Source organism: Sediminicola luteus (assembly GCF_002514735.1).
Taxonomy (GTDB): domain Bacteria; phylum Bacteroidota; class Bacteroidia; order Flavobacteriales; family Flavobacteriaceae; genus HQA918.
In genome coordinates, this window is record NZ_KZ300476.1 from 1 (window position 1) to 57,671 (window position 57,671).

Below are 57,671 nucleotides of genomic sequence, written 5' to 3' on the forward strand. Positions count from 1 at the left end.
CGGCATCTACCTCGGCTTCGTATACCTTGACCGTGATACTTGCAGTATCGGTACAGTCTGGATCATCGGAACGACTCACGGTAACCGTGTAGGTCGTGGTCTCGGTCGGACTGACCTTGATCGTTCCTGTTGTGGCACCATTACTCCAGCTAAAGGTGTTGCCACCAAAAGCATGGATCGTGGTCTCCTCACCCGGACAGATAGTGGTATTCGCACAGCTTATGGAAGCACGAACATTACATTTGTCATCCTCGCAAGCATCTCCGATACCGTCGTTGTCGGCATCTTCCTGACCTGGGTTGGCCGTCTGCGGACAATTGTCACAGGTATCACCGATACCATCATTATCTGCATCCGCTTGGTCAGGGTTTGCTGTGGTAGGACAATTATCGCATACATCTCCTATTCCATCATTATCTGAATCCTCTTGATTAGGATTGGCCGTAGTCGGACAGTTATCACAATCGTTAGGGATACCGTCGTTATCATCGTCAGGCTCACAATCATCTGGGATACCGTCATTGTCACAGTCAGGTTCCTGATCATCTGGGATGCCGTCGTTGTCACAATCGGCCTCACAAGCATCGCCTATACCATCATTGTCGGCATCTTCCTGACCTGGGTTGGCCGTCTGCGGACAGTTGTCACAGGCGTCACCTACACCATCGTTATCGGCATCTTCCTGATTCGGGTTTGCTGTGGTCGGACAATTATCGCAAACATCTCCTATACCATCATGATCGGAATCCTCTTGATTAGGATTGGCTGTTGTTGGACAGTTGTCACAATCGTTAGGGATACCGTCGTTATCATCATCCGGCTCACAATCATCAGGGATACCGTCGTTGTCACAGTCAGGCTCCTGATCATCAGGGATGCCGTCGTTGTCACAATCGGCCTCACAAGCATCGCCTATACCATCATTGTCGGCATCTTCCTGACCTGGGTTGGCCGTTTGTGGACAGTTGTCACAAGCGTCACCTACACCATCATTATCCGCATCTTCCTGATTCGGGTTCGATGTCGTTGGACAGTTGTCACATACATCACCGATACCGTCATAATCTGAATCCGCTTGGTTCGGATTGGCGTTATCCGGACAGTTATCACAAACATCACCTACACCATCGTTGTCCTTATCCTCTTGGTTCGGATTGGCGGTTTCTGGACAATTGTCACAGACATCACCGACGCCGTCGTTGTCCTTATCCTCTTGGTTCGGGTTCGCAGTCGTTGGACAGTTGTCACAATCGTCTGGGATACCATCGCCATCGGTATCGGGCTCTTGATCATCCGGAATACCGTCGTTATCACAGTCCTCCTCACAAGCATCGCCTATACCATCGTTGTCGGTATCTTCCTGACCTGGGTTGGCCGTCTGTGGACAATTGTCACAAGCGTCACCCACACCATCATTATCTGAATCCTCTTGATTCGGATTAGCGTTATCCGGACAGTTGTCACAAACATCACCTACACCGTCGTTGTCCTTATCCTCTTGATTCGGATTGGCGGTATCCGGACAGTTGTCACAAACATCACCTACACCGTCGTTGTCCTTATCCTCTTGATTCGGATTGGCGGTATCCGGACAGTTGTCACAAACATCACCTACACCGTCGTTATCCTTATCCTCTTGGTTCGGGTTCGCAGTCGTTGGACAGTTGTCACAATCATCTGGGATACCGTCGCCATCGGTATCGGGCTCTTGATCATCCGGGATACCGTCGTTATCACAGTCTTCCTCGCAAGCATCACCTATACCATCGTTGTCGGCATCTTCCTGACCTGGGTTGGCCGTCTGCGGACAGTTGTCACAAGCGTCACCTACACCATCATTATCGGCATCTTCCTGGTTCGGGTTCGATGTCGTTGGACAATTGTCACAGGTGTCACCGACACCATCATTATCAGCATCCGCTTGGTCAGGATTTGCTGTTGTAGGACAATTATCGCATACATCGCCTATCCCATCACTATCTGAATCCTCTTGGTTCGGATTAGCGTTGTCCGGACAGTTGTCACAAACATCACCTACACCGTCGTTGTCCTTATCCTCTTGGTTCGGGTTCGCAGTCGTTGGACAGTTGTCACAATCGTCTGGAATACCATCACCATCAGTGTCCGGTTCTTGATCGTCTGGGATACCGTCGTTATCACAGTCTTCCTCGCAAGCATCACCTATACCATCGTTGTCGGCATCTTCCTGACCTGGGTTGGCCGTCTGTGGACAGTTGTCACAATCGTCTGGAAAACCATCACCATCACTATCGGGTTCTTGATCATCTGGAATACCGTCGTTATCACAGTCGGGTTTCTTATAGATCCCCGCATCTACGGTAGTATCATTCTCACCCGGATCCAAATCGATACAATCGGTACGGCCATTGGCCCCCGCATCTGAGTCCGTGGCATCGTTACCACCCTGGTTGGCCGGGGAGCGTACATAGCCCGTAGGCAATACGAACTCCACGAAATAATCCTGATCGGGATCCAAACCGGTGAAGGCATAGTTACCATTACCGTCGGTGGTCGTGGTCGCTATCGGTGTGGTACCTCCACATACATAGAGTCTTACCGTTACACCCGATACGCCATCCTCACCCGGATCTTGTACCCCGTCCATATCTTCATCGTCCCATACGCGGTCGCCCAAAGAGGCGGTCGGTTTGTAGATACCGGCATCTATAGTGGTATCGTTCTCACCCGGATCCAAATCGATACAATCGGTACGGCCATTGGCCCCCGCATCTGAGTCCGTGGCATCGTTACCACCCTGGTTGGCCGGGGAGCGTACATAGCCCGTAGGCAATACGAACTCCACGAAATAATCCTGATCGGGATCCAAACCGGTGAAGGCATAGTTACCATTACCGTCGGTGGTCGTGGTCGCTATCGGTGTGGTACCTCCACATACATAGAGTCTTACCGTTACACCCGATACGCCATCCTCACCCGGATCTTGTACCCCGTCCATATCTTCATCGTCCCATACGCGGTCGCCCAAAGAGGCGGTCGGTTTGTAGATACCGGCATCTATAGTGGTATCGTTCTCACCCGGATCCAAATCGATACAATCGGTTCGGCCATTGGCCCCCGCATCGGAATCCGTGGCATCGTTACCACCCTGGTTGGCCGGGGAGCGTACATAGCCCGTAGGCAATACGAACTCCACAAAATAATCCTGGTCCGGATCTAAGCCGGTAAAGGCATAGTTACCGTTGGCATCGGTGGTCGTGCTTGCAATCGGTGTGGTACCCCCACAAACGTAGAGCCTTACCGTTACGCCGGATACGCCGTCCTCACCCGGATCCTGTACCCCGTCCATGTCCTCGTCGTCCCATACACGGTCACCCAAAGAGGCGGTCGGTTTGTAGATACCTGCATCAACAGTAGTATCGTTCTCACCCGGATCCAAATCGATACAATCGGTTCGGCCATTGGCCCCCGCATCGGAGTCCGTGGCATCGTTACCGCCCTGGTTGGCCGGGGAACGTACATAGCCCGTAGGCAATACGAACTCCACGAAATAATCTTGGTCCGGATCCAAGCCGGTGAAGGCATAGTTACCATTGGCATCGGTGGTCGTTGTCGCTATTGGCGTAGTGCCCCCACAAACGTAGAGCCTTACCGTTACATCGGATACACCATCCTCACCCGGATCTTGTACCCCGTCCATGTCCTCGTCGTCCCATACACGGTCGCCCAAGGAGGCCGTAGGTTTATAGATACCTGCATCAACAGTAGTATCGTTCTCACCCGGATCCAAATCGATACAATCGGTACGGCCATTGGCACCGGCATCGGAGTCGGTGGCATCGTTACCACCCTGGTTGGCCGGGGAGCGTACATAGCCCGTAGGCAATACGAACTCCACGAAATAATCCTGGTCGGGATCCAAACCGGTGAAGACATAGTTACCATTACCGTCGGTGGTCGTTGTAGCAATCGGTGTGGTGCCCCCACATACATAGAGTCTTACCGTTACGCCGGATACGCCATCCTCACCCAGATCTTGTACCCCGTCCATGTCCTCGTCGTCCCATACACGGTCGCCCAAGGAGGCCGTAGGTTTATAGATACCTGCATCAACAGTAGTATCGTTCTCACCCGGATCCAAATCGATACAATCGGTACGGCCATTGGCACCGGCATCGGAGTCGGTGGCATCGTTACCACCCTGGTTGGCCGGGGAGCGTACATAGCCCGTAGGCAATACGAACTCCACGAAATAATCCTGGTCGGGATCCAAACCGGTGAAGACATAGTTACCATTACCGTCGGTGGTCGTTGTAGCAATCGGTGTGGTGCCCCCACATACATAGAGTCTTACCGTTACGCCGGATACGCCATCCTCACCCAGATCTTGTACCCCGTCCATATCTTCATCGTCCCATACGCGGTCACCCAAAGAGGCGGTCGATTTGTAGATACCGGCATCTATAGTGGTATCGTTCTCGCCCGGATCCAAATCGATACAAGCGGTGCGGCCATTGGCACCGGCATCGGAGTCCGTGGCATCGTTGCCGCCCTGGTTGGCAGGGGAACGTACATAGCCCGTAGGCAATACGAACTCCACAAAATAATCCTGGTCCGGATCCAAGCCGGTGAAGGCATAGTTACCATTGGCATCGGTGGTCGTTGTAGCAATCGGTGTGGTGCCCCCACATACGTAGAGCCTTACCGTTACACCCGATACGCCATCCTCACCCGGATCTTGTACCCCGTCCATATCTTCATCGTCCCATACGCGGTCGCCCAAAGAGGCGGTCGGTTTGTAGATACCCGCATCTATAGTGGTGTCGTTCTCGCCCGGATCCAAATCGATACATGCCGTGCGGCCATTGGCCCCCGCATCGGAGTCCGTGGCATCGTTACCGCCCTGGTTGGCCGGGGAACGTACATAGCCCGTAGGCAATACGAACTCCACGAAATAATCTTGGTCGGGATCTAAACCGGTAAAGGCGTAGTTGCCATTGGCATCGGTGGTCGTTGTCGCTATTGGCGTAGTGCCCCCACAAACGTAGAGCCTTACCGTTACATCGGATACACCATCCTCACCCGGATCTTGTACCCCGTCCATGTCCTCGTCGTCCCATACACGGTCGCCCAAAGAGGCGGTCGGTTTGTAGATACCTGCATCAACAGTAGTATCGTTCTCACCCGGATCTAAATCGATACAAGCGGTGCGGCCATTGGCTTCGGTATCGGAATCCGTGGCATCGTTACCGCCCTGGTTGGCCGGGGAACGTACATAGCCCGTAGGCAATACAAACTCCACGAAATAATCCTGGTCAGGATCCAAACCGGTAAAGGCATAGTTGCCATTGGCATCGGTAGTGGTGGTCGCAATCGGTGTGGTACCTCCACAGATGTAGAGCCTTACCGTTACACCCGATACACCATCCTCACCCGGATCTTGTACCCCGTCCATATCTTCATCGTCCCATACGCGGTCGCCCAAAGAGGCGGTAGGTTTATAGATACCCGCATCTATAGTGGTGTCGTTCTCGCCCGGATCCAAATCGATACAAGCGGTGCGGCCATTGGCACCGGCATCGGAGTCCGTGGCATCGTTGCCGCCCTGGTTGGCAGGGGAACGTACATAGCCCGTAGGCAATACGAACTCCACAAAATAATCCTGGTCCGGATCCAAGCCGGTGAAGGCATAGTTACCATTACCGTCGGTGGTCGTGGTCGCAATCGGTGCGGTGCCCCCACATACATAGAGTCTTACCGTTACGCCGGATACGCCATCCTCGCCCGGATCCTGTATACCGTCCATATCCTCGTCGTCCCATACGCGGTCGCCCAAGGAAGCCCTGGGTGGTGGAACAATTCCGGCGTCAATCGTTAAATTATCAGTATTGTTTACAGTAAAGCAATCGGTTACCCCATTGGCGTTGGCATCTGAATCTAAGCTGTCGCCATTTTGGTCCTTTAATGTGAAATTAGAATTGGCGGGAATATTGCTAAACTGTATATAATATTGTCCTCCAGAACATACATTGAACATATAACTTCCGGGAGTACCGCCCATGGTAGTGGTAACCGTGGTATCAATTAAGGTACCCCCTTCATTATTCCCATTTTCACATCGGTATAAGGAAACAATCACCCCATTTATTCCGGGTTCATTTGCATCCTGAACACCATCCCCATCCAAATCTGACCAAACATAATCCCCGATTTTTACTGGGGTTCCTACGGAAACATTTACGGAATCGGATAAATCACAACCACCGCATCCGGTAACACGAACATTGTAGGTGCCATTTCTATCTACGGTTATACTGCGTTGGGTATTACTTCCTACGATATTACCGTTGGTCGTACCCCATTGAAAAGTGAGATCATTTAAGGTACAATTACCCAAATTGCTTACGTTGGCGGTTAAAGTAGTTTGACCACCATTACAATTTTCAACATCTGGACCTGCATCTAATTGTAAGGTACAACTAGGCTCGGTTACCGTAACCCTTATTGAATCGGTATCATTACAATTCGAATTACTTGGATCCGTAACTGTAACGGTATAGGTAGTGGTCTGGGTAGGATTAACGGTTATAGATGCCGTAGTCTCTCCCGTACTCCATAAATAATTGGGCCCTCCTGAGGCCGTTAATGTGGTTGACTGACCACGTTCTACGGTTACATCAGTACCCGCATTGGCACTTACGCTATTGATATTGTACTTGAGTACATTTACATAATCAAATACCCCTTCAGTACCTAAACCATATCTGGTATTTTGTTGCCAAGTGCGTATACAATACTGTAAACTAGAAGTACCTTGATTAATATGATTGGTTACATCCCTCGTTATAATATCGAGGTTGGGGGCCGTTCTTCCCCTAAACGGGTTGTTACCTTCAACAGCCTGACCATTAATTTTTAATTCTTCATTCTTATAACTATCACCTTCAAATGCAACAATGGTCATTTCGGCCTTATCGGTACAGGCCGTAGGCTCAATGCAACTAAGAGTCCTACAAAAAGTGCCTCCGTTTCCGTTGTTAAATGTGTTTCTTATTTTATTGTGGCAAACATGAACACGACATTCATCTTGTTGATTATCGTCTTCATACACCACAACCAAAGACCAAGCCCCAAATGCGGAGTTGGCGTTACAATAATTACTCGAGTTATCCCAGTTAAGCCCGGAAACAGTAATATTACCTCCTTGGTTAACGATATTCGTCACATCGGTGCGTGCCGTAAAGAAAGTTCCGTAGTGTCGCCAAAGCACCCATCCCAACCAGTTTCTCCCTTCGGAAATAACATGGCGTATACTGTGCGTATTCGACGCTGTTACTTGTTGCCCATTGATGGTTACCCTATTATCTATCCCACCTGAACCGGCCCACTGCAAATAGGCTTTGTGAACCTTTGCTCCATTGGGAATATTAAGATAGGCTGATGATTGGCCCTTTTTACCACAGTTATCTTTGGCTTCATGATAATTCATGGAATTACCAATCACCTCATAATCGACCTTTCCTTCAAATATTTTACAGTCGCCCCCACAACTCGATTCATCTACCTGAAAGGGCATTTCGGGTAAAGCAGCTGGATAGGCCATATTGGAGTTCACCCAATTATTCCATAAGGTGTCGTTATGTATTGGAACGGTAGAGCCATTGGCCCTTGCCATACATAGGACACCAAATAAAAGAATAGGGAAAACCCACCACTTTATGTGTTGGTTTTTCATTTCATTTTTGGTTTTCGTTATACCTTTTTTATGCGGGGATTTTGAAAAGCTCAAGTGTACCAACCTTGTTGGTAAAGCAGCATGTTACTTAGGGGTTGCCCCTAGCGGAATACGAAGAAGTTAAGTGTAGTTATTTCTCATCAATGGCGATTTTATAGTGTTTCTCAAGGGCCAAGAGAATAAATTTTGCTGTTTATTGAAGGAAATGATCGATGAAAGTGACAGAATTACCTTTCTTTTAACAAAATACAATAACGCTTTAACATGAACTTTTATATCAAAAAAAGCCTGGGGCTTTACCCCAGGCTATCAACAACTTATGTTATTATTTACATTACTTCCCTAAAAAAGTTACGGCCATAAGCGCCGCTTGCATGTTAGAAGCCGCTTCACTATCTGATGCCTTGGACAGGAAATATAAAGTATGTGGTTTGCCATCGGTAATCGGTTTAATCTTAAATGGAATGGCTCCACCATTTTGACCATCTCCAGCTTGTGCTTTTAGCTTTGCCTTACCTAATAGTTGGCCTCCAGGTGAATCTAGACGAATCTCAAAATCGATATCAGTAGGTATACCACCCATCCAACCGGCCGTTAGGTAACCCGATGTTATACCGGTTAATGCCATTTCAGTTAAGGCAAACCAACCTGTATCAGCAGGAATCAGTAAAAGATCTTGATTATTAAAGTTGACCTGTGAAAAACCTTGGGCCTGAATAGCACCACCAAAACCAAGGGTATTACTTCCCAAAACTTTTCGGGTACCCCCCGTGAGTGCACGAACCCCTTGGGCACCGGCGTCGGTATAGGTTGCTGAAAGTACCAAGGACTCCCCAGCATTCACACTTTCTGGTATAAAAGATCCTTGGGCCGGAAGCGATGGTTTTTTATTGGCATCTTGTCCTAGGCTTAAAATCCAGTTTACGATATCGTTTAGGTCTTTATCTGAAATATCGACATGGGCCGGCATCATTACCTCGCCCCATACACCAGTACCACCGTTTTTGATTTTCTGACTTAAATAAGATTTGGCATCCGATCGACCGACATATTTTTTGGAAACATCCATATAACTAGGCCCTATGGAAGCTCCGTCCTTTTTATGACAGGCCTTACAATCCATATTCTTGGTCAGGGTCTCGCCACTTAGCTCGGCAATGGTCTCTTGGTGGCCCATATCCATAGAGGCCTCATCCATACCCGATAAATAATCTACAGCTACGTAGAGGCGTTCAGGTGCTATGCTTTCCCCATCGGGATCGGATACCGTAACTTTATAGCCAATCGGTTGCCCTGGCACGAAGAAACTCCTATCCCCGCCTTCCAATTCTATTTGCACCGTTGGCCTTGAATTTCCGGCGTAGACCATTTTGGTTGCTGAGCTAATACTTTCCCCAGAAGGATCGGTTACGGTAACGGAAATAGGATATTCTCCAGCGTCTTTAAAGGTATAACTCAAAGTAGGCTCGGTAGTTTCGACTTTTCCAGCCTTCCCTAAATCCCAAGAGTAGCTAAGGGCATCGCCTTCCCTATCTTCAGCTTCTACGGCAATATTTACGGCCAAGGGTAATTTCCCACTATTATGATCTATGGTCATTTCCCCCACTAAGGGCGGACGGTTTCCGGCCTCATAATCCAATCTTGCAAGACCGGAATCGGCATTTTGCCTAAACCAACCACTACCGTATTCCAATAAATAGATATGTCCGTCTGGACCAATCTCCATATCTATTAGATTACTCACTTTTACGTTGGGCGCAAAGGGCTCCATCTTTTTAAAATCTCCATTCGGAAAAAAGCTGATGGCCATCATCCAACCCCGCATCCATTCATAAGCAATAAACTTTTCGTCGTAATAATCTGGCAATCCGGATCCATCAGGGAACATATCGGCATAATAGACGGGACCGGCCATTGGATTTTTACCACCAGAACCAATCTGGGGGAAATCGCCGGAAGGCCCATAGGAATACCATACCATGGCCGCTTGGGCAGGTGGTAATTCTTTTAATCCTGTATTATTCGCTGAATCGTTTATGGGGGCATCGGTCTTAAAAGGCTCACCAAACTGCCCTGTGGCATAATCGTAATCGCGATAGGCGGTATTGTCACCTGCAAAAAGAGGCCAACCGAAATTACCAGCCTCCGTAGCCCGATTTATTTCGTCATAGCCTCGGGGTCCTCGAGTGGCCATACTATCTTTTTGGGCATCGGGACCAACATCTCCCCAAAATACATGGCCGTTCTTTTGGTCTACCGAAATACGATAGGGGTTTCTGTGTCCCATGGTGTAAATTTCTGGGCGTGTTCCCCCCGTTCCTTCTGGGAAAAGATTTCCTTCGGGTATGGAGTAAGTAGCATCGTCGTTTATTTTAATCCGAAGTATTTTTCCCCTCAAATCGTTGGTATTGGCCGATGATCTTCTAGCATCGTATTGCTCTTTACCAGGCAAGTCATTTAATGGCGCAAAACCACTATTTACATAGGGTGCACCTGGTTCATTGAAAGGTGTTGTATTATCTCCTGTGGAAAGGTATAACAATCCATCGCCGCCAAAGGCAATTGACCCCCCAGTATGACAACAAATCTGGCGCTGCGACCATACATCTAAAATCACTTTCTCGGATTCCATTTGCAGTTTGTCATCCTTAAAATCGAAACGGGAAAGTCGGTTTACCGAAGTGTCTTTTGGACTGTAAAAAACATACACCCAATTATTGTCTTTAAAATTAGGATCGGCTTGAAGCCCCATAATTCCTTCTTCGGCATTTACCCCAGGTACTGAAGTTTTGTGGTACACGTCTAAATGTCCCGCATCTTGAATTTTATCCGCCCCATTTTTATACAGTTTCACACCACCTTTTCTTTCCACAACCAGAATATCTAGGTTGGGTAAAATGGTCATTTCGGTGGGTTCGTCGAATACGCCGGTAACCAAAGGGGTTTTATAGAAACGATCGCCATCGGGTGGTATTTGGGTCGTGGCTTTTTTGTAATCCAAAACCAAGTTCTCACCCATGGCATATTGAATTCCACCCAACAGATGCTTTAGGAAAGGTTCTTCCGAAAAACTCTCATCGGTATGGCCCAAACCGGTGTAAAAAGCACGACCACCATCGAATTCGTGATACCATGCTATAGGGTGAAAATCGCCATTCTCGCCCCCTTCATAACTGTTTTCGTCTAGGGTAACCAGTACATTTACATCGGGGTTTAATAATTTATAGTTATACAATTCGTCGCGACGGTGCCAAATCGAATCGGTAAAATGGGCCGTGGCCGGAAAATTGAAATCCTCAATGATAAAATCGGCTTCTTGGGTAGCCGGATGGCTTTTAAAATACCCCCCTACCAATTTACCATACCAACGCCAATCGTATTCGGTATCGGCGGCGGCATGAATACCGACAAAACTTCCACCCGCCTGAATATAGCGTTCAAATGCGGCTTCTTGTTTATTATCCAAAACGTTGCCCGTGGTACTAAGAAAGATAACCGAAGCATATTGTGCTAGGTTAGCTTCATTGAATTGATCGCCTTGGGAAGTGGTGTCGACAGCAAAGCCGTTCTCCGTGCCTAATTTTTTAATGGCAGCCACACCGTGCGGAATGGAACCATGCTTGAATCCGGCTGTTTTGGTAAACACCAATACTTTGGGGTTACCCTTGCGCTTTTGGGTACAAGCCGAAAAAAGTGTCAGGGCAAAAATGGCCAGACACCAAAACTTAAAGGTCTTCATGTAGTCGTAGTTGTTTGTTTGAGTTCGAAGCCGAATATACTAATTGTGTACGGTTTACCTATTGAAGATGAATCAAAAATGTCTCTAAAAATCTACGTTAACGTTGTAGTAGGGTTCTATTGCCGTTAGTTCTTATTTAAAGTTGCCAACCAATAATCAGCCACCGGGTTGTCTCCTTTTTTATCTAAGGGTATGGCCTCGATAAACTTGTTTTTTTTCCCGGAAGGCCATAAGACTACCTTGCTTACCAATAAACGGATCTGATTTTCATTTAACCGGTCATACTCCCGTAAAATTTCTAAGCCCTGGTCCATCATAGTCTCATCCAGCTTTTGTAACAGGTTGTTTTGGCTATGGGTGTCCCATTCATAAAAACCAGCATACAACCAGCTTTTAAAATGGGATGTCACCAAAGTTTTTTGGGGTAGTTTTTTAAGTAATTGTACCCGCCACTGGGGCGTTGCAGTGGTGAACAATTCGGCAAGGCGGGATTCGTACACACCCAAATCCGAAGCAGGAATTTGCCTAAGGGCATAGGCTTGGTACTGCTCAATATCGCTATCCAAAAGCTTTGCAAAACCATTTTTGGCGAAATACTCGGAGGAACTATTTTTTATGTGCTTTAGTACCACTGGATCATGGGCCAAATGCCATAAGCTATAACAGCTATAGGCCCCACCTGCCACTACTTCGGCCTTTAACTCTTCTTTAGTAGCCCCTGAGGTAGCATCGAGATCCAACGGATTATCGGTGGGCACCTTATCGATTAACTCATCCAAGGTTTTATGTCGGAATACCGAGTTTTTATTGGCCAGTAATTTATGTAGTTTGGCGTAATCAGCAGCCTCAAATTTGGCATGTTCGTATTTGGTAAGCGGCGCATCTTTTACAATTCCGTAGCCCCAATAATCACCTATAAGGCTCCAAAACATATTTATCTCGGCCAGTTTGCATTCGCCATTGGCACACACCACCACCGACATGGGGGAATAGTAGAACAAGGCTTCATCTTGGGCATCGCTGACCAAGAACATCTGTTGCTCGCCCGTGGTCTCAGTATCGCCAAAAGTAAACACCTCTTCTACTTGTTGGGCTTGCTTCCAAAGGGTGCCGCCTTCAAAAAACAAAGGGGGGTCCATAGGATCGTTTTGGAAGGAAAACCAGCCGCACGAACCCAAAACGATCACTATTCCCCAGAGTTTCATTGTTGCTTGTCAATAAGGGCTAAATACTCTTCTAAATGATTTTCATATAAGCCCCTGGGTTTCACCTGATGTTTTTTACATAAAGAGGCCGCAAAACCAACGGCAGCTCCCATCTGACCCGTGGTAAGCATTACCCGTGGACCGCCCAAGCCGACATGTGAGCAGCTAAAATTTCGTCCGGCCATAAAGAGGTTATCTATATTCTTGGAATAGAGACTGCGGTAGGGAATAAAATAGGATTCCGTTTCGTAGAAAATGGCCTTCGAAAGAAAATCGGGCTTTTCGGGGTTTTGCAAGTTCTGCTGAAAATGTACATCGATTTCCCGGGTCTCTTCCACTACGGCATCCTTAAATTTCGTATGCTCCAATACATCTTTGAAGGTAAATACATAATCGCCGATCAAACGTCTCGATTCACGCTTACCCAGAAGATAGGATACCCAATCTAATTTTATGTTATCATGTTTCCCGGACTCTTTGGCGGTAGCGAACGAACCGTATATAGCCCGAAGCATATGATCGCGAATCTGCTCGCCATCGTGAATTTGATGCAGGTCGTTTCGAGAGAACTCCCAATACCATTCTCCGGCAATGGCGGCATGTTTGCCCGATACCCCTTTAGCCCAAGGTACTTTCGGAAAGTTTTCCTTGCGATCACTTTTATGGGTCTGCCATAATACTGATGATCCCATCACAAAATCATCGGCCACTTCCGGACTCCAGAGTTCGCCCCATTCGTCCCAGGCCTCGCCATAGGTATCGGCACTTTCGCGCCCATAGGAAAACTCAGCCCCGGCCCAATAGCCGATCCAGCCATCTCCGGTAGAATCCACGAATAAGGGCGCTTTAAACCGGATACGCTCACCAGAAGTCGTCTCGCGGGCATCTACATAGGTAATGGTACCATCTTCGGCTTTGGCATCGTAGGCGCGCCAGTTCAAAAACAGGGTTATGTTTTTATAGCCTTTCATATTCCTATCCCGCTTTTCTTGGTCTTTTTTGGCCTCGGACGACCCGTTCGGGTAGTGTTCGGTATCTATTTTACGTAGTATGCGTTCGTATTTTCCATAAATCCCCAAGGTATGTACCCGTATTTCTTCACTGGCATTCCCTCCCAAAACCGGCCTATCGTGGATCAAAGCCACCTTCAATCCTTGTTCGGCCGCCGCTATAGATGCCGCACAACCGGCCAAGCCGCCACCGACAACTACCAAATCGAATTTTTGGGTCTGTTCCGGGGATTGTGGTTCTTTTAGCATGCTTTTGCGCCAACTGGTCAAAGCACTGTCGTCTATTTTAGGCATGTCCTTTTCGGTCGAAAAATACAGGGCATCGCAGCGGGCATTAAAGCCGGTTAAATCCTGTAGGGTTACAGTCATTTTTTTTGACTTCACATCAACAGATCCGGCATATTGCCAACCCCAACCGATTTCGGTTCCCAAGGTTTCGTTCAATTCCTTTCCGTTTACCTTCACCTTAAACTGCCCCGGGGCTTCCCAAGGTCCGGGGATCCAATCGCGGGTGCGGGCCCAAACATGATAGGTTCCTTTTTTCGTTTTTACCGTTGTTGAGGCATCCGCTACCGGAACACCCATACCGTGGGCCATGAGATAGGGTGAGCCCATTTGCTCAACAAATTGTGGGTCTACGACCCAACCACCTTTATCATCGAAACTTTCGGCCTCCAATAGAAAAGAATCTTGGCCATATAAAACGGTAGCACACAGGCTAAGAAATGCTAGTAATAGTCCTTTGGTCATAATCTTGGTTTTGTTGGCCGCAAATCATCTCCGTTGCGACCGACTTAAAACTATGATTTTTCGGGCATATAGCATCCACACTTCTACCAATAGCGCCAAAATTGACTTTAGCGGCTTACGAAAACGTTTTCAAAAAGAGATCTATGACTCTCTCTGGCCTGCTAATTTTGTCTAATTATGTACCTTGGCCAAAACAACTGCCTATGCGGAATCTTCTTTTCTTATCCTTGGTTTTGACCTTTTCTTGTGGTGGACCCAATACTCCCACTTACGATGTTTTGATTAAAAATGCCCAAGTACTTCAATTGGATTCCGGTACCTATAGGACCTTAAGCCTGGGCATTACGAATGGCCGTATCGAAAATGTAATCCCTCCTTCGGAATTATCCCTAGTATCTACAAAAGAAATTATTGATGCCAAAGGCAAATATGCACTACCTGGGCTTTGGGACAATCATGTGCACTTTAGAGGAGGCGAAAACTTGGTACAGGCTAATGCCAACCTACTACCATTTTACCTAGACTATGGTATAACCACCGTACGGGATGCCGGTGGGGATCTTACTTCCCATGTGCGGCTTTGGCAAAAAGAAATTGAAGAAGCTACGCGTATGGGTCCAACAATTTTTACTTCTGGCCCTAAAATAGATGGAAAAAGCCCTACTTGGGCAGGTTCATTTGAGGTTGCGAATCCACAGGACATAGTAAAATCCCTCGATTCATTACAAAAACTAAAAGTCGATTTTGTAAAACTCTACGATAGCACCATTGACGGAGCCTTGTATCTGGAAACTATTCGGGAAGCCGAAAAAAGAGGCATGAAGGTTACCGGACACCTCCCCTATTCCATCCCAGTGAATGAAGCCATTGATGCCGGGTTGGATGGTATAGAGCATTTGTATTTCGTACTAAAGGCCTGTAGTTCAAAGGAAACCGAAATTACGGCAGCCATCCAAGACGGAAGCATGGGCTTTTGGGAGGCCCTACCCTTGTTACTAGAATCTTATGAAGAAACCACAGCCCAGGCTTTTTTCAATAAACTGAAAGATAAAGGGGTGTTCGTGGTGCCTACCTTGCATATTGGACACACTTTAAGTTATTTAGATGAAATTGATCATAGTCAAGATGCCTTTTTAAGTAAACTACCCCAAGATTTTATCGACACCTACCAAGGGCGTATTTCACGATTTGAAAGAAGTAGTACGGAAACCCGTGAAAAAAGAAAAGCCTTGGACACCTTCTTTCAGCAGCTCACCTATAAGCTTTATACCGCTGGGGTTCCTCTTTTGGCCGGTTCCGACAATGGTGCCTACAATGCCTATGTATATCCGGGGATATCGCTGCATCTAGAATTGGCCGCCATGGTAAAAACGGGTATACCTCCTTTGGACGCTTTAAAATCGTCCTTTGTAAATGGCCCAGACTTGCTCGACAAAGATGCATTTGGCAGCCTAGAACAAGGCAAGATTGCCGACATACTTTTATTGAATAGTGACCCACTACAACAAATTGAGTCACTCCAAGATATATACCTGACCCTAAAATCCGGTGTACCCTATAATCCCCAAGCAAAAAACTGAATTCCATGAAAAAAATAGTACTCCTCTTATTATGTTTAGTCCCATTAAGCATCCAGGCCCAATACATTCTAAAGGCCGATCGGGTTTTCGACGGATTTGAAATGCATAAAGATTGGGTGGTTGTGGTCGAGGGCGAACGTATAACCTATGCGGGGCCAACCTCTAAGACCAGAAAATTGAAAGGCAACTATATCAAACTACCCGGCACAACCTTGATGCCTGGAATAATCGAAGGTCATTCCCATATTCTGCTCCATCCGTACAACGAGGTATCGTGGAACGACCAGGTATTAAAGGAATCACCAGCAGAAAGGGCCATTCGGGCCAGTGTTCATGTAGAAAATAGTCTCATGGCCGGAATTACCGCTATGCGGGATCTGGGGGCCGAAGGCGCTGGTTATACCGATGTTTACGTAAAACAAAGTATTGCGAAAGGCATTATCCGTGGGCCTAGACTTATGGTTGCCGGACCGGCCATCGTTGCCACCGGTGCTTATGGCCCAAAGGGATTCCACGACGGCGTACAAGTTCCTTTGGGGGCCGAACCCACCAGTGGGATCGAGGGTATAATCACCACCGCTAGGCGCCAATTAGGCCAAGGTGCCGATCTGATCAAGGTGTACGCCGATTACCGCTGGCACCCGGGCGAGGCTTCGCAAGCCACTTTTTTACAAGAGGAACTCGATGTTTTGGTTAAAACCGCCACCAGTGCCGGACGCTGGGTGGTGGCCCATGCCAGTACCCCCGAAGGAATGCGCCGGGCCGTTTTGGCCGGGGTAGAAACCATTGAGCATGGCGATGGGGGTACCCGCGATATCTTTGAATTGATGAAATCGAAAAACGTGGCCCTTTGCCCCACCTTGGCCGCTGGCGATGCCATTACCCAATACCGGGGATGGAAAAAGGGACATGAACCCGAACCGGAACGTATACAACAAAAGCGAAAATCGTTCCAATTAGCATTAGAGGTAGGCGTACCCATAGTTTTTGGGGGAGATGTCGGGGTGTTTACCCATGGCGAGAACTACCGGGAAATGAAACTCATGGTAGATTATGGCATGTCGCCAAAAGATGTTTTGAGAACAGCCACCTCGGGCAATGCCGAAATCTTACATTTTAAAGACCTCGGACAGGTTAAAGCCGGTTTTTTGGCCGATCTGATTGCCGTAAAAGGAAACCCCACGGCGGACATTAAAGCCATGCGTGAGGTTTCGTTCGTTATGCTCAACGGCGAATTGATCAAAAATCAATCCATCGAAGAATAATCAGTAAAAGGTTATTTTTTCGCTTTTAGTTTTTCTTTGACCATGCTGTAAAATTTGTGGTAATCGGGATGCAGGGTAAAACGAACCCCTTCCTTAAATCCACCGTCTTGGGCCTTGGCCAGCATTTGTTTTGGATCGGCCTGGTGCTTTTCCTGTAAAAGCTTGCCCAAGGCAAAAGCCTCTTTGTCAGCCTTTTCAAATTCCCCGGTATTGGTCAGTACCCCAAGGGTGAGAAATTGATTCGGGTCTATCGCCGCTAGGGCCGCTACCTTGGCCAACCAAGTCTCACTTTCTGGTTTAACGCCTCCTTTTTCATCAAAGAACAAACTGCGATCCATCGTAAGCTGTAGTTCGCCTTCTTCAACCCCCATTTTCGCCTGGTCTCCAAATTGCCCCTTGGCATAGGTCAACAACACAATGGCCAAAGAATCGTTTTTCGAAAAAGCATCGGTAACCACGGCAATCTGATCTTCTTTTTCCTCTAAACTCGCTAAGGCCTTTTCTACATTTTCAGAGTTCTTACTCGAAACTTCGGCAAAGTTCTTTAAGTTGGTCAACAAGGCCTTATTGGCATCTTTAAGTTCCGTAACTTGTTTTTCGAACTCAGTGGCCTTGGCCAAACTCGAGCTTTCATTACGCTTGGCTTCGGCAATTTCACTTTCCTTGGCCCGTAGTTGGTCCTCTAAACGGGCCACCTGGGCAATCAGCTCACTTTTTTTCTGGGCAATGCTATAACTGCTTGCCAAGACAAAACATATAAGGGGTAGTATTTTTTTCATAGGTCTGTTTTATTTCTTTAGGTTAGTTTGAGCCCACAAAAATAGGATTTTGAACAAATGTGGAAAATCCGCTCCCTGTTAAACCACCAAAAACATACGAAATACAACGAATGAAGGGGTAAACGTAATTTCTTAAGAGTGAACGACCCTCGGTTTCCTTAACAGATCTTTAAGAAAGCTAGCCTAGCATTTCCCTATCTTTAGCGGGCTAATTAGTCAACTACTCTCAATGAAAAAACTACTCTTTTTAGGGATGCTTTTCGTATCCCCTTTCATGTTCGGTCAAACCTTGGACATGAAATTACTTCAAGACCTAAAACCCCGAAATATTGGCCCAGGTGGTATGAGTGGCCGGGTTACCGCTATAGATGTGGTTCATGACAACCCCGACATCATCTATGCCGGAACCGCATCCGGCGGACTTTGGAAGTCGGAATCCGGTGGAATCACCTGGAAACCGATTTTCGATAAAGAGGTTACGGCCTCCATTGGTGCCTTGGCCATTCAACAATCAAATCCTTCGGTGATTTGGGTAGGTACCGGTGAAGGTAACCCTAGAAACAGCCTTAATGGGGGTTATGGCGTATACCGATCTTTAGATGGCGGTAAGACCTGGAAGGCCATGGGGCTTGAAAAAACACGACATGTACACCGTATCGTAATCGACCCCACCGACCCCAATACGGTTTATGTGGGCGCCATTGGTTCCCCTTGGGGAGAACACCCAGAACGAGGCGTGTTCAAAACCACCGATGGCGGAAAGACTTGGAAGAAAATCCTCTTCGTAAACAATAAAACCGGGGTAGCCGATATGGTTATGGACCCCAAGAACCCGAACAAACTATTGGTGGCCATGTGGGAGCATAAACGCGACCCTTGGTTCTTTAAATCGGGTGGGGCCGGCAGTGGTCTATATATGACCCATGACGGGGGTGCCAACTGGAAAAAACTGAACGACGAAGACGGCTTGCCCAAGGGCGATCTTGGGCGTATCGGAATTGCCATTGCCCCAGGAAAACCCAATGTGGTCTACGCTTTGGTCGAAGCCAAAAAGAATGCCCTATATAAATCGGAAGACGGCGGTTTTAAATGGAAGAAAATCAATGATAAGAACGATATTGGCAACCGCCCGTTCTACTATTCCGAAATCTATGTAGACCCACAGAATGAGAACCGTGTCTACTCAATTTTCACCTATGTAAACGTTTCTGAAGATGGTGGAAAGAACTTTAAACAATTGATGCCCGCCTATGGGGTTAGCAACGGGGTGCACCCCGATCACCACGCCTGGTGGATTCACCCTACCAACGGTCAGTTTATGATCGATGGTAACGATGGTGGTTTGAACATTACCAAAGATGGTGGTAAAAGCTGGCGTTTTATCGGTAATTTGCCCGTAGCCCAATTCTATCATATCAGCACCGATAACGAATATCCTTATAACGTTTATGGTGGAATGCAAGACAATGGTTCCTGGCGTGGACCAGCCTATACTTGGCGTGTCCAGGGTATCCGAAACTCCTACTGGCAAGAAATCGCCTTTGGTGATGGTTTCGATGTGGTACCCGATAAAGACGATTCACGTTATGGTTATGCCATGAGCCAACAAGGGTTTGTCTCGCGTTACGATTGGCAGACCGGTAACAATTATATCGTACGTCCTACCCCGCCCGATGCCACCACCAAGCTTCGGTTTAATTGGAATGCGGCCATTGGGCAAGACCCCTTTGACAATAGCACGGTTTATTTCGGGAGCCAGTTCGTTCACAAAAGCACCAACAAAGGTGAAACCTGGACGGTTATTTCCCCAGACCTGACTACCAATGATCCTGAAAAACAAAAACAATCGGAAAGTGGTGGTCTCACCATGGATGCCACTGGGGCCGAAAACCACTGTACCCTATTGGTCATAGAACCTTCGACCTTGGAAAAAGATATGCTATGGGTCGCCTCGGATGACGGACGGGTACATTATACGCAAAATGGTGGCCAAGACTGGATCGAGGTTACCAAGAACATCAAAGGCCTACCTGCCGGAAGTTGGATCGCCCAGATCAAGGCATCGAACAAAAACAAAGGGGAAGCCTTATTGATCGCCAACGATTACCGTCGTTTCAACTATACCCCATATGCCTATCGCACCAAAAATTATGGTAAGAGTTGGGAGCGTATCGTCGATGAAAACGATGTACAGAGTTATACGCTATCCATTATCGAAGACCCCAAAAACCCAAATCTGTTGTTCTTGGGTACCGACGATGGTTTATATGTTTCTTTAGATGCGGGCAACCAATGGAAAAAATGGACGGAAGGCTTCCCAACCGTGTCTACCAAAGATCTGGCCATTCATGAGCGTGAACAAGATTTGATCATAGGTACCTTCGGAAGGGCCGCTTGGGTGTTGGACGATATCCGTCCGCTTAGGGCCATTGCCGGAAATACTGCCGTTCTGGATAAGGAAATCAGCCTTTTCCCAAGTCCGGATGCCTATTTGGCCGCTTACCAACAGCCCACCGGTAGTCGTTTTGGGGCCGATGCCATGTACCATGGCGAAAACCGCAAGGCCGGTGCCATGATCACCTATTATTTAAAATCGGTAGCAAAACCTAAGACCGACTCTAAAGACGACAAGAAGAAAGCAGCGGAAAAAAGCGGGGATTCAGAAGATGCGGATAAAAAGAAGGAAAAGACCAAAGATTCGGTCTTCTTCACTTTTTACAAAGGCGACAAATTGATCCGTACCTTAAAATATAAAACCCCTAAAAAGGCCGGTTTCCATAGAATCTATTGGAACCTGGACGAAAAAGGGGCCGATAGGCCTTCAAGAAAATTGTCGAAACGGAAAAACGAACCTAGTGGTGCCACCATTTTACCGGGTACCTATACGGTAAAAGTAGCCTATGGCGAACTGACCGACGAGACCCAGATTACGGTTAAGGCAGATCCGAGGATCCAAACCTCTGAAAAGGCCTTGAACGAGGTCTATGCCGCTACCAAAGAACTGGAAGGGTACAGCCAAAAAGCTGCCGATGCCGTAAAGCAATTGAACACCAGCAAAAAAACGGCCAACGAGCTTTCTAAAAGGCTTTCGGACCTCGATAAGGAGAAATATAAGGATGCCATAAAATCTTCCAAGGATATCGTAAAGTCCATCGATTCTATTGTTGCCCTGTATATAGGCAAGGAAGACAAACGGCAAGGTATAACCCGTAATCCGGAAGTCACTGTAATGCAGCGTATGGGAATGACCAATTACTATGTGCAAACACGACAAAAGGGTGTGACCAAAACAGAAACCGATATGATCGGTTATATTAAGGACGACCTCACTAAGGCCTTGGATAAAACCAATACTTTTTATACCGAGAAATGGGGCCCTTACGAAGAAATGATCCAAGGGTTAAACCTAAGCCCATTCAAGAAAACCGAAAAATTCCGGTTAGGGGATCAATAGGTTTGTAAGACAAGGATTGAAATGGACAAAGGTTGGCGTAAGTCAACCTTTGTTATTATATTTCGCTTTTTTTAACCCAATAACAGAGGCCCAAACGGGCATTTTGCTTAAACCAAGGCCAGCCTATAACACTAGCCCTTATTATATGCCGGTTTATAAACACCATTTCATGAAAAGGATAGCGGTAACCCTAGTCTTCTTAATTTCTATAATCTCGGCCAAGGCCCAAACCGGTTCAGACGAATGGGCCACTTGGTATCTATACTTTGGTACTACAAGAGTCTCGGAGAAGTTCAGCATTTTCACCGAATTCCAATTGAATTACTGGGAGATGAACAAAAACCGTAACCAAACTTTATATGTAGGTGCACTAAACTATCACTTAAACAAAAAGGCTACCTTCTCTTTGGGTTATGCGTATTCCGATTTCGACCCATCTTTTGGAGACGGCCTGCCCGGGGCACCCGTAACCAATAAATTATTGGAAAACCGTTTGTTTCAACAGTTCAATTACTCCCATGGGAACGAAAAGGTAAAGTGGGCCCACCGATTTAGGCAAGAACAACGCTTTTTTAATAATCTAGATACGCGCGTTTTAGATACGCAGCACCGATTTAGATATCGTCTACAGGCCACTGTTCCCATTGGGGAAAAGTATTATGGGGTTATCAACGATGAGATTTTCCTAAACCTACAGAATCAATTCTATAACCAAAACCGTTTCTTTATCGGGATTGGCAGGCATATAACTTCCAACTCTAAAGTACAGTTGGGTTATTTGAACGTAGATTTCAGACAGGCCAATTATCACCGAATCTGGATAGGTTTTTCTTTTAATCCCGACTTAAGGAAAAAATCTACGCCTTAAGTCTTTATGCCTTCAAAAAAACTTGTTTTTACAAATCTCTCCGGACAGCAACTTGTCGGGAGGCTCGAATTACCGGTTGACAGTCATCCACATAATTTTGCCCTGTTCGCCCATTGTTTTACCTGTACCAAAAACCTTTCCGCAGTTCGGCATATCAGTAAAGCCCTAACCGCTAAAGGTTTTGGGGTGTTTCGCTTCGATTTTACTGGATTAGGCGAAAGTGAAGGTGATTTTGCAGACACCAATTTTTCGGGAAACATCGATGATCTTATCGCGGCATCCCGTTTTCTGGAAACCGATTACCAAGCACCAAGTTTGATTATTGGTCATTCTTTGGGAGGTGCCGCGGTTATTTTGGCCGCCAATCAAATTCCTAGTGTCAAAGCCGTAGCTACCATTGGTGCCCCGGCAGACCCCGAACACGTGACCCACTTGTTGCAATGTAGTTTAGCCGAAATAGAATCCCAAGGTGTGGCTCAAGTTGATTTGGGTGGCCGACCCTTTACCATAAAAAAACAGTTTGTAGACGATTTAAGGACCCAGCAACTGCCCCAAACCCTGAAACAACTGAAAAAACCTTTATTGATCTTGCACGCTCCGCAAGACAGAACCGTTGAAATAAAAAACGCAGAACTACTGTACATGGCCGCCCATCACCCAAAGAGTTTTATCTCCTTAGATGGGGCCGATCATTTATTGAGTAGCTCTGCCGATTCGCAGTATGCGGGTCATGTTATTGCTGGTTGGGCCGAGCGATACCTCACCAAACCGGAAAACAAGACTCTAGAAACACAAGATCAGGTAGTGGCCCGCTTAGATGCCGAAGATGGGTATACCACTTATATGAAGGTTGGCCGTCATAACCTAATTGCCGACGAACCCATAAGCCTGGGCGGCAACGATTTTGGACCTTCGCCCTATGAGTTGGTTTCGGCCGGACTCTCGTCCTGTTCGGTTATTACCGTTCAAATGTATGCCCGACGCAAAGGTTGGCCTTTAGACAGTATCGAAGTACATACCAACCACCGACAAGAAAAGGAAACCATAGACGGCAAACTACATCGAAGGGATATTTATGAACGTAAGGTAAAACTATCGGGAAACTTGGATGATGCCCAGCGAAACAGACTGTTGCAGATTGCCGATAAATGCCCCGTGCATAAATCCTTAAAACAAGGCAGTGAGATTATTTCGGTACTCGTCGATTGATTTTGCCGAATACAGGGCTGTTTTTAGGTTCAAATAATGCTTAATTTTGAAAAAAATCCAATCACATGAAGAAATTAGCATTTGCCTCATTATTGACCCTAGCCTTAACCTTTTCTTGTAAGGAGAACAAAAAAGCCGAGACTACGGACGCGGATACCAAAGAAGTGGTTACCAAAAGTGGTTACCAATTGGTCAACGATTCCGTTAAAGTGGGCTTCACCGCATATAAAACCACTGAGAAAAAACCGGTTGGAGGCAGTTTTACCGAAATCAACATCAAAAACTCCGTACAAGGTGATACGCCCTTGGCTGCATTGAACGGTATTGAGTTCGGGATTCCGGTGTCTAGCCTTTTTACCAATGATGCCACAGGAACCCGTGACCCCAAGATCAAAGAGTTCTTTTTCGGCGTCATGAAGAATACCGAATTAATCAGTGGAAAGCTTTCAGTTAGCGGGGAAGCTTTATCCATGGAAATTACCTTAAATGGGGAAACCAATAGCATTCCCATGACCTTGGAACAAGTAGATGGCCACAACTATAAAGTGTCGGGCACCATGGAAATGGGCGATTGGAACGCCTTGGAGGCCGTTGCTTCAATCAATAAAGCTTGTGAAGTTTTGCATACAGGACCCGATGGGGTGAGCAAAACTTGGAGCGATGTGGCCGTTCATGCCAACATCAGCTTTGAAAAACACTAAAACTATTTTTTGTGAAATAGTTATAGAATCCCGCTTCGGCGGGATTTTTTGTACCCTCGAATAAAGAATACCCCAGTTTTGATAAAAATGCACTAAAAAATTCGGGAATAGGTACCAATGTATTTACTACTTTAGCACTTTCTTTGGGAAAATGGTGGACTCCCGAAGCTGTTTTGTATTTTAATAGTTTAATAAAACGTCCACCATTTATGAAAAGTCTTTGGAACGACGAAGTGGCAGCCGATTTCGCAAACGATTTGCTGGCCCAACGCGTTTACACCTCCCGCCTTTTAGGTCAAGATGAATCCCTAGTACTACACGGGGGAGGGAATACCTCAGTTAAAATCAGTGAAAAGAATATCTTCGGCGAAACCGAAGAATTACTATATGTAAAAGGTAGTGGTTGGGATTTGGCCACCATTGAAAAGGAAGGTTTTGCGCCCGTGCGTATGGATACCCTGCTTAAACTGGCCGAGTTGCCCGAATTAAGCGATATGGATATGGTCAAAAACCAACGTATGGCCATGACCAACCCCAGCGCCCCTAACCCTTCGGTAGAGGCCATTTTACATGCGCTTATCCCCTACACCTTCGTAGACCATACCCATGCCGATGCCGTTATCACCATTTGTAACACCCCCGATGGTGAAGCACGCATTCGCGAGGTCTATGGCAAAAAACTTTTGATGGTACCCTACATAATGCCCGGTTTTGTACTGGCCAAACAAATCCATGAGCTTACCCAAGGATTTGATTGGGATAGTATCGACGGGATGATTTTGGAAAACCACGGGGTATTTACCTTCGATAACGACGCCAAAAAGAGTTACGAGAAAATGATTGAGATCGTAACCCAGGCCGAAGTATATCTAGAAAAAGAAGGTGCTAAAACTTTGGCTGCCGAAGCCAAAGAACCCATGTCTCCCCTATTCGTGGCCGAGGTACGTAAAGCCATTAGTGAAAAGTGGGGTGCTCCGGTTTTGGCCCGTGTCAATACCAGCCCCTTGGCCATTGGTTATAGTAGCCTACCCAACATTAAAGAAGTGGCCGGACAAGGTACTTTGGCACCCGATCATATTATCAATACCAAACGTACACCTTTGGTTTCGGGCGATGATTTTGAAGCCAACCTAGAAGCCTACGTTACTGATTATATACGCTATTACAAAGAACATAACGAAGGTGAAAAAGAATTAGATCCCGCCCCGCGTTGGGTAGTTAACCCTGGCAAAGGAACCGTTTCTTTGGGCCGGGCCATTAAAAACCTAAAGATCATTGGCGATATAACCGCTCATACCATGCAAGGCCAATACAATGCCGAGCAATTGGGCGGCTGGCGCTCCCTACCCGAAAAAGAACTTTTCGATATTGAGTATTGGAGTTTAGAACAGGCCAAATTGGCCAAGGCTGGTACCCCAAAACCATTACAGGGCAAAGTAGCTTTGGTCAGCGGCGGTTTCCATGGCATAGGTAAGGCCTGTGTAGAGAAATTGGTCGCCGAAGGCGCGGTAGTTAGTGTATTGGACATTAATCCGGAAATTGAATCCCGTTTCCCTCAAAGAGAAGTACTGGGCATTCGTTGCGATGTTACCCAAGACGAGCAGCTTAAAGCAGCCGTGGAACAAACCGTACATTATTTCGGGGGTATCGATATGTTGGTTACCAATGCCGGTATTTTTCCGCCAAGTGCCAAGATTGCCAATATGGATGCCAATATTTGGCAGAAAAGTATGGATATCAATGTGACCAGTCACCAAAGGTTAATGCAATTTTGCATCCCTTACCTAGAATTGGGACATGACCCTGCGATAGTGATTATTGCTTCTAAAAACGTTCCGGCCCCAGGTCCCGGAGCTGCGGCCTATTCCGTTTCTAAAGCCGGACTTACCCAATTGGGCAGGGTGGCCGCTATGGAATTGGGCGCCAAAGGCATCCGTGTCAATATGGTACACCCTAACGCCGTGTACGACACGGCCTTATGGACCCCCGAAGTGTTACAAAAACGGGCCGAACATTACGGACTTACCGTGGAGGAATATAAAACCAATAATATCTTAAAGACCGAGGTTCGTTCCGCCGATGTGGCTACCCTAACCTATCTGTTACTAAGCACCGAATTGGCTAAGACCACAGGGGCACAGATACCGATTGACGGGGGTAATGACCGTGTTATTTAATTCTTACAAAACTTTTTTATTTCAAAACCTGCGGATTTTAATTCAAATCGAACAAGACATTTACCATGATAGTACCAAGAACATCGCGCCAAGAGATTTTGGCCAAATTGCAAAAGAAAAAAGAAAACCGTGTTCCCATCTTTATCGCCAGTGCAGGGGCCGGTTTGGTAGCCCAGCTACTTGAAGAAGCCGGGGCCGATTGTATAAACACCTTTTCCGGGGCACGCCTTCGTGCCAATGGTATGGGCACCATGTCTATGTTGTGGCCCATTTTAGACTCTAACAAGCAAACTTTGGACTATACCCGCGAAGACATTATGCCTGCCATTAAGGGCAATGCCTTTGTTTGTGCCTGTCTTAACGCTAACGACCCATTGAAAGACAGCCGTATGATGTTACAGCAATGTAAGGATATGGGCGTGTATTCCGCTTCCAACATTGGTCCGTCTATCAGTTATGTAGATAAGGATAGTGAGGTATACCGCATCTTGAACAAAAGTGGCATTACCTTTCAAAACGAAATCGACTTTTTAAAGTTGGTCAAAGAAATGGATATGGTATCCGTAGGTCTGGCTTTTAATATGGAAGACAGTATCGCTATGGTCGAGCAGGCCAAGCCCGACATTTTTTGTTTCCACGCCGGAACCACCAAAGGCGGAAGAAAAGGTTACGATTCAGGGGAGACCATTGAAGTTACCGCCCAACGTACCGAAGAAGCCTGTAAGGTGATGCGCGAGATACATCCCGAAATTTTATTGATTGCACATGGCGCAGCTATGGAAGACCCGGTTGATGCCCAGTTTATGTTGAACAACACCAGTATCGATGGTATCTGGACCGGTTCGTCTACCGAACGTTTACCAATTGAACGCGCCGTACTATCTACCGCCAAAGAATTTGCCGCCTTACGTTTTCCTGACCAAAAATAATACCCATGCCAAAAACCATAGCCATCTTGGTTACCCTGGACACCAAAGACCAGGAAGCCGCTTACCTAAAAGACCAAATAGAAAGTAAAGGAGATAATGCCCTGATTATGGATATCGGGGTAATCGGAACGGCCGGAATTACGGCCGACCTTAGTCGTGAGTCCATTGCCGAGGCCGGTGGTACCCCTTTGCAACACATCTTGGAAAATCCGACACGGGAAGCGGCTGGCCCCATTATGGTGAAGGGTAGTATCGCATTATTACAAAAACTAATCACCGAAGACCGGGTACATGCCGTACTCGGTCTGGGTGGTACTCAGGGCACCACCAGTTGCTGTAACATTATGCAGGCCTTGCCTTATGGTTTTCCGAAGATTATGGTTTCTACCGTAGCCTCGGGGGACACCTCTAGCTTTGTAGGTATCAAGGATATTACCATGATGTTCTCGGTTAGTGATATATTGAAATTAAACCCCTTCACCCGAAAAGTACTTTCGAATGCTGCCGCTGCCGCTTGTGGTATGGCACAGACCGGAAGTGTCTTTGAGCAACAGAAAAGTGACAAACCCTTGATCGGGATCAGTAATCTTGGGGTGATTACCAAAGGTACCATTAAGGCCATTGAACATTTTAATGCCAAAGGCTATGAGGTCATCGTTTTCCATGCCGTTGGTTCGGGCGGAAGGGCTATGGAACAAATGATGAAAGAAGGTATCATAGGAGCCGTTTTCGATTATGCCATGGGCGAAATCGCAGATGATGTATGGAAAGTACTCCGAGCCGGTGGCCCCGAACGTTTGACCGTTGCCGGAAAATTAGGATTGCCCCAAGTTCTTTGCCCTGGCGGGGCCGAACATTTGGGCATTCTTGTTCCCGAAAACGAAGTACCGGAAGCCTATACCGATCACGACCATGTTTTTCACAGTCCTATTGTTTTCGTACCGCGATTGAATGCCCAGGAAATGGAGCAGGTGGCTGATTCGATTTGTGAACGTTTACAGCATACCCAAGGGAATGCTTATTTTCTTTTACCCTTGCAAGGGGTGGGCGATTACTCGAAACCCGGAGGGGCTCTGGAGGACAAAGTTTCCGACGCTGCATTCTTTGCCCGTATCAAGGAAAAATTACCTAAAGGGATTACGCTAATGGAACGCGATGCCTATATAGAAGATACCGAATTCGTAACCGAAGCCGCCGACCTACTGATTTCACTAATAGAAAAACAATAATGCAAGACTGGGAAAGCCGCTTGGCACATTTGCGGATAGAGCGTTTAAGACCCAAACAAATCGAGGCAGCCTTGGCCCTCCGCTCGATGGTTTATATACCGTTGGGGGCCTTGGAATACCACGGACACCACTTGCCCATTGGTTTAGATGCCATGACTGCCCACGGTCTGTGTTTACAAGCCTGTGAACAAACTGGCGGATTGGTTATGCCCCCATTGTATTATGGAATGACAGGTAGTATTGGCCACCACCCTTGGACCATTTGTGTGGAAAAAGAGGAAACCCTAAAGCAATTATACCTAGACACCCTAAACCGATTGTCCGATTTTGGCATTGAACAAGCCGTACTATTTACAGGTCATTTCGGCCGTAGACAAATGGCTTTGATGGCCGAATTACAAAACGAATGGGATGCCAACGCCAGTAGCCTGCGCTTGAAATGTCTCTCGATCAGCGATTTACCTGGTGTTGCTATGCCGGGGGATCATGGGGCCCTATTCGAAACATCGGTATTGGCGCAGTTACACCCTGATCGGGTACATTTAAATGAATTACCGGACCAGACCGAATTCCCAGCCAATGACCCGGATGGTGATAGCTGGGGTGCCCATAGACGGGACCCAGAAAATGTCTTGTTCGGTATTTTGGGAGACGACCCCAGGGATTACCAGCCAGAACAAGCCCAAGCCTTGACCCAGGCCTTACTAAAAGGTGTGGTAGAACTTGTGGAAGCTTAGTTTAAGGTATTCAAGAAAACGAATACGCCTTTCTTATTGGAGGTCAACACATCGGGTCTTCCATCGGCATTGATATCTTTAAGCTGGATTTGACGGCCTACCCCAGAATCGCCATCGATTAAATGGGGTTCAAAACTTACGGAGCCGTCAGCATTCCGCTGGGTCTTAAACCAATAAAGTACGGCACCATCATGGCTTCCGGGATCCCTTCCGTTATGGGCATAAAAGCATTTACCGGTTACGATATCCAAAACCCCATCGCCATCCATATCGGCTGCTTCCATGGCGTGTAATTGGCTAAAGTTGAATTCACCTTCGGTAGGCGTATCCGCCAAAATGCGATGTTCCTTAAAAGATGTTTGGCCAGCATCATCTTTTACTTGCTCGAACCACGACAGTCCGTAGGCATGGGCATTCAAGGCCGAAATCACATCGGCATCCCCATCGCCATCCACATCAAAAACGGGCATTTGGGCCCCGCCCTGACCTTTGGAAAACCTATGGGCATGAAATTCCCAGGGGACACTTTCGCCCTTCCAATCCTGGGGTTGCTGCCACCATCCGGCATTGGCCAAAACATCGATTCGTCCGTCACCGTTGATATCCCCTACCCCTAAACCATGTATGAATACGGGAAATCTTTTTTTATCCTTTTTACTGATGCTAGCATCAATAGTACCGTTTAAGGAAATCCACCGGATACTACCTCCTGAAAAAGCCACTAGACTTGGTACCCCATTATGCCCGAAAAAAATGGGCGACTCATTGCCCATGTCTTCCCACTGACGATCATAGGTTCCGGAAATGCTTTTTTGGGCCGGATCCAAAAGCAATTGAGCCGGACTACCGGGAACCCCAATACGGACCACGTCGGCCAATCCACTTCCATCCAAATCCACTACCCTATTGAAAAAGCTTTTGGAATAGCCTGAAAGGCCGGGTCCGGTCAAAGGGAACTTTCTAAGGGAATCCAACAAAAAGGTTTTTCTAAAATCGGGGCCTAACCAGGCCTGGGCCCCTGCGACTACATCGAAATGCCCATCACCATTTAAATCACCAGCGTCTATGCCTTCGGAAAGATAATCGGCCGTGAGTTGTATTTTTTCGAAAGATGCGGAGGTTTCCGTTTGGGCCTCTACTTGAAAGAGCCACGCCAAACCGATTAATAAAAGTATAGAATGCTTCATAGAAATAGGAAATACTTGGGTAAGATACAGAATAGATCTGCAAAAATTGAGTTGGTTATACGAACGGCAAAAAATACATCGAAAATGGCAAATTGTTGCGAAAATGCCGTAAAGGTAGGTTGCTTAAACAGGGGACAAACGATGAAAAGCGAAACGAAGTAGTGGAATTGACAATGGTTCTATGGTCTTTGTCCTTTTTTCCGAGTTCTGTATACCGAAAAAGGAGTAAATTGGCTTTTCAAAATTGATTTATGAACCCATCTGCCTCTGGCTGGATAGACAAATTCGGTAGCCTTGACGCGAAAAACAAGAACGGCTACCTCAGTTTCGAAAGCCTATACGAAGACCTTAAGGCCACAGGCTTTATATATGGGTTTAACCTGTATTCCCCAGACTTCATTGAAACGGAGCATAAACTTCACGATGACGAAAAGGCAAAATTGAACCTTTTAAACGCGCTCTACCAAACCTACGCCTTGGAGAAGGGTTCTCAAGACTTTGAACGGTTCATTGAAATTGTTTTCCAATTCTACCAAAAATTGGATGTAGGCAAGGTTTCCTTTCTACAAAAGATCATTAGTGGTAAAAAGACCTCGGCCCAACTTGAAAAGCTACTCGATTCACGTATTCATATTGCCGACAATGTTTTTAGCAAGACCTTTACTTCTTTGGTGACCAACGGTCTACTATGTATCGATGTATTGACCTTTAGACGCTTTTTATCGGAATCGCGTGATATTTTGGGTTTTGCCCAAGAATTGGAATATGCTACCATAGGTTTGGCCCTACAAAGTCTGGAAGCAAAGGAACCCCATAAAAAAGATAAAAAACTAGCCCATATACTAGAAGCCTCCCTTTCGTTCGTTGATCATACCCCAACCTATTCAGAAACCCAGACCGGCATAAATCTCGAACGATTTGGAAAAAGTGAAAAAACCTATTTGCTCGATATGGCCTGTTTAACGGTATGGGAAGACCAAGCCTTAAAATATGCCGAAACCGCCCGCATACATACTATTGGCCGGGAATTGGGCTTTGGCAAGGAAACCACTCGGGATTCCCTTTTTTGGGTGGGTAAATTCTTTGCGGAACATAAAGAAGACATTCCACATTATAAAGACCATAACCTAGCTACCCAGTTTTACGACAATATGTCTAAAATGGTAAACCGTTTGATCAAGCGTAACTCAAAACGTTTGTTAAAGGAACTTTCGGAGAGTAAGGAACTGCTTTATCTGCTCACCCAATCGACCTTGCGGGATCTGGATGCCGAGGAAAAGAAGAAAATTCAAAAACAATTGCTCGACATTTTTAAGAGTATTCCGTCTTTGGCCATTTTTATGTTGCCCGGTGGCGCGGTTTTGCTCCCTATTTTCATTAAGTTGATCCCTAAACTTTTACCTTCGGCCTTTGATGATAATCGTATTGAGGACGATTAAGGTATATGGATAGGCATAATTCTTTATTCCAACCAGAGTTTAAAGTCTTTTACACGCTCGCGACTCACGATGATCTCGCCCTCTTTAAACTTGTTCATTTTTAACTGTAAACGGGAATTGGTATAGGAGACGATATCGGCAATATGGTTGATGTTCACATAAAACTTGCGACTCACCCTAAAAAAAGTTTCGGGCCTAAGTTCTTTTTCCAACAATTCCAATGTGGTTTCCATCAAATAATTACGCCCATCAATAGTCGCGGCATAGGTACCTTTGTTCTCACTGTAGAAACATTCGATATCATCGGCATGTAAGATTTTAATGTGCTGGCCCACCTTCACCGTAAAGCGTTTTTTATAGTCACGCTCAATAGGATTAACCAAAAGCTTTTTGATATCCTCAAAATCGAACCCACCCGTTTTTTGGGCAGCCGTACGTTGCCTAAATTTTTTAAGCGCCACCTCCAACTCTTCGTCGTCTATGGGCTTTAACAAATAATCGATACTATTCAATTTAAAGGCCTGTAGGGCATACTCGTCATAAGCTGTGGTAAAGATAACCGCAGAATCGATTTGTATCAGGTCGAAAATCTCGAACGAAAGCCCGTCGGATAATTGAATATCTAAAAAAATAAGGTCGGGCTGTTCGTTCTGTTGAAACCATTCAATAGATTCTTCTACCGAATGCAGCATGGCCAAAACGGGTACATCCATACCTTCTACCAAGCGTTTTAAACGACGTGCCGCCGGTCTTTCGTCTTCAATGATTATTGCCTTCATCTATTCAGTTTTGTTCTTTATCCAATATTTCTTTAAGCTTTCGCTGCTCCCAATTTCGTAGCCGCTCCGATTTTAACCAAAACACCTGAACCGCATGCACGATTAAAACAACCAACCATATTCCCGGAAAGAATATCAAGTTCCAATCTAGCCAATCGCCAAAGGCAGGATCTACGGCATCAAAATTCACAAAATAAAATCGAAACCCGAAAGCTCTTAACACCAAAAAAAATAACATTACGATTATAAAAACCCCGACATGATGGTAAAATCCCTTTATTTCCCGTACACGTTTTTGGGCCCTTGTATAAGCAGTATTAGTTTGCATATTAACGGTATTTATAACGTTCGGAATCTTGCTTATCCTTATCCATCAACTCTTGGATTTTACGCTCTTCCCAGTTCCTTCCCAAAAATGGAAAGTAGGCGAAGGCCCCCATGGCATGTATCGCCACCCCGATTCCCCAAAAGAATAAGGTGAAAAAATGACCAAGTTGCCAAAAACTCTCCCCTTCCCTAAGATTTATGGCAATACTGGCCAAAATAAAGATGTTGACCCCTAGGTATACCATAAAATGGATATAAAACCCTTTGATTTTATCGACCTTTTCCTTGGCCCTTTTGCGTTTTTGTTCTTCAATAGTCTCCATGATTTTTCTTTTTATGGCCATTATTTAGGCAGTTTTGGGCTTAGCCCAGTTACCCATTTCGTTATGGCCTATTCGTTTTTTGATATGTAATTACAATAATTTTTATTCCCAACGGGAATTGTTTTGTTGTTCTTCCCTCTCCATAAATTCTTTGATTTTCTTTTGTTCCCAATGGCTACCTAACCTGCCATCTACAGCGAATATTTTTATACCTCCGATCACTAAGGCCAATCCGCAACCAAAGGCAACCCATAAAAACCAAGGATAACGCCATTCGTTCACATAATAATTGATGCCGCCGACCATAATTACCGTGGCTATGGAGATGGTTAAAAAGATGTAATAGTTCTTTATTTCCTGAACCCGTTTTTGGGCCCTTTCGTAACTGTGCTTATTTTGATCCATGATTGCCGTTGATTAAGGTGTTATTATTTCTAGTATTTTGGGTTATGGGAAAAGACATAGCGTTATTCCCAACGGGAATTTTGGTTATCTTCTTCTTTTTGCATGAGCTCTTTGATCTTACGTTTTTCCCATTGCGAACCCCATACCCCATTGATCCCGAACACCTTAAAGGCGCGAACAGCCGTGGCCAAAACAACAATGGCAACAATCCATAAGAACCAAGGGTAACTCCATGCATTTAAATAGTAGTTAATTCCTGCCAAAATGATTACGGTTATTACAGAAGACATGAGCTTACTGTAAAACCCTTTTATTTCCAGTACCCGTTCTTGGGCCTTGTTATAACTATGTTGATTATTATCCATGATCCGATTGGTTTATTTTGTATTGTCTTGATCCATAAATTCGCGGATCTTACGTTCTTCCCATCCTTTTCCAAAGAAGGGATTATAGCCAAATGCTTCCATTCCATGAAACAAAAGTCCCAGACCCCAACCCATAGTAGGGAAGATTACCCAAGGAAAACTTGTGGTATTATAGTTCAATAGGGCCAAACATGGGATAACGATGCAGTATGCGGTAAGGTTGCCATAAAAACCCTTCATGGCCTCTACCCTTTCCCGGGCCTTTTCGTATCGTTTGTCTTCTATATAGGTCTTTTGTTGTACAATTGGTTCCATTACTTCTATTTTTTTTGTCAATAAAGGCAGGCTTACACTAAAATCGGCCGCACTTTTAAGTATACGTACCTCCCTATCTGTTAACAGGTTGTAGCGTTGAACAATATTTCTTAAGCCCACCCCACTACTTTTTTTGACCACCTCTTTTTCTTGAAGGTTATTGGTAACGATTAAACTTCCCTGCTCTTCATATACCCTAACTTTTAGGGGTCTGGTTTGGGTTACCACATTGTGTTTTACGGCATTCTCCAACAACAACTGTAAGGACAAGGGAACCAATTTGGCTTCCGGGTTAGCTGCGGCATCGGGTATCTCGAAAACTATGCTATCTTCGAACCGCATTTTTAATAATCTAACATAGGTACGGGCAAAGGCCAACTCTTCATCTACACTTACCAAATCTTTATTTTTCTGTTCCAGTACGTAACGATACACTTTAGACAAGGAAGTAGTGAACTTCTGGGCCTGATCCGGGTCTTCGTCTATCAAACTGGTCAAAACATTTAAGCTATTGAACAGAAAATGCGGATCCAATTGATTTTTTAAGGCGTCGAATTTCGCTGATGCCGTACCCGCTATTATTTTTTGCTCGGTTACTTTTTTCTCTTGCCAATGCTTGTAAAAATAAATGGCGTGATAGGTTATTGAAACGACTATAGCAATAAATAAAGTGGCCAAATAAATTAACGGATGTTCCCCTTTAATAAAGGTCTTCCAATCTTCGCCCTCAACAACCATTTCAAGGTTCAAACGAATAATAAACACCCCTAAAACCGTTAAGACCACACTGCCGATCGCACCAACCCACAGCCTACGCTTTCCCGTTCCTTTCCAGTTAAACCGGGAATCTAACAAATCAAAATAACCGTAGTTGATCAGGGTTAGGCTAATCGCATAAATCTGGTGGTAGCCAAACACTTGGAACAGGCCCGAATCGAACGAAAACGGTTTTCCAGACAACCACCTCACCAGGACTTCAATCAAGAAAATGATACAACCTATAATAAATCCGCTGTATAGATATTTTACCAGGCCGGTTTTACGATAATTTTGATTTGGATTCTGCATTAGATTTATTACTTAGATGCACAGTTGTTCAACAAAGTTTCGGCTCTTTCCTTACCCCAATCTGGGTAAAAAGGCCCCTTAGGCTTAAAAGTAGCAAAAAGTTCCATGGCCCGCTTAAGGTCGTTACAATAAACACTAGGGTCTTTGCCGAAAAACTGGGCGGCACCCATATTCCATTCGGCCTGTAAATAAACTACCCTCGGATTGTCAGGTTCCATTTGTTGTGCGGTAGCATACAAGGTTTGGACCTTTGGTGACAAACTAGCGCCATATGTAGCCCCGTCAGAAGCGATATAGGCCGTATGTATCATGGCCTGTTGTACCATTATCTCAACGTTTTTCGGACTAATGCCTTTGGCCACGTCTAAAAAACCTTGCGCTTTTTCCAATGTAGCTTGCAGTTTTTCAGAATCTTTCAATTTGGAAAAGGCATCTACATTTAGGGTTTGGGCCGCATAATAATAAGGCAACCAGTTATCTGGTGTGGCCATGGCAATACGCTCAAACATATGGGAAGCTTCAATGAATTTTCCATCATTGTACAATCCGAATGCTTTTTCCATACCTTGGGTGTACTTGTCTTGTGCATTAATACTTAGCGAGAGTATCATTAACACTACTAGGGTAACTGTTCGTTTCATTTCGTTTTAGTTTTGATTACGACACAAAAATGAAAACAAGCAGTTCCTATTTCAAGTAAAGCTTACCGAATTGTATAAATGGGTTACCGAATTGTAGTAGCAATGATTTTTATTGTTTAAGCCAAGTTACTTATTCGCTATTTTCCAGTTCGTAGCCTTATTCTTACTCCTTGTAGCCGGTAAACTATAAAAACATACCGTTCAACTACTTGCACCGATTTTTTCATACACCGTGTCGATTTTACACACCATTTGTTTCCGCCCTTTCACAACAATTTTGATTTGGCCTACAACATAAGATTCGTATTGCGTGCCCATTGAGCCAAATTTGTTTTTGGGTATATACACAAATGCCCAAAAATTACACCAACTACTATTGAAAACGCACAGCAGAACAAGCAGTTTATTGGTTACCGAACCGGATTCAAAGGTTTTCGATGGTCCTATTTCCCACAAAGGCCATTTCTCGAATTCCAATATAAAAACCCATCAGGGAGCTATTGAACTGAAACTAAATAATCACCTACAAACCTTGGTCACAGCCATCACCAAATTTTCAGCATCCATGAAACCGAGTCCTAATCGCTATCTTTTGCCCCTACTTTTCGTATTGGCATTTATGGGTTTGACCCCAATCATTCACGCTCAAGTGGGTGTGCCTTTTACTCCTCGTTTGGTAGACGATAACATAAAAGTAAAAGGGGACCTAACAATATTATCGAATACCATATTGAATACCCGAGTAGACCGTAACAATTATTATACGGATCCCTCATACAATCATCCGAACACCCCAGGCGATAACAACAGTTTCAATCCGAATTTGGCCTACGACAATATGGGTACCAACAACCAGAATGTTCCCATGGCCTATATCGATATTGATGGCGATGCCAGTACCTTTAGTTCGAGTAGTGCGGAACTGAACGCCCCAACTTGTTCTCGGGTTATTTATGCTGGCTTATATTGGGGGGGTACCTATCCCTATAATATCGGACACCCATCCGACAATCGTGGTACTCCGATAGACGCCAATCGAGACCAACCCTATGAAAGCGTAAAATTCAAGATACCCGGTGGCACTTATGTAGATATAGGACCAGGTAGCGATCCTATTTTTGAATATGAAAGGATTTATGATGAAAATGGTGATACCGATCGCGATGGCAATACCGATCCCGGTAAACAAGAGGTAGACCTTATTCATACCCCCTATTTGAATTATGCCAATGTAACCCATTTGTTACAAACCCTTGGCGATAACCCTAACGGGGAATATACCATTGCCAACGTAGTGGCCACCCAAGAACGCAAACGTGGTGGTAACTTGGGCGGATGGACCATGGTGATCATCTACGAAAATCCGAACCTAACAAGTAAATATATTTCTACCTTCGATGGATTTGCGGCCATCTCTAATGGCAATAGCGTAACCTTTCCATTCAGTGGGTTTCGAACCCTGCCTGCCCCGCTTCCGGTAAATGCCAAAATCGGGGTTTCCGCCATGGAAGGCGACGGACCTTTCGTTGGACCTCAAATGCGTTTTAGGGCTGACTCTAGTGACCCATGGACGGTTATCAGTAATTCAAAAAACCCATCGAACAACTTTTTCAATAGTACCATTACCCGTTTCGATCAATGGGTAACCGATAAAAACCCGGCCAGTTTGAACAATCTAGGCTGGGATACCGATTTGATCAACCTACCCAACCCGGCCAACTCGGTATTGCCCAACGACCAAACCAGTGCCGAGATTAATATTAGGTTGTTGAATGGGTCAGGAGATATTACCTACCTCTTTTTAAATACCATGAGTATCGATATTATCGAACCGGAAGTGGTCGTAGAGAAAAGGGTCGAGGATATTGCCGGAAATGATATAACCGGTGCCGGGGTAAACCTAGGGCAAACCTTAGATTACATCCTTAATTTCCAGAATCGGGGTAATGACGATGCCCTTAATTATTATATCAGGGATGTTCTCCCTGTAAACACTTCTTTTGTTAGTGCCGATCTAACCGGTGCACCAGGAGTAACCATGACCCAAAACGGAAATGATATCCGATTTGATGTCCCTAACGACTTGGTAGAGGAAGGAGACCCAACTTATACCATACGTTTACGTGTACAAATAGCTTCAAATTGTACCGATTTTGTAGATGCCTGTAGTACGGTAATCGAAAATATAGCCTACTCATATTATACCGGAACCTTAAATACAAGGCCTATAACCGACGACCCTAGTGTATCGGATCTTAGTGCTTGTGGATTGGCCACCCCGGGGGCTACCAACTTTTTATTGGACGACCTATCGGCCTGTAGTTTTGAACGTGATGTTGAACTCTGTGGTGCAGATGTAATACTCGATGCCGGTGATGGCTTTACGGGATACCAGTGGGTAAGGGACCTCAACGGTAACGATGTGGTTGACCCAACTGACCAAGTCATGAACGATGGTGATCCCGATGGTGACCCAAGTACCTTATTGGTTACCAGTCCGGGCACTTACATAGTGAGTAAAACCGTACCCGATCCATGTCTAGATCTTAGCGAGATCATCAACGTTAGCTATTTCGACTCCAATCAAAACAACCCTATCGTAGATTGGTTCAATGCCCAAAATGCAGATGCCGACCCTACCAATGATGTACAAGGTGAAATTGTTAGCTGTTCTATAGATGGAGATCTTTTACCAAAAATCTTTTTATGTGGTGTAGGTGATTCACAAGAAATCGCATTGAATTTCACCACCAACCCAAGTGTTACTTGGGAACGTATGGTACCCGGAAGCTGTGCCGACGTAGGAGACGACTGTGCCAATAAAAACTCGGCCTGTAACTGGGCCAATGTGGGTACCGGAAGCAACTATACCGTAAATAATGAAGGTAATTATAGGGTGATTCTAACCTATGCCAATGGTTGTACCAGCCGTTACTATTTTAATGCTTTCCAAAACAATTTGAACATTGATTATACCAGTCAAGACATTTACTGTACCACCGACGGTAATATTACCATTACCAATTTAGGTGCTGGATATGCGTTCCAACTGGTCGATATTACCAACAATGCCATACTGATCCCTTTCCAAACTGGGGCGGGTGCCAACAGTTTTGATATCAACACCAATGGTGCATACAGGGTAGATGTAACCCAAACCGATGGTAGCGGCACCCCAATTGCCGATGCTTGTATTTTCAGTACGCCTGATATCGGTATCCTTAACCGTCAGTTGCAAGTAGACCTTGTAACTACCCAGGCCACCTGTAATATTGGTGGGGCCATTGCCGTACAAGCCAATAATGTTAGGGCGAACTATAACTATGAACTCTATAGTATAGACCCCATAACAAGTACCCGTACCCTGGTCGATGACGAAACGGCCCAAGTAGATAACAACTATACCTTTAACAATCTTAACCCCGGGCAGTACGAAGTGGTTACTACAACCCAAGATGGTTGTTCCGATACTTCGGTTATCGATGTAACCCGCGTACCCGACGTTACCCTATCTGCAGTTACCACCCAAGATATTGGATGTAATGACGGTATCATTACCCTGACCGCTGGTGGCGGGTTTGCCAACCCTAACTATTTCTTTGCCATCTGGAGTAAAGATGGGGTCTCGCCCTATACTACCATTGCCGATATACCCGCAGCAGAATATCGTATTACCACTAATTTCCAAATCGCACCTGGTGAAGGTGGCGACTATGTTTTTGTGGCAGTTGATGCCAACAACTGTTTTGCCCTATCGAACGAAGTAACCATAAACGATAATGGGACATTAAACTTAGACCCAACCACCATAAACAACCCTATTGGATGTACAGGAACCAATTCGGCCTCCATAACCATTAACCACACAGGTGGTTTGGCTCCATTCGCCTATAGTATAGATAATGGTACTACCTATCAACCCAATGCTACCTTTGCCAATTTGGGTGCGGGTACCTATACCATTCGGGTAACCGATGCTTCAGGTTGTGATGTAACCGATACCATTACCTTGACCGACCCGAACCCTTTTACAGCTTCGGCGGGTATCTCCCGGGACGGAACTTGTACCCCTAACGGGGCCTCTACCGTACGTTTCACTAATGTGGAAGGCGGAACCTTGCCCTATGAGTTCAGTTTCGATGGCGTTAATTTTTCTGCCACTAGGGAAACCGAGTTATTGCCCGGAAACTATGTATTAACAGCCCGGGATGCCGGTGGGTGTCAAATAGACATTCCGTTAACTGTGGAAGGTGCCCCTCCGGTACCTGTTATTACCCCAATAATAGGTTACAATTGTGATGGCACCGGTAGGGTTGTATTGAACAACGACCAACCAACCTACGATTTCACTTACGAGATCAATGGGACTACCAATACCCCACCAACTAGCAATACTTTCGATAATCTGGCGCCGGGTAATTATACCATGACCACAAGGTTTACACCTACCTTGCCCCCAACCCCAAGTGTATTATTGGCCGATGATTTTGGTTCCGGCCCAACTATACCCAACCCCTATACGAACGGTTATTTTTATGAGCCCCAAATCTACGATGGTATTTGGAGTGGCTCACCGCACGATTCCGGACACGGAAACAATCGCTCGGTAAATGATTTGGAGTATACCGTTACCAGTAGTATCGTAGCTCCATTTGGAGCCTGGCTAAACCCTTCTGACCATAGTACTAACGGGGCAGATCCAAATGGACGATACTTAGTAATCAATGTAGGTAACCCTAACCCTGGAAGGGCTATTTATATTAAAGAAATTGTAGATGTAATCCCTAACCAAAACCTCCGCATTTCGTTCTCGGCCATTAACCTATTACGTTCTTGGAGCGGAGCCGCAGACCCTAATCTAACCATCGAGGTTAGAACCCCTCGTGCGAAAAATCCTGATGGAAGTTATGCTACCGATGGATCTGGGAACCAAATCATTGGAACTATCGTAGGTACTCCGGTACAAACAGGTAACATTCCGAATAATGAAAACTGGATTGACTTTGAAATCAATATTGACCCCGGAGCAAATACCGAACTTGATTTTTTAATCCGAACAAACCAAACTGCCATTGGTGGTAACGATATTGCCATAGATGACCTTTTAGTAGAGCAGCTACCAGAGGTATGTGAACGTACAGTAGATACTCCAGTTACCATAGAGGCCGGTCGTGAGTTCACTACCCAAATCACTGGGTTCACCAACCTAAGCTGTAACGGTGCCAATGATGGTACCATTACTTTCCAAGCCAATAACTTTGACCCTGTTAATGGTTATTATTGGCGTATAGATGGTGGCACCTGGAACAATAGCACTACGGCAAGCGTTACCACTCCGGCTAATTTGGCCGCAGGAAACCATAGTATTGAGGTACAATACGCCGTTAATGGACTAAACGGTGCTACGGCAGACGAATGTCCGTTTACCCTAAACCAAAACCTCACCGAACCGGCAGCTTTAACGCTTAATGCCGGTATCAATACCCCACTGACCTGTTCTAATGGCGGTGCCATTATACGTGTAAACAGCGTTCTTGGCGGTACCGCACCCTATAGCTATCAATTGGAAGACACAAGTGGTACGCCAATCGGGGCTTATGGTTTTGTAGCTAACGGAAACAATCAAATATTCAACGGTCTCGGAGCTGGTGAATACGTGGTTCGTGTACGTGACGCCAATGACTGTGAGGTTACCGATGGTTCCTTTACCATTACCAACCCGGTTGCACCCGCCTTTACCGTAACACCAAGTAGTTGTTATTCTGGCGGATCTACGGCAAGTATTGCCGTTAATGTGACCACAGTGCCCGGTAATGGTGGCTTCCAGTTCAGTCTAAACGGTGGACCTTGGATTACCCCAAGTCCGGCCAACGCTACCAACCATACCTTTACCAACTTAGCCAATGGCGATTATACTATTGCTGTTCGCGATGGTTTTGGTTGTAGTACTATAGACCCGGTAACCTATACCATAAATCCGCAATTGACCTTGAGTGCCACGGCAGAGAATATTTCGGCCTGTGCCCCTACCACAGATGTTAACATTACCGCTTCCGGTGGCGATGGCAGTTATACCTATGCCATGGTTGCCGATGGTGCCCCTGCCCCAGCAGTAGGTGCTTTTAGTGCCACCAACCCTATATCGGTAGGTGTAGCTGGTGATTATGATGTTTATGTGCGTGATGGTGCCGGATGTACCGCTATGTATGATCTTACGGTTGGACAAGACGCGCCAATTGTTATTACCGAAACCCTTACCCATATTACTTGTAATGGAGATTCGAGTGGAAATATCTCCGTAAGTGTGGCCGGTGGTGAGGCCCCCTATACCTATCGTTTTAACGGAGGTAGTTTTACCGCTATCACCAACTATCCAAACTTGACTGCAGGAACCTATACCGTAGACGTTCGTGATAATAACGGTTGTATCGTTACCGAAACTTATACACTGACCGAACCCGCTGCCCTAGTCGCCGAAGCGGCACTTAGTCAAAATTATAGTTGTTTGGTAGATGGGGAGATTACCGTTGGCGGGGTTACCCCAACTACCGGTGGATCCGGAAACTATCAATATAGCATTAACGGAAGCCCATGGACAGCGGCTTCAGGAACGGGCACCCATACCTTTACCGGCTTGACCAACGGAAACCATACCGTTCGTGTTCGCGATGCCGCCGATACAGGTTGTTTTATCAGCCTACCGGCTATTACTATCAACCCGCTTCCCCTACGTCCTACCTTAACTACCAGTGTAACCTATAACTGTGATGGCACCGGAAATGTCGATATTTTACCCAATGATCCCAGTTATACCTATAGTATTGATGGAGGAACCACCTTCCAGCCCGGCAATAGCTTTAGCAACCTAGCCGTTGGCACCCATAATATTGTAGTGAATTACGGAAGCGATTGTACCGAAAACAGCACGGTTGTAATTGAAAACGGCCGCGCCTTCGATGCCACGGTTACCGCCTCGGCCAATATTGGTTGTAATGGTGATACTAATGGATCAATAACTTTTGAAGTAGCTAATTTTGGACCCAATGGCTACCAATACCAAATAAACGGTGGCGGCTTCTCGGCCCCGACCACTACGGCCTCAACCACTATTAACGGTTTAGCCGCCCAAGCACATACCATTGAAATCCAATATTTAGATGCGACCAACACCCCAGTTGCTGGTTGTGACATCTCTATAAACCATACCCTTACAGAACCCGCTGCACTTAGTGTAACTGCAGTAGAAACCCAAGCCTACACCTGTTTGGTAGCCGGTGCCATCTATACGGCCAATGCGGCTGGCGGCACCCCAGGCTATGAGTATCAGCTAGAAGATGCGGCCAACGTTGCCGTACCCGGTTTCGAATTTGGGGCCAACGGGGGCAATACCACCTTCAATCTAGGTGCTGGAACGTATTATATTCGAGTACGTGATCAAGAAAACTGTACGGCCTTGGTAGCTGCCCCAATCGTGGTAGTGGCTCCAAGCAACCCGGTATTTACAGCTACACCCACGGCCTGTTACTCTGGCGCCAACGATGCCCAAATAGTTATCAACATAACCTCAGTAGGCCCAGGTAATGGGGAATTCGATGTCCGCATCGCCGGTGGTCCTTGGATGCCCTTGGGCGCCGCGGTAACCACCCATACCTTTGGTAGTTTGGCCAATGGTACCTATACCGTAGAAGTACGCGATAATTTTGCCTGTACCGCTACCCAAACAGTTACGATAAGTCCGTTGTTAACGGCTTCCATTAATATTACCGATGTAAGTTGTTCCGATGGAAACATCAGTGTTACCGCTGCAGGTGGCAACGGTACTTTGGTATATGCCATCGTTCCTAATGGGACTGCTGTTGTTGATGGGGATTTTGCCGCAGGAAACAATTCCCTTACGGTAACCAACGCCATGGCTGCCAATAACTATGACATTTATGTTCGTGACAATAACGGAAATGCCGGGTATTGTGAAGAAAGTATTTTAAACCAAGCCATAAACCAAGCCGTGCCATGGGAAGTTTCGGCCATTGCCACAGACCCCAACTGTAATGGAGGCACCGGTAGTATAGCTATAAATTTAACACGACCTGCCGCAGCACCTTTAACCGCTGCCGACATGGCCCAAATCGCACCTTTCACTTATGAGGTACAACCTGCAGGTGGCGGTGCCGCAGTGGCTATTATAAATAGTGTTGCTGCCGACAGCCATAACTTCCCGGTTATTGCTTCGGGTAACTACGATATCGTGGTCACCGATGCCAACGGATGTGTGAATACCTTCCCGAATGTGGTTATTACCAATCCCCCTGCACTTACCGCAGATGTGGAGACCATTTTGCCTAACACCTGTGACCCCGCTTCCGGATTTAGGTTTATTAATGTATCGGCCGGTTTGGCAGGTACTTTGGAATATAGTCCGGATGGTGGTGCCAACTGGTACGCATCGCCAGATTTTGACAATCCACCATTTAGCTACACTTCCGGAAATGCCGTTATGCCTTCGGTACGTACGGTAGATGGTTCGGGTAATACCCTGTGTAGATTAGATATGCCTCAATATATTTTGGCCTTCCCACTCGATGACCTGGATATTACCATTTCTGCGGTAATCGTTGGATGTAATGACCTACAAGTTACCGTTCAAGGTAATGAAGGAACCGCGCCCTATGAGTACACCTACTCAGAAGACCCTACTAACTTTAATATCGCTACAGCTACTTGGACCAACCCTCCAAAAGGCTTGGCAGACCCTCACGTATTCACAGGGCTTACCCCTGGGCGCACCTATGTTTTCTATGTGCGTGACAATAATGGTTGCGTGCGACAAAGTAATGTAAACGTTAACACTTTGGTATCAAATCCAATTGATATTGTGGCCAGTGTTGACCCAAGTTGTAACGGTGCCAATAATGGAAGTATAACCTATACTTTGACCGAAGATGTCGCCCAACCGAATATGCGATGGCAGTTTTATCAAGTAGGTAACCCTGTGGCCTTGTCCACATCGGGAATCGTACCTTTTAACAACACCATCACTATAAACAACCTAGCCCCTGAAGACTATTATATTGTCGTAACACAAGTTGATGGCAGTAATGTAGATTCTTGTGTAAGTGGAAGTGAAAACAGTAATGTTAACGAATTACAACCGCTTACGGCCACAGTAACCGCAACAAGGGATATCAGCTGTAGCCAACCCGGACTTATACAGGTTACCAACATCAATGGTGGCGGCGGAGGTTATACCTTCGAACTACAAGATACTTCTGGTACCACTATAGTTGCTGCTTCCGGAAACAACCCGATTGAAGTGCCTACTACTGAAGCCGGAGGTAATTATCAGGTGGTGGTACGTGACCAGTATGGCTGCGCTAGTGCCGATATTCCAGTTACCATAGATCGTACCAATGCACCTACTTTAGATGCCATTGCCATCGATAACTGTGGACCGAACACAACAGTAACTGTAACCGCTTCTGCTGGTGCCGCACCAAGTAGCGCCGTTTTCCAATATGCCATGTTACCCAACGGAACTGCCCCAACCGCCACCGATTATGTGGCCAATGGTGGGGTGTTCACCAATGTGGCCGCTGGTAACTACGATTTTTATGTAATCGATGGTAACGGTTGTAGTGATATGACAACCCAACAGGTATTCGAATCGCTTCAGGCCACCGCTACTTTGAACCGACTGCTAAGCTGTGACCCTACAACCCCAGAGGCAGGCATCGATATTGCCATTCTTGCCGGATCAGGTTCGTATGAATATGAAGTTACTGCCCCAGCTGGAGGTAACACCATTGCCAGAACAGCAGTTCCGGGCAATACATTTACCTATGATGCCGCTGTGGCGGGTAGCTATGATATTACCATTTACGAAAACAATGGACTAATAGCTCCAGCCTGTCAACGTAACTTTACTGTAATAGTACCTGCCTTGGTAAATCCGGTATTTACCCTAACCCATCAAGATGTTAGTTGTAATGGGGGATCTGACGGACAAATCATTATTACCGAAACGGTAAACAGCGTAAGTCCGTTGACCTATGTGTTAATGGACACCTCAAATACACCAATTGCGGGTGCTACCCAAGTTGGTAATAGATTCGTTAACCTGCCTGCAGGAACCTATAGGATCGAAGGAACAGGTACTAACCAATGTGTGTTGTTACCACTGCCCGAAATAACCATTGGCGAACCTGCCGTTGTTAGTGTAGACCCAGCCCAGATTACGGTGACACCTTTTGGTTGTACCACCGGAAACAGTGCCGAACCAGCCGTAATTACCGTACCGATTGCCGCTTTGGCCGGAGGTTCGGGAACCTTTACCCGATACGAATTTATCGATTCATCTAGTAGTACGATTTATGATGGTCCAAATAACACCGTTAACATTGCTGATTTAAATGGCGGTATCTATACCGTTAATGTTTACGACGATAACGGCTGTTTAGGAACTACCACAGTAACTGTTAATCCATTTATTGAATTGACCATTGACCCTGTTGTCCTAACCGCACCTATCAGTTGTGCCGGAAGCGATGCCGAAGCCACCTTAAGCTTTACCCAAGCCATACCTGGTGTAATTGCCAATATTGAATACGGTATTGAAGGAATCAACGGCACCGCCTATCCGCTTACGGCCCAGGCGACCGGAGTATTTCCTGGTTTGGACGTAGGTCATTATAGGGCCAAAGTCCGTTACTCACAAGATGGGGTGCGTTGGTGTGTTACCGAAACTACTTTTGAAATAGAAGACCCGGATACTTTTAGTGTCGATGTGGCCACTACCGATGCCGTATGTTTTGGTGCCAATGGTAGTGCTACTTTTAGTATCGTAGATCCAATTGGTGGCTATGCCGGTAACTTCGATTGGGAAGTCTTTGATCTAGCCAATGCATCGCAAGCCACAGGAGACCAAACCAATACCACGGTTAATTTACCGGCTGGTGCGTACTACGTAATCATTACACAGACGAACCACCCGGCCTGTAACAACCGTGCCGATTTCGCCATTGCCGAACCTGCGGCGGCTTTAAGTGCTACCCCAGTGGTTACCCAAATTACTTGTACTCCAGGTAATGATGGTGTTATAGAAATTTCCAATCCAGTTGGTGGTTGGGGCGGTTATACCTATTTCGTGGCTCCGACCACGGCCCCTGCACCTACCTTCCCTGGTAGTTTTGTAGCTACATCCAGATTCGACGGACTGTCTGCTGACACCTATCAGGTTTGGATTGCCGATAGCCAAGGTTGTATAGAAAACCTTTTACCGAATATAACCTTGATCGTACCACCCGCCATTACGGCCAACCTTCAGGTTAACCAAGCCAATTGTACCGAATTGGATGGTGAGATTGAGGTTAATGCCACCACTGGTGGTCAGGGTAGCAACTATAGTTACCAATTACAACGCTCCGATATTGGTGCCGCTAGTTTCAGTAATTTCAGGGCTAGTCAACCTAACGTAGTGTTCAGTGGTCTTGGTAACGGCGACTATCAAGTGGTAATCACTGACCAATGGGGTTGTACCACAACCACCAATAGTGTAACGCTTTTCGAGGAAATCGTTCCGAGTTTGACCATCGACAAATTGGTAGATTGTAGTGCGAATCCGGGCGGGAACATCACTGTTACCCAAACCGGAGGCTCTGGTAACTTTAGCTATGCCATTGCTCCAGCCGCCGGAATCGCGCAGCCTACCCCAGGTGTATTTACCGGACTTACCGATGGGGTGAACTATACGGTTACCATTACCGACACTGACCCGGCCAATGCTTGTAACAAAACCATTGCCATAACCCTAGATCCAGCATTAAACCCACTACCGGCCGTAAATACCTTTAGTGACGTAAGCTGTAATGGGGCGAACGATGGGGTAATCGAAGTTGGTGTTACCGATAATGGCATTGGTAATTATACCTTCGCCATTGTTTCCGGCGACGGAAGCTCGGTTGGCTCACCCATATTGCCAAGTAGTAATTCGAATACCACGGCCAGTTTTACCGGATTACGTGGTACGGCTGCCGGTATCGCCTATACCATTAGGGCTACGGCCGCCAATGCTTGTTATGTAGATATCGTTCAGGTTATTACAGAACCCGATCTTATGGCCTATGCCGGTGCACCAGTCGTTACCGAATTTGGTTGTAGCGTGGGTAATACTACTGATAATGCCACCATTACCGTAGACCCTGCAGCCGTTAGCGGTGGTTCGGGTACCTATGTGCGTTACGAATTTAGATTAGGTGCTACCGTGGTACAAAATGGCACCAACCCCGTGCTTACCGTAACCAATACGGCCGGAGGCACCTATGACATTAACATTTATGACGATGCCGGTTGTTCGGTAACTACATCGGCCACAGTGCTTCCGTTTAATGAATTACTAGCACCAACGGTAGCTATAGACGATCGTTTGTCTTGTGCCAATGCCGGTGAGGATATTACCATTACCGCCAATGAGAGCCATCCGGCTTCAGGCCACACCTATACCTTTACCAACATCAACTCGGGTACATCCAATGCTACCGGCCTATTCACCGATTTGGCCGAAGGTACATATGTATTTGAAGTGGCCAATGATATTACGGGTTGTGTTACCGTGGTTTCCCATACTGTGGCCCCTACACCAGATTTCGATATTTATCTGGAGAATGTGGTCGAAGTCGTTTGTCATGGCGATACCGGAAGTTTCGATATCCGTTTAGACGGGTACGCAGGTGCCTTTGACTATAACGTATATGACACCAACAATACCCCTATCAATAGTGCCGATGATAATCTGGAAACCAGTGCCGTAGGTCAAACAGGTGTTGTGAATGTGACCGTACCAGCAGGGGTATACCGTGTAGAGATTATACAAAATGCTTATCCGCAATGTACCGAAGAAAGCTTTGTAACCATTGCCGGACCTGCAGCCCCAATCGTAGACAATACCGTAGAGATCGGTAATGCCGGATGTACTCAAGACCAAGGTAGCTTCTTTATAGAACCTACTGGTGGTGAAGCACCATATACCATTAGTATAAACCAAACTTCTGGCGGAAGTCATTCTGCCAACAGTAGTGGTATGGTATATGCCTTTACCTTCGAAGGTCTTACCCCTGGAAACTATGACATTAGCATAACCGATAGTCGTGGGTGTACTGATGCATCTTTCTCGGCCACCATTGCCGATATTCCACCAGTAAGTATAACCTTGGGCGCCTTTACCAACCTATTGGATTGTATTGGCGACGACAACGGTACCGTGAGTGCCACGGCCCTTGGCGGATTCGGAACCCTAACGTATCAGTTAAACCGATACGATGCCGCTTCCGGAAGCATAATCAGTACTTCGGTACCTCAGGCTTCCCCGATTTTCAACGGACTGACCGAAGGCAACTATACCATTACCGTTACCGATGAGGCAGGTTGTTCGGCCGAGACCGTAACCCATGCCATAATCTCTGAGCCTACCCCAATGGTGGCCCAACTGAACCGCACCCAGGCCTTGACCTGTGCCAACGACCTTGAAATGGAACTTACGGCATCTGGCGGAACAGGACCATATACTTGGAGTGCCACCGGTACCCCAGGTAGTTTTGTGGCTATGGATTTTGGAAACCGTCATGTATTTACCGGACTAAGTCATGGTACTTACCGTTATTATGTCATGGACAGCAATGGTTGTACGGCCATCTTATCCAATGAAATCACAGAAGACGAGATCCGTAACCTAGTAGTCGATATCGATACCAGTGCCGCGACCCTTGCCTGTAGTGGCGATGCCACAGCCATAATAAGTATGCGCGCCAGTGAGGGCATGGGTAACTACAGTTATAGCCTATTCTCCGATGCGGCCCGAACCGTGGCCGTTGGTCCGACCAATACAGACGGAAGGTATACCGACCTAGCTGCTGGCACCTATTATATGCGTGTAAACAGTGGCGATTGTGTTTGGGAAGATCAGTTGACCATTGCCGAACCTACACCATTGGATTATACCGAAGATTTCAACAATATCAGTTGTAATGGAGCCAACGACGGTTCTATAACGGTTACCTTAAGTGGTGGTTCCGGTGGGTATCAGTACGCCATTTCACCCAACTTGAACCAGTTCGATACCGTGAATACCTTCACTGATTTGGAACCGGGCGATTATACCGTAATTGCCCAAGATGTAAACGGCTGTTTCATTACCCGTGAATTCACCATCACCCAACCCGAGACCTTGACTTTGGCCGCCGACGCCCAAGACGAGATCTGTTTTGGTAACAATGATGGTATGATCGACCTTACCATTACCGGAGGTACCGCACCCTATAGAACGGCCTTGAACTCTAACCATGAAATTGACTTTACGGCCGACCAGACCGTATACGATTCCTTGGCACCAGGTACCTATGTAGTCTTTGTTAGGGATGCCAATGATTGTGAGATGAATATGGCCGTTACCATTGCCCCAGGGGCCAACTTGAACGCTACCGTTGAACCCGTTTACGAATGTAATATGGGATCGGTACCGACCAATGCCCTTAATATTGTATTGGAAGATACCTCGGTAGCACCGAATGTTATGTACGCTATGGATTCTACCGATCCGAATGATCTACAGTTATTGGCCGATTTCACCAATATGCCGGCAGGTGATCACTTCTTGACCATTGCCCATGCCAACGGTTGTACCCGAACCATCGACTTTACCGTTGAAAGTTTCGAAGCTTTGACCTTGCAATTGGAAAACACCGGTATCAATGAAGTAACCATAACCGCTGGTGGTGGTAATCCGGACTATACTTACTACTTAGATGACCAAAGCGAACCCTTGGAAAGCAACACTTTCTTTATCGGTAGCACAGACACCTATACCGTAAGAGTTGTTGATCAAAATGGTTGTATGACCACATCGCAGATCTTTATGGAATTCATCGATATTGAGATACCGAATTTCTTCACCCCGAACGGTGATGGGGAGAACGACCGATGGGTCCTACGCAACACAGAAGTTTTCCCTGACATAATAACCATAATATATGATCGTTATGGTAGGGAGATCTATAAGTTCGGACAACAGGACAACGGATGGGACGGTTTTTACCAAACCACCGAAATGCCAACCGGAGATTACTGGTATACCATTAAGTTGAACGGAGCGGAAGACGATCGTGAATTCGTCGGACACTTTACACTCTATAGATAAAATAAACACTTAACCTACTACCCAAAATGCGAAAAATACTATTAATCCCCTTGCTCCTACTGGCCCCCATATTTGCTGGGGCCCAGGAGTTGACCATCCCACAGTTATCGCAATACTTGGCCGATAACCCCTTCGTCATGTCACCTACCTATGCAGGTATCGGTGACCATATTAAGATCCGTTTAAACGGGCTCTCTCAATGGGTAGGTATCAAAGATGCCCCGAACACCCAAACCCTGGCCGCAGATATGCGTTGGGGAGATCGCTCGGGTATTGGTATGGTACTGTACAACGATTCTAACGGGCATACCAAACAACAAGGGGCCAAATTATCTTTTGCACACCACTTGACCATTGATCGTTATAGTGATCAGTTTCTTTCATTTGGTGCTTCCTATGTATTTAACCAATTTCGAATTGATATCGATGAATTCGACCCGAATGGGGATCAAGGAATTACCGACGACCGTAGAACAACCAATCATAATTTCGACGTGGGGGTTTTGTACAGAAGCGGTGCCTTCTACCTTTCGTTGAATGCCGCCAATATTTTGGAAAAAGATATCAGTCAATTCGACCCTACCTTTGAGCCTAACAAACTTCGCAACTATTATGTGTATACCGGTTACAGGTATAAGCGCAAAAAGAACGACCGTTTAGAAATAGAACCCTCTGCCCTATTCCAATATTTTGAGAGTGATGGCCGATCGGTAACTGATTTAAACTTGAAGTTCCGTTGGTACGATTTTGACGATTACTATTATGCCGGTATCAACTACCGCTTTCTAAACGATGCCGAACAAATTGGTCGCCCATTATACTTGGCACCTTTGGTCGGATTAAAAAAGAAGAATTTTTATTTTGGATACTCTTATCAGATTATCTTGAACGAAATCTTAGGCTATTCTACAGGTACCCATGTACTCACCGTGGGTATGGACCTCTTCCAAGGTCTCTCGAATTGTAGATGTACCTATTAGTGTGATTATACCCGAAAAATGAAAAGGCTGTCCAATGCGACGGCCTTTTTTTATTGTCACCCAAATTGGGCCCTATTTCGTAAATTGTCCAAAAACCTCTTTCCTATGCCCCAACCCAACTTGCCTTTCAGTTCTTCGGCCCTGAACACAGAAATATTGCAAAAAACAGAACCTGTCAGTATTCCAGCACATACAGAAATACTTCGGCCAGGACAGTACATAAGTAGTATACCCTTAGTAACCAAGGGGCTATTGAAGGTCATTACCAAAACGGAAGAGAAAGAACTCTTGCTGTATTATATAGAACCCCAACAAAGCTGTATTATGTCGTATTTGGCCTATTCTCAAAATAGCCCAAGCCAAATATTCGCCTATTCGGAAGAGCCAAGCGAAGTGATGTTACTACCTGTATCGGAATTGCCAAAATGGTCTGTAGACTACCCGGAACTTAACCGTTGGTTTATGTCTTTGTTTACCCAAAGGTATACGGACCTACTCGATACCATACACCACATTCTATTCAATACCTTAGATGTTCGTGTATATGACTACCTAAAGGAAAAATGTAGATTACTACAGACCAATCCCATTAAGATTTCCCACCGCCAAATAGCCGAGGAGTTAGGTACTGCAAGGGAAGTGGTGAGCCGTGTAATCAAAAAACTGGAGTACACCGAAAAACTGGAAAACACAAAAACCGGAATAAAGATCGTTTAGTGGTGACACAAGTCACTGTTCTACGTATAACCGGAAGCTATCTTTGAAATCTAATCAAATAATAAAGAAAATGGGAAAAAATATGGGCCAAACGGATAAGTTGATCCGTATCATTATCGCAGTAGTAATTGGCGTATTGTATTATTTAGGTCATATCAGTGGTACACTAGGATTGGTCTTACTGATTTTGGCGGGGGTATTCGTATTGACCAGCCTAATCGGGTTTTGCCCTTTATATACCCTGTTCGGCATTAAAACATGCCCTTCTAAAAAATAAAATAAAAGAGGCCGCCCAAACTTGGGCGGCCTCTTTCGTCATCAACCTATACCAGCTACTAAGGTAACTGGGAATAACCATTACGGGTTTTCCATAAGAAGTATTTTTCAAATAGTACTTTGTTGAAATCATAAATAACATTCGGTAACATGATGGCAAAATTCCTAGGTTTAAAAAGGTTGTCACTTACAATAATCACTTCCTTTTTACCGGCATCCATTATACAGAGTCCGGGAATCTTACCCCAAGCTTTTTTCTTAAGTTTTTCTTGCCCTTTAGATACCCTTATAATATTCTCTGCAGCTATTTTACCGGTCTCATCAGACGGGTAACCGGTCTTTGGGGCCGAGAAGGGCACTTTTCCGGGAGAGAAGGGTAATTTTACCTCTACGGCTATACCAGCAGCCCAAACATTGGGTATGGATACATGTCTATAATCGTCGCCTACGGGAATATATCCGGCCGGTGTAGCTTGTAACCCTGGAGAATTCTGAACGAAATCTACTCCTATAAAAGGTGGCATCAACATGGTAAACCTACTTTCGAGCACTTCGCCATTACTTAGTTTTACACTATCCGATGTTACCTCTTCAACTCCGACTTCCGTACGAAAATGAATATTGAACATTTTCATAAAGGTCTTCAGCATGGTCTCCCCACCGGTCATACCATCGATACCGAAATGCCCCAAGTATGTTTCCGGGGTTACCCAGTACAAATCTACTTTTTTACGGATTTTCTGTTCGCGTAGCCACTTTTCAGTGTTAAATAAAAATTCATAAGCGGCCCCCATACACCCGGCATTTTGGGTAGCCCCAATAACAATCGGCCCAGGATTCTTTTTAAATTCTTCCAAAGCCTTACGGGTCTTCATAGCCCCATTGGGAGTACCAATATAATGGGCATGTTCAGCCACACCAGGAGCCACATCGTACTTAACCTTTGGACCAGTAGCCACCACCAAATGGTCATAAGCAACCGGACCTTTATTGGTCTCAACCACATTTTTATCGGTATCGACCTTCAACGCCTCGGCATGAATAAACTTTACCCCTTTCTTCTCTAAAATAGCATCCTTTCTAAAGGAGATATCCTTTACTTCCCTTCGGCCAAATGGCACCCAGATCAATGAGGGGATAAACAGGAACAAAGGCGATTTGTCTATCATAACCACTTCGTGGCTCTTGTCTTTTCTTTTTATTTCGAGGGCAGCTGTCATTCCAGCAAAATTACCTCCTATTACAACTGTTTTCATGTGATAATGGATATTCTGGTTAACAGATATAAAAGTACTTTATACTTACCTTAATATCTGTAACAGCTGTTACATAACAAAAAGAATATCAGAAAGTTACGCTCTATGATAAATATCATATTTCAAAAATTTCCGCTGTAATTTTTTTGCATACGGCTAAAAGTCCTGCGCTATATGCTGGGAAATAGTATATTAGGAGGGTTTATTACCCATCAAATTTTTACAAGCCATGCAAAACCATAAAAAATACTGGCGTACCAACCTCAAATATCTGGGCATTTTACTCAGTATTTGGTTTTTGGTCTCTTACGGATTCGGAATACTTTGGGTGGAAGAATTAAATCAAATCCGTCTTGGCGGTTTCAAACTGGGCTTTTGGTTCGCCCAACAAGGATCTATCTATGTTTTTATCGTATTGATCGGGGTATATGTGTACCTAATGAACCGCTTGGATAATAAATATCAACTCAACGACTAACCTATGAGTGTTTTTACCTGGACCATTATCTTGGTCATCGTTACTTTTAGTATCTATATCGGAATCGCTATTTGGGCCCGGGCCGGATCTACCAAAGATTTTTATGTGGCCGGAGGCGGAGTTTCCCCATTGGCCAATGGTATGGCCACTGCTGCCGATTGGATGTCGGCCGCCTCCTTTATCTCTATGGCGGGACTCATCTCTTTTATGGGCTACGATGGCTCGGTCTATCTAATGGGGTGGACCGGCGGTTATGTGTTATTGGCCTTGTTACTTGCCCCCTATCTTAGAAAGTTCGGCAAGTTTACCGTTCCCGATTTTATAGGGGATCGTTATTATTCGAACATAGCCCGTGGGGTGGCCGTGTTCTGTGCCCTTGTGGTATCGTTTACCTATGTGGCCGGACAAATGCGCGGTGTCGGGGTCGTCTTCTCACGATTTTTGGAGGTTTCGGTTGAATGGGGTGTGGTCATTGGTATGGTCATCGTTTTGTTTTATGCCATTTTAGGTGGCATGAAAGGTATTACCTATACGCAAGTGGCCCAATATTGTGTGTTGATTTTTGCTTTTATGGTGCCAGCCTTCTTTATCTCCTTTCAAATGACGGGTAATCCCATTCCGCAATTGGGTATGGGCGGAAGTCTGAGTGATGGCACTTATATACTCGAAAAACTGGATAGTGTTCTGGTAGACCTCGGATTCAATGCCTATACCGATGGCAGCAAATCTACCATGGATGTTTTTATGATTACCGCTGCCCTTATGTTGGGTACGGCAGGGCTACCCCATGTTATCGTACGCTTTTTTACGGTTCCCAAAGTTCGCGATGCCCGTAAATCTGGCTTATATGCTTTGATTTTTATCGCCATTCTTTATACCACGGCCCCAGCCATATCGGTTTTTGCCCGTATGAATCTCATTGAAACCGTAAGCGATCAAGAACGAGAAAATATGCCGGAATGGTTCAACAAATGGGAACAGACGGGGTTATTGTCTTTTACCGACAAAAACGGGGATGGCAAGATCCAATATGTGGGCGATGCCGCTAAAAATGAGTTAACGGTAGACCGCGATATCATTACCTTGGCCAATCCGGAAATTGCCCGATTGCCCAATTGGGTAATCGCCTTGGTAGCGGCTGGTGGCCTAGCCGCCGCCCTTTCTACGGCCGCCGGTCTGTTATTGGTTATTTCTTCGGCCGTATCGCATGATGTGATCAAAAAAATGATTAATCCGGAGCTTTCCGAGAAAAAAGAACTTATGGCCGCACGCCTATCGGCTTTCGTAGCCGTTTGTGTAGCAGGTTATTTTGGCATTAACCCGCCCGGTTTCGTGGCTTCTGTGGTGGCCATTGCCTTTGGTTATGCCGCCGCGAGTTTCTTTCCGGCCATAGTTATGGGTATTTTCTCGAAACGGATGAACAAAGAAGGCGCCATAGCAGGTATGGTGGCCGGTTTGGGGATTACGATGATCTACATCCTAAAATTTAAACTATCCGGAATCACCGGTTTCGAATGGGTGCCCTCGGTATTGGGTAGTAACGCCCAAGAAGATTGGTGGTTCGGTATCTCGCCCGAAGGTTTTGGTACCGTGGGTATGCTGGTCAATTTTGCGGTATCCCTCAGTATTAGCTACCTTACTCCTGCCCCATCGTCGGCGGTACAAGAACTGGTAGAAGATATCCGTATTCCGGCCGGGGCCAAAGAAGCGGTTGGACATTGATGATTGATGATTGATGATTGAGAATTGTTTATTGTTTATTGTTTAAGTTAATTCATTGGTCCCATCTATCAATGTATCTGTGTAACTTTGGGGTATGGAAAAGAAATTTGCGATAGACCGAAGAACATTTATTACCACCACGGCCCTGGGCTCGATGGCTGCCGTAAGTGGTATGCCCTCAATACCCCGGAAACAACCTTTACGTTTTGGCTTGGTTACCGACAGCCACTATGCCGATCGAGAACCCAACAATACGCGCTATTACCGCCAATCGCTTGAAAAAATGGCCGAGTTTTCTGAGGTGATGAATGAAGAACAGGTAGATTTCGTGATCCATATGGGCGATTTTAAAGATGAAGACCCCCAACAGAAAGAAGCCGACACCTTGCGTTACCTCAAGGAAATGGAAGCCGTTTACGGTAAATTCGACGGGGCTCGTTACCATTGTTTGGGCAACCACGATGTAGACAGCATAACCAAACAACAGTTTTTGGACCATGTTGAAAATACCGGTATCGCCAAAGACAAAAGTTATTATTCTTTTGATGTAAAAGGCTGGCATATTATCGTGCTCGATGCCAATTACCATGCCGATGGCCAAGATCAATTCTACAAAGAAGGGGCCGACTGGCAAGACCCGAACATTCCAGAAAAAGAAATGGCCTGGCTGGCCAATGACCTAAAAACCCATACGGGACCTACTTTGGTGTTCTGCCATCATCCTTTATTCGATTTTCAAAGGGGAACGGCCAACTATAAGGTACACCAATATAAAACCGTACAAGGGTTATTGGAAACCCACGGAAACGTTAAAGCCGTTTTCCAAGGGCATGTACACGAAGAACGACAGGAGACCATTAACG

32 protein-coding genes (1 of these 32 running past the window's edge) are annotated in these 57,671 nt (G+C 45.8%); 18 read left to right on the forward strand and 14 right to left on the reverse strand.

What is annotated here, in order from left to right:
- The 4 genes from B7P33_RS19610 to B7P33_RS00020 all read right to left on the reverse strand — a co-directional run.
- The coding region (locus tag B7P33_RS19610; protein WP_172435808.1) for an SdrD B-like domain-containing protein at positions 1 to 7,714 on the reverse strand (7,714 nt) is incomplete at its 3' end.
- Positions 7,715 to 8,048: 334 nt separating this feature from the next.
- Entirely contained in the window at positions 8,049 to 11,453 is a 3,405-nt protein-coding gene (locus B7P33_RS00010) for a ThuA domain-containing protein (protein WP_097439923.1), read from the reverse strand.
- 125 nt (positions 11,454 to 11,578) lie between these two features.
- Positions 11,579 to 12,592 carry a hypothetical protein gene (locus tag B7P33_RS00015; RefSeq protein WP_141402351.1) on the reverse strand — a complete coding sequence of 338 codons (1,014 nt, stop codon included), beginning with the start codon at positions 12,590 to 12,592 and terminating at the stop codon, positions 11,579 to 11,581.
- A gap of 62 nt (positions 12,593 to 12,654) precedes the next feature.
- A complete protein-coding gene (locus B7P33_RS00020) occupies positions 12,655 to 14,418 on the reverse strand; it encodes an FAD-dependent oxidoreductase (RefSeq protein ID WP_097439925.1) in 1,764 nt (587 codons plus the stop codon).
- Positions 14,419 to 14,621: 203 nt separating this feature from the next.
- Here B7P33_RS00020 and B7P33_RS00025 point away from each other — a divergent pair, with 203 nt between their 5' ends.
- Together B7P33_RS00025 and B7P33_RS00030 are read left to right on the forward strand one after the other, a co-directional pair.
- The gene (locus B7P33_RS00025) at positions 14,622 to 15,998 is read left to right on the forward strand and encodes an amidohydrolase family protein (protein WP_097439926.1); all 1,377 of its coding nucleotides are present in this window, start codon (positions 14,622 to 14,624) and stop codon (positions 15,996 to 15,998) included.
- 5 nt (positions 15,999 to 16,003) lie between these two features.
- Entirely contained in the window at positions 16,004 to 17,263 is a 1,260-nt protein-coding gene (locus B7P33_RS00030; protein WP_097439927.1) for a metal-dependent hydrolase family protein, read from the forward strand.
- Positions 17,264 to 17,274: 11 nt separating this feature from the next.
- On the opposite strand, the gene B7P33_RS00035 is transcribed toward B7P33_RS00030, so the two are convergent.
- Positions 17,275 to 18,042, reverse strand: a complete 768-nt coding sequence (locus B7P33_RS00035; RefSeq protein ID WP_097439928.1) for a hypothetical protein — start codon at positions 18,040 to 18,042, stop codon at positions 17,275 to 17,277.
- A 229-nt stretch (positions 18,043 to 18,271) separates the two neighbouring features.
- On the opposite strand from B7P33_RS00035, the gene B7P33_RS00040 reads away from it, so the two are divergent.
- The 8 genes from B7P33_RS00040 to B7P33_RS00075 all read left to right on the forward strand — a co-directional run bounded on the left by B7P33_RS00040 (position 18,272) and on the right by B7P33_RS00075 (position 29,346).
- Positions 18,272 to 21,496, forward strand: coding sequence for a WD40/YVTN/BNR-like repeat-containing protein (locus B7P33_RS00040; RefSeq protein ID WP_097439929.1), 3,225 nt, complete (start codon positions 18,272 to 18,274; stop codon positions 21,494 to 21,496).
- Between the two features lie 169 nt (positions 21,497 to 21,665).
- Entirely contained in the window at positions 21,666 to 22,364 is a 699-nt protein-coding gene (locus B7P33_RS00045) for a DUF2490 domain-containing protein (RefSeq protein ID WP_172435809.1), read from the forward strand.
- A gap of 6 nt (positions 22,365 to 22,370) precedes the next feature.
- A complete protein-coding gene (locus B7P33_RS00050) occupies positions 22,371 to 23,573 on the forward strand; it encodes a bifunctional alpha/beta hydrolase/OsmC family protein (RefSeq protein ID WP_097439931.1) in 1,203 nt (400 codons plus the stop codon).
- Between the two features lie 65 nt (positions 23,574 to 23,638).
- Entirely contained in the window at positions 23,639 to 24,274 is a 636-nt protein-coding gene (locus tag B7P33_RS00055; RefSeq protein WP_097439932.1) for a YceI family protein, read from the forward strand.
- Positions 24,275 to 24,483: 209 nt separating this feature from the next.
- A complete protein-coding gene (locus B7P33_RS00060) occupies positions 24,484 to 26,451 on the forward strand; it encodes a bifunctional aldolase/short-chain dehydrogenase (protein ID WP_097439933.1) in 1,968 nt (655 codons plus the stop codon).
- Positions 26,452 to 26,516: 65 nt separating this feature from the next.
- Entirely contained in the window at positions 26,517 to 27,380 is an 864-nt protein-coding gene (locus B7P33_RS00065) for a phosphoenolpyruvate hydrolase family protein (RefSeq protein WP_097439934.1), read from the forward strand.
- Positions 27,381 to 27,385: 5 nt separating this feature from the next.
- Complete coding sequence (locus B7P33_RS00070) at positions 27,386 to 28,609, forward strand: Tm-1-like ATP-binding domain-containing protein (RefSeq protein WP_097439935.1); 1,224 nt, start codon at positions 27,386 to 27,388, stop codon at positions 28,607 to 28,609.
- Positions 28,609 to 29,346 carry a creatininase family protein gene (locus B7P33_RS00075; protein ID WP_097439936.1) on the forward strand — a complete coding sequence of 246 codons (738 nt, stop codon included), beginning with the start codon at positions 28,609 to 28,611 and terminating at the stop codon, positions 29,344 to 29,346. Before B7P33_RS00070 ends, B7P33_RS00075 begins: the two co-directional genes overlap by 1 nt.
- Here the strand turns inward: B7P33_RS00075 and B7P33_RS00080 are convergent.
- The gene (locus B7P33_RS00080) at positions 29,343 to 30,533 is read right to left on the reverse strand and encodes an FG-GAP repeat domain-containing protein (RefSeq protein ID WP_097439937.1); all 1,191 of its coding nucleotides are present in this window, start codon (positions 30,531 to 30,533) and stop codon (positions 29,343 to 29,345) included. The genes B7P33_RS00075 and B7P33_RS00080 overlap by 4 nt on opposite strands.
- A 251-nt stretch (positions 30,534 to 30,784) precedes the next feature.
- Here B7P33_RS00080 and B7P33_RS00085 point away from each other — a divergent pair, with 251 nt between their 5' ends.
- Positions 30,785 to 31,972, forward strand: coding sequence for an LETM1-related biofilm-associated protein (locus B7P33_RS00085; protein ID WP_097439938.1), 1,188 nt, complete (start codon positions 30,785 to 30,787; stop codon positions 31,970 to 31,972).
- Between the two features lie 23 nt (positions 31,973 to 31,995).
- Here B7P33_RS00085 and B7P33_RS00090 read toward each other — a convergent pair whose 3' ends face one another.
- The 7 genes from B7P33_RS00090 to B7P33_RS00120 all read right to left on the reverse strand — a co-directional run bounded on the left by B7P33_RS00090 (position 31,996) and on the right by B7P33_RS00120 (position 36,195).
- On the reverse strand, positions 31,996 to 32,751 hold the full coding sequence (locus tag B7P33_RS00090) for a LytR/AlgR family response regulator transcription factor (protein WP_097439939.1): 756 nt from the start codon (positions 32,749 to 32,751) through the stop codon (positions 31,996 to 31,998).
- A gap of 4 nt (positions 32,752 to 32,755) precedes the next feature.
- The gene (locus tag B7P33_RS00095; RefSeq protein WP_097439940.1) at positions 32,756 to 33,079 is read right to left on the reverse strand and encodes a 2TM domain-containing protein; all 324 of its coding nucleotides are present in this window, start codon (positions 33,077 to 33,079) and stop codon (positions 32,756 to 32,758) included.
- Between the two features lies 1 nt (position 33,080).
- Positions 33,081 to 33,422, reverse strand: coding sequence for a 2TM domain-containing protein (locus B7P33_RS00100; RefSeq protein WP_245871574.1), 342 nt, complete (start codon positions 33,420 to 33,422; stop codon positions 33,081 to 33,083).
- Positions 33,423 to 33,503: 81 nt separating this feature from the next.
- Entirely contained in the window at positions 33,504 to 33,806 is a 303-nt protein-coding gene (locus B7P33_RS00105) for a 2TM domain-containing protein (protein ID WP_097439941.1), read from the reverse strand.
- Between the two features lie 62 nt (positions 33,807 to 33,868).
- Positions 33,869 to 34,171 carry a 2TM domain-containing protein gene (locus B7P33_RS00110; protein ID WP_097439942.1) on the reverse strand — a complete coding sequence of 101 codons (303 nt, stop codon included), beginning with the start codon at positions 34,169 to 34,171 and terminating at the stop codon, positions 33,869 to 33,871.
- Positions 34,172 to 34,183: 12 nt separating this feature from the next.
- Positions 34,184 to 35,554, reverse strand: a complete 1,371-nt coding sequence (locus B7P33_RS00115) for a 2TM domain-containing protein (RefSeq protein WP_097439943.1) — start codon at positions 35,552 to 35,554, stop codon at positions 34,184 to 34,186.
- An 8-nt stretch (positions 35,555 to 35,562) separates the two neighbouring features.
- A complete protein-coding gene (locus B7P33_RS00120) occupies positions 35,563 to 36,195 on the reverse strand; it encodes a hypothetical protein (protein WP_097439944.1) in 633 nt (210 codons plus the stop codon).
- 565 nt (positions 36,196 to 36,760) lie between these two features.
- Between B7P33_RS00120 and B7P33_RS00125 the strand changes: the two genes are divergently transcribed.
- The 4 genes from B7P33_RS00125 to B7P33_RS00140 all read left to right on the forward strand — a co-directional run bounded on the left by B7P33_RS00125 (position 36,761) and on the right by B7P33_RS00140 (position 53,353).
- On the forward strand, positions 36,761 to 51,379 hold the full coding sequence (locus B7P33_RS00125) for a T9SS type B sorting domain-containing protein (RefSeq protein WP_141402353.1): 14,619 nt from the start codon (positions 36,761 to 36,763) through the stop codon (positions 51,377 to 51,379).
- A 26-nt stretch (positions 51,380 to 51,405) separates the two neighbouring features.
- The gene (locus tag B7P33_RS00130; RefSeq protein WP_097439946.1) at positions 51,406 to 52,359 is read left to right on the forward strand and encodes a PorP/SprF family type IX secretion system membrane protein; all 954 of its coding nucleotides are present in this window, start codon (positions 51,406 to 51,408) and stop codon (positions 52,357 to 52,359) included.
- A 105-nt stretch (positions 52,360 to 52,464) separates the two neighbouring features.
- Positions 52,465 to 53,076 (forward strand): Crp/Fnr family transcriptional regulator, encoded by a 612-nt coding sequence (locus tag B7P33_RS00135; RefSeq protein ID WP_097440725.1) that lies wholly within the window; start codon positions 52,465 to 52,467, stop codon positions 53,074 to 53,076.
- A 70-nt stretch (positions 53,077 to 53,146) separates the two neighbouring features.
- Complete coding sequence (locus B7P33_RS00140; RefSeq protein WP_097439947.1) at positions 53,147 to 53,353, forward strand: YgaP family membrane protein; 207 nt, start codon at positions 53,147 to 53,149, stop codon at positions 53,351 to 53,353.
- A 58-nt stretch (positions 53,354 to 53,411) separates the two neighbouring features.
- Here B7P33_RS00140 and B7P33_RS00145 read toward each other — a convergent pair whose 3' ends face one another.
- Positions 53,412 to 54,608, reverse strand: coding sequence for an NAD(P)/FAD-dependent oxidoreductase (locus tag B7P33_RS00145; RefSeq protein WP_097439948.1), 1,197 nt, complete (start codon positions 54,606 to 54,608; stop codon positions 53,412 to 53,414).
- A gap of 229 nt (positions 54,609 to 54,837) precedes the next feature.
- Between B7P33_RS00145 and B7P33_RS00150 the strand changes: the two genes are divergently transcribed.
- The 3 genes from B7P33_RS00150 to B7P33_RS00160 all read left to right on the forward strand — a co-directional run.
- The gene (locus tag B7P33_RS00150; RefSeq protein ID WP_097439949.1) at positions 54,838 to 55,086 is read left to right on the forward strand and encodes a DUF4212 domain-containing protein; all 249 of its coding nucleotides are present in this window, start codon (positions 54,838 to 54,840) and stop codon (positions 55,084 to 55,086) included.
- A 3-nt stretch (positions 55,087 to 55,089) separates the two neighbouring features.
- The gene (locus B7P33_RS00155; RefSeq protein WP_097439950.1) at positions 55,090 to 56,808 is read left to right on the forward strand and encodes a sodium:solute symporter family protein; all 1,719 of its coding nucleotides are present in this window, start codon (positions 55,090 to 55,092) and stop codon (positions 56,806 to 56,808) included.
- Positions 56,809 to 56,902: 94 nt separating this feature from the next.
- On the forward strand, positions 56,903 to 57,671 hold the 5' portion of the coding sequence (locus B7P33_RS00160) for a metallophosphoesterase family protein (protein WP_097439951.1). It continues 134 nt past the right edge of the window; the window shows 769 of its 903 coding nt (coding positions 1–769); its start codon is at positions 56,903 to 56,905; its stop codon lies off the right edge, out of view.

What these genes read in the sequence shown, in the direction of transcription:
- B7P33_RS00070 (WP_097439935.1), top strand. Translation starts at nt 27,386, where the DNA reads ATGCCAAAAACCATAGCCATCTTGGTTACCCTGGACACCAAAGACCAG.
- B7P33_RS00120 (WP_097439944.1), bottom strand. Translation starts at nt 36,195, where the DNA reads ATGAAACGAACAGTTACCCTAGTAGTGTTAATGATACTCTCGCTAAGT.
- B7P33_RS00010 (WP_097439923.1), bottom strand. Translation starts at nt 11,453, where the DNA reads ATGAAGACCTTTAAGTTTTGGTGTCTGGCCATTTTTGCCCTGACACTT.
- B7P33_RS00015 (WP_141402351.1), bottom strand. Translation starts at nt 12,592, where the DNA reads ATGGACCCCCCTTTGTTTTTTGAAGGCGGCACCCTTTGGAAGCAAGCC.
- B7P33_RS00030 (WP_097439927.1), top strand. Translation starts at nt 16,004, where the DNA reads ATGAAAAAAATAGTACTCCTCTTATTATGTTTAGTCCCATTAAGCATC.
- B7P33_RS00045 (WP_172435809.1), top strand. Translation starts at nt 21,666, where the DNA reads ATGAAAAGGATAGCGGTAACCCTAGTCTTCTTAATTTCTATAATCTCG.
- B7P33_RS00085 (WP_097439938.1), top strand. Translation starts at nt 30,785, where the DNA reads ATGAACCCATCTGCCTCTGGCTGGATAGACAAATTCGGTAGCCTTGAC.
- B7P33_RS00150 (WP_097439949.1), top strand. Translation starts at nt 54,838, where the DNA reads ATGCAAAACCATAAAAAATACTGGCGTACCAACCTCAAATATCTGGGC.
- B7P33_RS00020 (WP_097439925.1), bottom strand. Translation starts at nt 14,418, where the DNA reads ATGACCAAAGGACTATTACTAGCATTTCTTAGCCTGTGTGCTACCGTT.
- B7P33_RS00060 (WP_097439933.1), top strand. Translation starts at nt 24,484, where the DNA reads ATGAAAAGTCTTTGGAACGACGAAGTGGCAGCCGATTTCGCAAACGAT.
- B7P33_RS00035 (WP_097439928.1), bottom strand. Translation starts at nt 18,042, where the DNA reads ATGAAAAAAATACTACCCCTTATATGTTTTGTCTTGGCAAGCAGTTAT.
- B7P33_RS00110 (WP_097439942.1), bottom strand. Translation starts at nt 34,171, where the DNA reads ATGGATAATAATCAACATAGTTATAACAAGGCCCAAGAACGGGTACTG.
- B7P33_RS00050 (WP_097439931.1), top strand. Translation starts at nt 22,371, where the DNA reads ATGCCTTCAAAAAAACTTGTTTTTACAAATCTCTCCGGACAGCAACTT.
- B7P33_RS00130 (WP_097439946.1), top strand. Translation starts at nt 51,406, where the DNA reads ATGCGAAAAATACTATTAATCCCCTTGCTCCTACTGGCCCCCATATTT.
- B7P33_RS00140 (WP_097439947.1), top strand. Translation starts at nt 53,147, where the DNA reads ATGGGAAAAAATATGGGCCAAACGGATAAGTTGATCCGTATCATTATC.
- B7P33_RS00135 (WP_097440725.1), top strand. Translation starts at nt 52,465, where the DNA reads ATGCCCCAACCCAACTTGCCTTTCAGTTCTTCGGCCCTGAACACAGAA.
- B7P33_RS00115 (WP_097439943.1), bottom strand. Translation starts at nt 35,554, where the DNA reads ATGCAGAATCCAAATCAAAATTATCGTAAAACCGGCCTGGTAAAATAT.
- B7P33_RS00155 (WP_097439950.1), top strand. Translation starts at nt 55,090, where the DNA reads ATGAGTGTTTTTACCTGGACCATTATCTTGGTCATCGTTACTTTTAGT.
- B7P33_RS00105 (WP_097439941.1), bottom strand. Translation starts at nt 33,806, where the DNA reads ATGGATCAAAATAAGCACAGTTACGAAAGGGCCCAAAAACGGGTTCAG.
- B7P33_RS00145 (WP_097439948.1), bottom strand. Translation starts at nt 54,608, where the DNA reads ATGAAAACAGTTGTAATAGGAGGTAATTTTGCTGGAATGACAGCTGCC.
- B7P33_RS00100 (WP_245871574.1), bottom strand. Translation starts at nt 33,422, where the DNA reads ATGGCCATAAAAAGAAAAATCATGGAGACTATTGAAGAACAAAAACGC.
- B7P33_RS00075 (WP_097439936.1), top strand. Translation starts at nt 28,609, where the DNA reads ATGCAAGACTGGGAAAGCCGCTTGGCACATTTGCGGATAGAGCGTTTA.
- B7P33_RS00125 (WP_141402353.1), top strand. Translation starts at nt 36,761, where the DNA reads ATGAAACCGAGTCCTAATCGCTATCTTTTGCCCCTACTTTTCGTATTG.
- B7P33_RS00095 (WP_097439940.1), bottom strand. Translation starts at nt 33,079, where the DNA reads ATGCAAACTAATACTGCTTATACAAGGGCCCAAAAACGTGTACGGGAA.
- B7P33_RS00025 (WP_097439926.1), top strand. Translation starts at nt 14,622, where the DNA reads ATGCGGAATCTTCTTTTCTTATCCTTGGTTTTGACCTTTTCTTGTGGT.
- B7P33_RS00080 (WP_097439937.1), bottom strand. Translation starts at nt 30,533, where the DNA reads ATGAAGCATTCTATACTTTTATTAATCGGTTTGGCGTGGCTCTTTCAA.
- B7P33_RS00055 (WP_097439932.1), top strand. Translation starts at nt 23,639, where the DNA reads ATGAAGAAATTAGCATTTGCCTCATTATTGACCCTAGCCTTAACCTTT.
- B7P33_RS00040 (WP_097439929.1), top strand. Translation starts at nt 18,272, where the DNA reads ATGAAAAAACTACTCTTTTTAGGGATGCTTTTCGTATCCCCTTTCATG.
- B7P33_RS00090 (WP_097439939.1), bottom strand. Translation starts at nt 32,751, where the DNA reads ATGAAGGCAATAATCATTGAAGACGAAAGACCGGCGGCACGTCGTTTA.
- B7P33_RS00065 (WP_097439934.1), top strand. Translation starts at nt 26,517, where the DNA reads ATGATAGTACCAAGAACATCGCGCCAAGAGATTTTGGCCAAATTGCAA.